This window comes from Brevibacterium sanguinis, from assembly GCF_003315415.1.
GTDB lineage: Bacteria > Actinomycetota > Actinomycetes > Actinomycetales > Brevibacteriaceae > Brevibacterium > Brevibacterium celere_A.
The window spans coordinates 344,067-400,958 of record NZ_QNSB01000001.1; the positions used below are offsets into that span (position 1 = coordinate 344,067).

The 56,892-nt window shown below is 69.3% G+C and carries 51 protein-coding genes, 2 tRNA genes and 1 pseudogene (1 of these 54 cut by a window edge); 37 read left to right on the forward strand and 17 right to left on the reverse strand.

Features of this window, described 5'->3' with window-relative positions:
- Window positions 1-54 precede the first annotated feature (54 nt).
- Complete coding sequence (locus tag DFO65_RS01565; RefSeq protein WP_113902647.1) at window positions 55-570, reverse strand: adenine phosphoribosyltransferase; 516 nt, start codon at window positions 568-570, stop codon at window positions 55-57.
- A 177-nt stretch (window positions 571-747) separates the two neighbouring features.
- On the opposite strand from DFO65_RS01565, the gene DFO65_RS01570 reads away from it, so the two are divergent.
- Entirely contained in the window at window positions 748-1,338 is a 591-nt protein-coding gene (locus DFO65_RS01570; RefSeq protein WP_113902648.1) for a protein-L-isoaspartate O-methyltransferase family protein, read from the forward strand.
- Between the two features lie 6 nt (window positions 1,339-1,344).
- Here DFO65_RS01570 and DFO65_RS01575 read toward each other — a convergent pair whose 3' ends face one another.
- The 3 genes and pseudogenes from DFO65_RS01575 to DFO65_RS17225 all read right to left on the reverse strand — a co-directional run.
- The gene (locus DFO65_RS01575) at window positions 1,345-3,177 is read right to left on the reverse strand and encodes an ABC transporter ATP-binding protein (RefSeq protein WP_113902649.1); all 1,833 of its coding nucleotides are present in this window, start codon (window positions 3,175-3,177) and stop codon (window positions 1,345-1,347) included.
- On the reverse strand, window positions 3,174-4,112 hold the full coding sequence (locus tag DFO65_RS17220) for an ABC transporter ATP-binding protein (RefSeq protein WP_342766907.1): 939 nt from the start codon (window positions 4,110-4,112) through the stop codon (window positions 3,174-3,176). Before DFO65_RS17220 ends, DFO65_RS01575 begins: the two co-directional genes overlap by 4 nt.
- A pseudogene (locus tag DFO65_RS17225) lies at window positions 4,107-5,360 on the reverse strand (ABC transporter transmembrane domain-containing protein); the annotation flags it as partial. The gene DFO65_RS17220 and the pseudogene DFO65_RS17225, both read right to left, overlap by 6 nt.
- Between DFO65_RS17225 and DFO65_RS01585 the strand changes: the two are divergent.
- The 5 genes from DFO65_RS01585 to serA all read left to right on the forward strand — a co-directional run bounded on the left by DFO65_RS01585 (window position 5,278) and on the right by serA (window position 12,203).
- Window positions 5,278-7,203, forward strand: a complete 1,926-nt coding sequence (locus DFO65_RS01585; RefSeq protein WP_181778567.1) for an acetolactate synthase large subunit — start codon at window positions 5,278-5,280, stop codon at window positions 7,201-7,203. The pseudogene DFO65_RS17225 and the gene DFO65_RS01585 sit on opposite strands and share 83 nt — an antisense overlap.
- A complete protein-coding gene (ilvN, locus tag DFO65_RS01590; protein WP_113902651.1) occupies window positions 7,200-7,712 on the forward strand; it encodes an acetolactate synthase small subunit in 513 nt (170 codons plus the stop codon). Before DFO65_RS01585 ends, ilvN begins: the two co-directional genes overlap by 4 nt.
- Before the next feature lie 110 nt (window positions 7,713-7,822).
- Complete coding sequence (gene ilvC / locus DFO65_RS01595) at window positions 7,823-8,851, forward strand: ketol-acid reductoisomerase (RefSeq protein ID WP_113902652.1); 1,029 nt, start codon at window positions 7,823-7,825, stop codon at window positions 8,849-8,851.
- Window positions 8,852-9,169: 318 nt separating this feature from the next.
- Complete coding sequence (locus DFO65_RS01600) at window positions 9,170-10,462, forward strand: GNAT family N-acetyltransferase (protein WP_113902653.1); 1,293 nt, start codon at window positions 9,170-9,172, stop codon at window positions 10,460-10,462.
- 148 nt (window positions 10,463-10,610) lie between these two features.
- Entirely contained in the window at window positions 10,611-12,203 is a 1,593-nt protein-coding gene (gene serA / locus DFO65_RS01605) for a phosphoglycerate dehydrogenase (protein WP_113902654.1), read from the forward strand.
- Between the two features lie 21 nt (window positions 12,204-12,224).
- On the opposite strand, the gene DFO65_RS01610 is transcribed toward serA, so the two are convergent.
- Entirely contained in the window at window positions 12,225-12,911 is a 687-nt protein-coding gene (locus DFO65_RS01610) for a phosphatase PAP2 family protein (protein WP_113902655.1), read from the reverse strand.
- 2 nt (window positions 12,912-12,913) lie between these two features.
- Entirely contained in the window at window positions 12,914-13,765 is an 852-nt protein-coding gene (locus tag DFO65_RS01615; protein ID WP_113902656.1) for an HpcH/HpaI aldolase/citrate lyase family protein, read from the reverse strand.
- Between the two features lie 196 nt (window positions 13,766-13,961).
- On the opposite strand from DFO65_RS01615, the gene DFO65_RS01620 reads away from it, so the two are divergent.
- The 9 genes from DFO65_RS01620 (at window position 13,962) to DFO65_RS01660 (ending at window position 24,984) form a co-directional block, all read left to right on the forward strand.
- Window positions 13,962-14,999 carry a 3-isopropylmalate dehydrogenase gene (locus DFO65_RS01620; protein WP_113902657.1) on the forward strand — a complete coding sequence of 346 codons (1,038 nt, stop codon included), beginning with the start codon at window positions 13,962-13,964 and terminating at the stop codon, window positions 14,997-14,999.
- Between the two features lie 94 nt (window positions 15,000-15,093).
- Window positions 15,094-16,185, forward strand: a complete 1,092-nt coding sequence (locus tag DFO65_RS01625; RefSeq protein WP_113902658.1) for a branched-chain amino acid aminotransferase — start codon at window positions 15,094-15,096, stop codon at window positions 16,183-16,185.
- Window positions 16,186-16,264: 79 nt separating this feature from the next.
- Complete coding sequence (locus DFO65_RS01630) at window positions 16,265-17,659, forward strand: MFS transporter (protein WP_113902659.1); 1,395 nt, start codon at window positions 16,265-16,267, stop codon at window positions 17,657-17,659.
- Between the two features lie 67 nt (window positions 17,660-17,726).
- On the forward strand, window positions 17,727-19,286 hold the full coding sequence (locus tag DFO65_RS01635; protein WP_113902660.1) for an HNH endonuclease: 1,560 nt from the start codon (window positions 17,727-17,729) through the stop codon (window positions 19,284-19,286).
- Between the two features lie 123 nt (window positions 19,287-19,409).
- Window positions 19,410-20,045, forward strand: coding sequence for an N-acetyltransferase (locus DFO65_RS01640; protein ID WP_113902661.1), 636 nt, complete (start codon window positions 19,410-19,412; stop codon window positions 20,043-20,045).
- A gap of 23 nt (window positions 20,046-20,068) precedes the next feature.
- The gene (locus tag DFO65_RS01645) at window positions 20,069-22,276 is read left to right on the forward strand and encodes a prolyl oligopeptidase family serine peptidase (RefSeq protein ID WP_113902662.1); all 2,208 of its coding nucleotides are present in this window, start codon (window positions 20,069-20,071) and stop codon (window positions 22,274-22,276) included.
- Window positions 22,277-22,385: 109 nt separating this feature from the next.
- Complete coding sequence (lplB, locus tag DFO65_RS01650) at window positions 22,386-23,468, forward strand: lipoate-protein ligase small subunit (protein ID WP_113902663.1); 1,083 nt, start codon at window positions 22,386-22,388, stop codon at window positions 23,466-23,468.
- Window positions 23,469-23,586: 118 nt separating this feature from the next.
- The gene (gene thyX / locus DFO65_RS01655; protein WP_113902664.1) at window positions 23,587-24,372 is read left to right on the forward strand and encodes an FAD-dependent thymidylate synthase; all 786 of its coding nucleotides are present in this window, start codon (window positions 23,587-23,589) and stop codon (window positions 24,370-24,372) included.
- Between the two features lie 36 nt (window positions 24,373-24,408).
- The gene (locus DFO65_RS01660; RefSeq protein WP_113902665.1) at window positions 24,409-24,984 is read left to right on the forward strand and encodes a maltokinase N-terminal cap-like domain-containing protein; all 576 of its coding nucleotides are present in this window, start codon (window positions 24,409-24,411) and stop codon (window positions 24,982-24,984) included.
- A 53-nt stretch (window positions 24,985-25,037) separates the two neighbouring features.
- On the opposite strand, the gene DFO65_RS01665 is transcribed toward DFO65_RS01660, so the two are convergent.
- The 4 genes from DFO65_RS01665 to DFO65_RS01680 all read right to left on the reverse strand — a co-directional run bounded on the left by DFO65_RS01665 (window position 25,038) and on the right by DFO65_RS01680 (window position 30,243).
- A complete protein-coding gene (locus DFO65_RS01665; RefSeq protein ID WP_113902666.1) occupies window positions 25,038-26,072 on the reverse strand; it encodes an alcohol dehydrogenase catalytic domain-containing protein in 1,035 nt (344 codons plus the stop codon).
- A gap of 61 nt (window positions 26,073-26,133) precedes the next feature.
- Window positions 26,134-27,036: a 3-methyladenine DNA glycosylase gene (locus DFO65_RS01670; RefSeq protein ID WP_113902667.1), complete on the reverse strand. Its 903-nt coding sequence runs from the start codon at window positions 27,034-27,036 to the stop codon at window positions 26,134-26,136.
- Complete coding sequence (gene hrpB, locus DFO65_RS01675) at window positions 27,033-29,864, reverse strand: ATP-dependent helicase HrpB (protein WP_113902668.1); 2,832 nt, start codon at window positions 29,862-29,864, stop codon at window positions 27,033-27,035. The genes DFO65_RS01670 and hrpB overlap by 4 nt, the downstream gene beginning before the upstream one ends.
- A gap of 25 nt (window positions 29,865-29,889) precedes the next feature.
- Window positions 29,890-30,243: an iron chaperone gene (locus DFO65_RS01680; RefSeq protein ID WP_113902669.1), complete on the reverse strand. Its 354-nt coding sequence runs from the start codon at window positions 30,241-30,243 to the stop codon at window positions 29,890-29,892.
- Window positions 30,244-30,348: 105 nt separating this feature from the next.
- Between DFO65_RS01680 and DFO65_RS01685 the strand changes: the two genes are divergently transcribed.
- From DFO65_RS01685 to DFO65_RS01705, 5 genes are all read left to right on the forward strand, one after another.
- Window positions 30,349-31,155, forward strand: coding sequence for a fumarylacetoacetate hydrolase family protein (locus DFO65_RS01685; RefSeq protein ID WP_113902670.1), 807 nt, complete (start codon window positions 30,349-30,351; stop codon window positions 31,153-31,155).
- Window positions 31,156-31,197: 42 nt separating this feature from the next.
- Window positions 31,198-32,664 carry a glutamate--tRNA ligase gene (gene gltX / locus DFO65_RS01690; protein WP_113902671.1) on the forward strand — a complete coding sequence of 489 codons (1,467 nt, stop codon included), beginning with the start codon at window positions 31,198-31,200 and terminating at the stop codon, window positions 32,662-32,664.
- A complete protein-coding gene (locus DFO65_RS01695; protein WP_245940416.1) occupies window positions 32,661-33,932 on the forward strand; it encodes an alpha/beta fold hydrolase in 1,272 nt (423 codons plus the stop codon). The genes gltX and DFO65_RS01695 overlap by 4 nt, the downstream gene beginning before the upstream one ends.
- 234 nt (window positions 33,933-34,166) lie before the next feature.
- A tRNA-Gln gene (locus DFO65_RS01700) sits at window positions 34,167-34,238 on the forward strand.
- A gap of 38 nt (window positions 34,239-34,276) precedes the next feature.
- Window positions 34,277-34,349: transfer RNA gene (locus tag DFO65_RS01705), tRNA-Glu, on the forward strand.
- A 250-nt stretch (window positions 34,350-34,599) separates the two neighbouring features.
- On the opposite strand, the gene DFO65_RS01710 is transcribed toward DFO65_RS01705, so the two are convergent.
- Entirely contained in the window at window positions 34,600-35,328 is a 729-nt protein-coding gene (locus DFO65_RS01710) for a DUF4282 domain-containing protein (RefSeq protein WP_113902672.1), read from the reverse strand.
- A 197-nt stretch (window positions 35,329-35,525) separates the two neighbouring features.
- Window positions 35,526-36,242 carry an IclR family transcriptional regulator gene (locus DFO65_RS01715; RefSeq protein ID WP_113902673.1) on the reverse strand — a complete coding sequence of 239 codons (717 nt, stop codon included), beginning with the start codon at window positions 36,240-36,242 and terminating at the stop codon, window positions 35,526-35,528.
- Window positions 36,243-36,416: 174 nt separating this feature from the next.
- Here DFO65_RS01715 and leuC point away from each other — a divergent pair, with 174 nt between their 5' ends.
- From leuC to DFO65_RS01750, 7 genes are all read left to right on the forward strand, one after another.
- Window positions 36,417-37,892 (forward strand): 3-isopropylmalate dehydratase large subunit, encoded by a 1,476-nt coding sequence (leuC, locus tag DFO65_RS01720; protein ID WP_113902674.1) that lies wholly within the window; start codon window positions 36,417-36,419, stop codon window positions 37,890-37,892.
- A 26-nt stretch (window positions 37,893-37,918) separates the two neighbouring features.
- The gene (gene leuD, locus DFO65_RS01725; RefSeq protein ID WP_113902675.1) at window positions 37,919-38,518 is read left to right on the forward strand and encodes a 3-isopropylmalate dehydratase small subunit; all 600 of its coding nucleotides are present in this window, start codon (window positions 37,919-37,921) and stop codon (window positions 38,516-38,518) included.
- Between the two features lie 160 nt (window positions 38,519-38,678).
- Window positions 38,679-39,995, forward strand: coding sequence for a UDP-N-acetylglucosamine 1-carboxyvinyltransferase (gene murA / locus DFO65_RS01730; RefSeq protein WP_113902676.1), 1,317 nt, complete (start codon window positions 38,679-38,681; stop codon window positions 39,993-39,995).
- Window positions 39,992-40,732, forward strand: coding sequence for a lysophospholipid acyltransferase family protein (locus DFO65_RS01735; protein ID WP_113902677.1), 741 nt, complete (start codon window positions 39,992-39,994; stop codon window positions 40,730-40,732). Before murA ends, DFO65_RS01735 begins: the two co-directional genes overlap by 4 nt.
- 2 nt (window positions 40,733-40,734) lie before the next feature.
- On the forward strand, window positions 40,735-41,742 hold the full coding sequence (locus tag DFO65_RS01740) for an NAD(P)H-dependent glycerol-3-phosphate dehydrogenase (protein WP_113902678.1): 1,008 nt from the start codon (window positions 40,735-40,737) through the stop codon (window positions 41,740-41,742).
- 11 nt (window positions 41,743-41,753) lie between these two features.
- Window positions 41,754-42,287 (forward strand): YbhB/YbcL family Raf kinase inhibitor-like protein, encoded by a 534-nt coding sequence (locus tag DFO65_RS01745; RefSeq protein ID WP_113902679.1) that lies wholly within the window; start codon window positions 41,754-41,756, stop codon window positions 42,285-42,287.
- 58 nt (window positions 42,288-42,345) lie between these two features.
- The gene (locus tag DFO65_RS01750) at window positions 42,346-43,461 is read left to right on the forward strand and encodes a D-alanine--D-alanine ligase family protein (RefSeq protein ID WP_113902680.1); all 1,116 of its coding nucleotides are present in this window, start codon (window positions 42,346-42,348) and stop codon (window positions 43,459-43,461) included.
- A gap of 15 nt (window positions 43,462-43,476) precedes the next feature.
- On the opposite strand, the gene DFO65_RS01755 is transcribed toward DFO65_RS01750, so the two are convergent.
- On the reverse strand, window positions 43,477-44,001 hold the full coding sequence (locus tag DFO65_RS01755) for a DUF3515 domain-containing protein (RefSeq protein ID WP_342766906.1): 525 nt from the start codon (window positions 43,999-44,001) through the stop codon (window positions 43,477-43,479).
- 33 nt (window positions 44,002-44,034) lie between these two features.
- Between DFO65_RS01755 and DFO65_RS01760 the strand changes: the two genes are divergently transcribed.
- The 4 genes from DFO65_RS01760 to rsmD are packed head-to-tail and all read left to right on the forward strand — an operon-like array spanning window position 44,035 to window position 49,501.
- Window positions 44,035-45,132, forward strand: a complete 1,098-nt coding sequence (locus DFO65_RS01760) for a thiamine-phosphate kinase (protein ID WP_113902682.1) — start codon at window positions 44,035-44,037, stop codon at window positions 45,130-45,132.
- Between the two features lies 1 nt (window position 45,133).
- Window positions 45,134-46,747 carry a DAK2 domain-containing protein gene (locus DFO65_RS01765; RefSeq protein WP_113902683.1) on the forward strand — a complete coding sequence of 538 codons (1,614 nt, stop codon included), beginning with the start codon at window positions 45,134-45,136 and terminating at the stop codon, window positions 46,745-46,747.
- Complete coding sequence (locus DFO65_RS01770) at window positions 46,744-48,909, forward strand: ATP-dependent DNA helicase RecG (RefSeq protein ID WP_113902684.1); 2,166 nt, start codon at window positions 46,744-46,746, stop codon at window positions 48,907-48,909. The genes DFO65_RS01765 and DFO65_RS01770 overlap by 4 nt, the downstream gene beginning before the upstream one ends.
- 10 nt (window positions 48,910-48,919) lie before the next feature.
- On the forward strand, window positions 48,920-49,501 hold the full coding sequence (rsmD, locus tag DFO65_RS01775) for a 16S rRNA (guanine(966)-N(2))-methyltransferase RsmD (protein WP_113902685.1): 582 nt from the start codon (window positions 48,920-48,922) through the stop codon (window positions 49,499-49,501).
- A gap of 35 nt (window positions 49,502-49,536) precedes the next feature.
- Here rsmD and ehuA read toward each other — a convergent pair whose 3' ends face one another.
- Genes ehuA through ehuB form a run of 4 tightly spaced genes read right to left on the reverse strand, consistent with a single transcriptional unit; the run spans window position 49,537 to window position 52,593 of the window.
- A complete protein-coding gene (gene ehuA / locus DFO65_RS01780; protein WP_113902686.1) occupies window positions 49,537-50,316 on the reverse strand; it encodes an ectoine/hydroxyectoine ABC transporter ATP-binding protein EhuA in 780 nt (259 codons plus the stop codon).
- Entirely contained in the window at window positions 50,303-50,962 is a 660-nt protein-coding gene (gene ehuD, locus DFO65_RS01785; RefSeq protein ID WP_113902687.1) for an ectoine/hydroxyectoine ABC transporter permease subunit EhuD, read from the reverse strand. The genes ehuA and ehuD overlap by 14 nt, the downstream gene beginning before the upstream one ends.
- Window positions 50,959-51,687 (reverse strand): ectoine/hydroxyectoine ABC transporter permease subunit EhuC, encoded by a 729-nt coding sequence (ehuC, locus tag DFO65_RS01790; protein WP_113902688.1) that lies wholly within the window; start codon window positions 51,685-51,687, stop codon window positions 50,959-50,961. The genes ehuD and ehuC overlap by 4 nt, the downstream gene beginning before the upstream one ends.
- 24 nt (window positions 51,688-51,711) lie before the next feature.
- Window positions 51,712-52,593, reverse strand: coding sequence for an ectoine/hydroxyectoine ABC transporter substrate-binding protein EhuB (gene ehuB, locus DFO65_RS01795; RefSeq protein WP_113902689.1), 882 nt, complete (start codon window positions 52,591-52,593; stop codon window positions 51,712-51,714).
- Between the two features lie 152 nt (window positions 52,594-52,745).
- Between ehuB and coaD the strand changes: the two genes are divergently transcribed.
- The 6 genes from coaD to mutM all read left to right on the forward strand — a co-directional run.
- On the forward strand, window positions 52,746-53,240 hold the full coding sequence (gene coaD, locus DFO65_RS01800) for a pantetheine-phosphate adenylyltransferase (RefSeq protein ID WP_113902690.1): 495 nt from the start codon (window positions 52,746-52,748) through the stop codon (window positions 53,238-53,240).
- A gap of 3 nt (window positions 53,241-53,243) precedes the next feature.
- Entirely contained in the window at window positions 53,244-54,431 is a 1,188-nt protein-coding gene (locus DFO65_RS01805) for an MFS transporter (protein ID WP_113902691.1), read from the forward strand.
- Window positions 54,432-54,560: 129 nt separating this feature from the next.
- Entirely contained in the window at window positions 54,561-55,079 is a 519-nt protein-coding gene (locus DFO65_RS01810; protein WP_113902692.1) for a YceD family protein, read from the forward strand.
- Window positions 55,080-55,081: 2 nt separating this feature from the next.
- Window positions 55,082-55,285 (forward strand): 50S ribosomal protein L32, encoded by a 204-nt coding sequence (gene rpmF, locus DFO65_RS01815; RefSeq protein WP_113902693.1) that lies wholly within the window; start codon window positions 55,082-55,084, stop codon window positions 55,283-55,285.
- A 30-nt stretch (window positions 55,286-55,315) separates the two neighbouring features.
- Window positions 55,316-55,993, forward strand: coding sequence for a ribonuclease III (rnc, locus tag DFO65_RS01820; RefSeq protein ID WP_220151214.1), 678 nt, complete (start codon window positions 55,316-55,318; stop codon window positions 55,991-55,993).
- A gap of 62 nt (window positions 55,994-56,055) precedes the next feature.
- Window positions 56,056-56,892 carry the 5' portion of a bifunctional DNA-formamidopyrimidine glycosylase/DNA-(apurinic or apyrimidinic site) lyase gene (gene mutM / locus DFO65_RS01825; protein ID WP_113902695.1) on the forward strand. It continues 78 nt past the right edge of the window, so the window shows 837 of its 915 coding nt (coding positions 1-837); the start codon lies at window positions 56,056-56,058; the stop codon falls past the right edge of the window.

Sequence of the window (56,892 nt, forward strand, 5' to 3'; positions counted from 1 at the left end):
GCCGGTCTCGAGCCTATACCGTCGGGCCGAGGGTCTCTCGCCCGGTCGCCGAGCTCAATCGGTGATGACGGCGTGGACGTCTCCCGACAGGGCCCGGCCGCCGAGCTCCTCGAGCTCGAGGACGACGGCGACCCCGATGACGTCCGCGCCGAGCTCGCCCACGAGCGCCCGGGCGGCCTGGAGCGTCCCGCCCGTGGCGAGGATGTCGTCGACGAGGAGCACCCGGTCGCCTCGGCGCAGGACGTCGGGCCCCTCGATCGTCGCGGTTCCGTATTCCAGGGAGTACGACACCGAGGCGGCCGGTCGAGGCAGCTTGCCCGCCTTCCGGACGGGAAGGATGCCCGCACCGGTGAGGGCGGAGACGTATCCGGCGAGGAGGAAGCCGCGCGCCTCCAGCCCGGCGACGACGTCGAAGCGGCCGCGGAAGGGCGCGATGAGAGCCTCGGTCACGGTGCGCATGGCCTGCCCGTCGGCGAGCAGGGGCGAGATGTCCCGGAACTGGACTCCCGGCTGCGGGTGGTCGGGGATGCGGGCGATGAGAGCCGCGGCGCGGGCGAGTTCAGGAGTCACGCGTCCACGATACTCTCCGACCGATTGACCGTATCGCTGAATGATCGAATGGCCGAATGGCTGCGGTCTCGGGTTCGCTCGGTCTCGTCAGGTCGCCTGCCCGAGCGGCCGGGCGGCTGAAATATTCGCCGTCGGCAGGTATCGTCCGAGTACAGGCACTCGACGCGGGAGGCAGACATGGAATCGGCACGCAGGCGCACCTCGTTGGCCGACGCGTTCTCCCGCGTCCCCCGCGAGCGGTTCCTGCCCGAGGACCAGCGCGAGCTCGCCGACGTCAACGTTCCGCTGCCGATCGGCCAGGGCCAGACGAATTCTCAGCCGAGCACCGTGGTCGACATGCTCGAGCTGCTCGACGCGCAGCCGGGGAATCGGGTGCTCGATCTCGGATCCGGATCCGGGTGGACGACGGCGCTGCTCGCCGTCCTGGTCGGTGCCGAGGGCCAGGTGATCGGGGTGGAGCGGCAGCACGATCTCGTGGCGATCTCCCGGGAGGTGCTCGCCGGCTTCGACTTCGCCAATCTCCGGATCGTCGAGGCGACCCCCGGGACCTTCGGACTGCCTGCCGAGGCGCCATTCGATCGGATCCTCGTCTCCGCCGAGACGGACTCCCTGCCCACGACCCTGATCGAGCAGCTCGACCGGCGAGGCGTCATGGTCATCCCGGTGGCGGGCACGATGCTGCGGGTGGAGAGGATCGGGCCGGGCGCCGAGGACGTGTCGGTCACGCGGCACGGCCGCTACAGCTTCGTGCCGCTGATCGAGGACTGAGACTGCTCAGACGAGCGAGTCGCGCCAGGCCCGGTGGAGTCGGGAGAAGCGGCCCGTGCCGGCGATGAGCTCCCCGGGGGCGCCGTCCTCGATGATCCGCCCGGATTCCATGACGAGAACCCGGTCGGCGATCTCGACGGTCGAGAGCCGGTGGGCGATGATGATCGCGGTGCGGCCCTCGAGGACGGTGGCCAGGGCGGTCTGGACGAGACGCTCCGACGGGATGTCGAGGTGCGCGGTCGCCTCGTCGAGGACGACGACGTCGGGATCGGCGAGGAACACGCGGGCGAACGACACGAGCTGACGCTGTCCCGAGCTCAGCCGACCGCCGCGCTTCCTCACGTCCGTCTCATAGCCCTCCGGCAGTCGGCGCACGTAGGGATCGAGTCCCACCGCGCGGGCCGCGGCGACGACCTGCTCGTCGTCGGCCTCCGGGTCGCCGATCCGGATGTTGTCGGCGATCGTGCCTGAGAAGAGGAACGACTCCTGGGTGACCATGACGACGCTCGAGCGCAGCTCGGCATCGGCGATGTAACGCAGGTCCACCCCGTCGAGGCGGATGCAGCCGGCACTCGGGTCGTAGAACCGGGTGACGAGCTTGACCAGCGTCGACTTCCCGGCGCCGGTGGCCCCGACGAGGGCGACGATCTCACCCGCCCCGATCGTCAGATCGAGACGGGGGAGCACCTCGGCGCCGTCCTCGTAGCCGAACCGCACCCCCGAGAACTCGATGCTGCGCCCCATCGCCGCAGACGGGTTCCTCGCCACGTCGTCCTGCGCGGAGGTGGCCGGCGGCAGCGGCGTCGGGCGCTGCGGTTCGACGACCTCGGGAGCGGTGTCGAGGACGGCGGCGATCTTCTCCAGCGCCGCCGAGGCGGACTGGTAGAGGTTGAAGGACTGGACCAGCTCGTCGAGGGGACCGTAGAACCGGCGCAGATAGAGGATGAACGCCGCGAGCACCCCCACCTGGGTCCACCCCTCGATGACGAGCCACGCGCCGATGACGATGATCGCCGTCTGGGTGAGGTTGCCGACCAGTCGGGTCGAGCCGGCGAACCACGCCACGCCCTGGAGCGCATCGGTGTTGGCCCGCCGATACGTCGCATCGTGCTCGCGCAGGGTGCTGCGCCGATCGGGCTGACGCCGGTAGGCCTGCACCGCCCGGATCCCGCCCATCGTCTCGACGAAGTGGACGATGACCTTCGCGATCGACGTCCGGGTCCGGCGGTAGGCGCTGCGCTGGGAGGTGTGGGCGGCCCGCGTGATGAAGAACAGCGGGACGAACCCGGCGAAGACGACGAGCGCCAGGGGCACGTCGAGCACGATGAGCGTGACGGCGATGAACAGCATCTGCAGCACGGCCAGCGCCGACTCGAAGAGGGCGTAGGAGAGGAACTGCTGCACGGACTCCATGTCGGAGGTCTGGCGCGAGACCAGCCGCCCCGAGCTCGACTTCTCGTGGAAGGCGAGGTCGAGGCGCTGGACGTGGGCGAAGACACGGGCGCGGAGGGTGAAGAGGATCCGCTGTGCGGTGATGCCGACCAAGCGGGTCGACACGAAGGCGAGGACCGCCGAGGCGACGGTGGAGGCGACGAACAGCGCGACCGCGCGGATGAGCGGACCGGGATCGCCGTCGACGGCGCGCGGGATGCCGGTGTCGAGCGCCTCGGCGATGAAGATCGGGCCGACGACGAGGAGAAGGGCGGTGAGGACGACGATGACGAGAAGGAACTGAGCCATCGCGAGATGGGGTCGGACGAGGGAGCGCAGCAGGGCGCGGGCCCTCCTCGCGGCATCGGGCGGCAGCTGCTCGGTGTCGTCGGCGGTCGGGACGCTCATTGCCCGCCTCCCGACTGCGCCGAGGCGCTCGCCCCGCCACCGTGAACCGCCGAGGCGCTCGCCCCCATCAGCTCCCGGTAGAGGGCCGAGGATTCGAGCAGCTCCTCGTGGGTTCCCAGCGCCGCGATCCGGCCCTCGTCGAGGACCGCGACCCGGTCGGCCAGCGCCGCCGTCGAGGGCCGGTGCGCGATGACCAGCGTCGTCGAGTCGGGCAGGATCGTCCGCAGCGCTCGCTGCACCCGATCCTCGGTGTCGACGTCGACCGCGGACAGCGGGTCGTCGAGGACGAGGATCCTGGGCCTGCCGATGATCGCCCGGGCCAGAGCCAGGCGCTGGCGCTGACCGCCGGACAGCGACAGTCCCTGTTCGCCGACCTCGGTGTCGAGTCCGTCGGGCAGGGCCCCGACGAAGTCCGCGGCGGCGACGATCTCCAGGGCGCTCCAGATCTCGTCGTCGCCGACGCCGGGTGATCCCATCCCGACGTTCTCGGCCACCGAGGCGGAGAACAGGATCGGGTCCTCGAAGGCCACGGACACGAGGAGGCGCAGCTCGTTGACCGCCATGTCGCGGATGTCGACGCCGTCGATGCGCACCGCCCCGGACGTGACGTCCTGGAGCCGCGGGACGAGTGAGGCCACCGTCGTCTTGCCCGAACCGGTGGCGCCGACGAGAGCCACGGTCTGTCCGGGCTCGATGCGCAGATCCAGACCACTGAGAGTGAGCCGGTCGGTGTCGGCGAAATGGAAGCCGACGTCGTCGAAGACGAGCTCACCGCGATACCGTCCGACGTCGGGGTCGTCGGCGATGCCGCCGTCGGCATCGGTGATCTCATGCCGGATGTCGATGACCTCCCAGTACCGGGCGGCGGCGGTCAGCGACATCAGGGCATCGGCGAGGAGGAAGCCGAGCATCTCGATCGGCATCCGCAGCACCATGGAGATCGTCACCGCCGCGACGACGGTGCCGACCGTCGTCCAGCCCTCGACGACACCCCACGTGCCGACGCCGACGATCGCCGCCTGCGCCAGGGTCGGCAGGAGCAGCAGGACGCTCCAGAACCACGAGTCGAGCTTCGCCTTGCGCACCTCGAGGGTCCGCAGCCTCGACGAGAGCACTGAGAACCGGTCCGCGGCCCAGGGGGAGCGACCGAACGAGCGGAGGATGCGGATGCCTTGGATGGACTCCTCGACGGCGGTGGTGATCTCGCCGACGGTGTCCTGCGAGCGGCGGGAGGCATCGCGGTACCTCTTCTCGAAGATCGAGACCGAGACGATCGTGGGCACCGCCATGGCGAGCATGATGAGCCCGAAGACCGGCTGCAGGGCGATGAGCATGAGGGTGCCGACGACGATGACGATCGGCGTGACCATGAGGAAGGGGATGCCGAACGCGAAGAACCGGCGCAGCTGGGAGAGGTCGTTGACGGCGCGGGAGAGCAGCTGGCCCGACTCCCAGGAATCGTGGACGGCCACCGAGGTGTACTAGAGCCGGTCGAAGAGGCGGGAGCGCCAGCGGACCTCCCACTCGGCGACGACGGGGGCGACGATCATGCGCCGCGCCCACAGGACCACCGCCTCGCCGATGCCGATCCCGAGCACGCCGACGACCGGCCACCACAGGGCGGAGAGATCGCCGTGCGCGATGGGACCGTCGATGATGTGGCCGGTGAGCAGGGGGACGAGGAGCTGGATGCCGTTGGCGACGAGGGTGAGGACGAGGACGAGGATGTACACCCCGATGCGCGCACGCACATCGGGCCAGAAACGGAGGAGGGGATGCACAGATGACCACACTAGTCCCGTGGTGTGAGGGAGTCCACAGATGCCGCGCCCCGGGAGTTCCCCGAGCCGCGGCACCGTGAGCCGTCTCACTCCGCAATCATCCTTCGTACCAGGATCTGAGACGTTCCATCGCATCGTTTGACACCCCGAGCGGCTGGACTGTTCTATTGAGGCATGACTCACCTTCTCGTCGTCGTCATTAGCCAGCGCGCGGATCACCCGTAGCCTGTCAGTACGACACGTTCCGCGCGCCCCTACCGACATCGGAGGGGCTTTTTTCATGCGGACGCGAGTGGGAACACTAGGAAGGACAGAAACGATGGCAGCCACGCCCTCGGCCCAGAAGGCGGCAACCGGCAGTGCCTCCGGCACGACGCCGGTGACCGCCACCCCGTCAAGCATCCGACGCAGCAACTCGACCCCGGAGGTCCTCACCGGCGCGCAGGCGATCGTCCGCAGCCTCGAGCGACTCGGGGTCGACACCGTCTTCGGCCTTCCCGGAGGCACGATCCTTCCGACCTACGACCCGCTCTTCGAGACCGACAAGATCCGCCACATCCTCGTCCGCCACGAGCAGGGCGCCGGCCATGCGGCCGAGGGCTACGCGGCCGCCTCGGGGAAGCTCGGCGTGTGCATCGCGACCTCGGGTCCGGGGGCGACGAACCTCATCACGGCCCTGGCCGACGCCCACATGGACTCGGTCCCGGTCCTGGCGATCACCGGCCAGCAGAGCTCCAAGCTGCTCGGCACGGACGCGTTCCAGGAGGCCGACATCGTGGGGATGACGATGCCGGTGACCAAGCACAGCTTCCTCATCACGAAGCCGGAGGACATCCCCACGGCCCTGCTCAACGCCCACCACATCGCGACGACGGGCCGGCCCGGCCCGGTCCTCGTCGACATCACGAAGGACGCGCAGACCGGCACGGCTCCCTTCGTCTGGCCCGAGGAGCCGCAGCTGCTCGGATACCGTCCCATCCTCAAACCGCATGCGAAGCAGATCCGCGAGGCCGCCCGTCTCATCTCCGAGTCCCAGCGGCCCGTGTTCTACATCGGCGGCGGAGTCATCCGCTCGGAGGCGGAGAAGGAGCTGCTCAGGCTCGCCGAGGCGACCCGGATCCCCGTGGCCACGACGCTGATGGCCCGCGGCGCCTTCCCCGACTCCCATGACCTCCACGTGGGCATGCCCGGGATGCACGGCACGGTGCCGGCCGTCACCGCCTTCCAGAAGTCCGACCTGCTCATCGCCATCGGCGCCCGCTTCGACGATCGCGTCACCGGCCAGCTCGAGTCCTTCGCGCCGAATGCCAAGGTCATCCACGCCGACATCGACCCGGCGGAGATCGGGAAGAACCGCGACGTCGACGTCGCGATCGTCGGCGACGCCCGCGAGGTGCTCGCCGAGATGCTCAGCGAGTTCAAGGAGAGGTTCCCCAAGGCCCTCGAGCGTGAGCGCGAGCCGTGGTGGAGGCTGATCAACCGGCTGAAGACGACCTACCCGCTCGGCTACACCTCCCATGAGGCGCTCTGCGACCCGCAGTACGTCATCTCCCGGATCTCGGCGCTCACCGGACCCGAGGCCGTCTACGCCGCGGGCGTCGGCCAGCATCAGATGTGGGCCGCCCAGTTCGTCGAGTTCGAGCGCCCCCGCTCCTGGCTCAACTCCGGGGGACTGGGCACGATGGGGTACTCGGTGCCGGCGGCCATGGGCGCCAAGGTCGCCGAACCGGAGCGTGTCGTGTGGGCGATCGACGGCGACGGCTGCTTCCAGATGACGAACCAGGAGCTGGCCACCTGCGCGCTCAACAACATCCCGATCAAGGTCGCGATCATCAACAACTCGTCGCTGGGCATGGTGCGGCAGTGGCAGACGCTGTTCTACGACGGCCGCTACTCCAACACCGACCTCAACACCGGCCACGAGACGATCCGGATCCCCGATTTCGTCAAGCTCGCCGAGGCGTACGGCTGCCTGGCCCTGCGCGTCGACGCGAACGAGGACGTCGATGCCGCGATCCAGACGGCACTGGAGACGAACGACCGGCCGGTCGTCATCGACTTCAGCGTCCCGCCGGACGCCATGGTCTGGCCCATGGTCGCGGCCGGGGTGTCGAACGACGAGATCCAGTACGCGCGCGGAATCCGCCCCGTATTCGACGACGAGGGCGACGAGCAGGCCGAAGCCCAGATCGCCGAGGCAAGCGATGCCCGGGGCATCGCGCAGATCGAAGGAGGCCTGGAATGAACAGCCGGCACACACTCTCAGTCCTGGTCGAGAACAAGCCGGGTGTGCTCACCCGGTTCACCGGCCTCATCGCCCGCCGCGGCTTCAACATCCACAGCCTCGCGGTGGGCGTGACCGAGCACGAGGAGCTGTCCCGGATCACCGTCGTCGTCGACGTCGGCGATGTGCCGCTCGAGCAGGTGACCAAGCAGCTCAACAAGCTCGTCAACGTCATCAAGATCGTCGAGCTCGAGCCCTCCTCCTCGGTGCGTCGGGCCCACGTCATCTACAAGGTCAAGGCGAACGCCGCGACCCGTCCCCAGGTCGCGGCCGCCGTCGAGATGTTCCGGGCGAGCATCGTCGACGTCTCGACCGACTCCGTGTGCGTCGAGGCGACCGGGGAGCTCGGCAAGGTCGAGGCCCTGCGTGAGGTCCTCGAGCCCTTCGGGATCAAGGAGATCGTGCAGTCGGGGACCGTCGCGATCGGCCGCGGGCCGAAGTCGATCACCGATCGCGCCCTGCGCGGCTGAGGCGCGCCGGGTTCCGGATGATGGAACGCCGGTCGTCTCAGCAAATGAACTGCAGTACCGAAGTGTGAAACAATGGGGTCGTACCCCGAATTCTCAAAGGAGCAAGAACAATGGCAGAACGCTACTACGATGACAATGCCGACCTGTCGGTCATCCAGGGCAAGAAGGTCGCTGTCATCGGTTACGGCAGCCAGGGCCATGCGCACGCGCTGAGCCTGCGCGATTCCGGCGTCGAGGTCCGCGTCGGCCTCAAGGAGGGCTCGGCCAGCCGTGACAAGGCCTCCGCCGAGGGCCTCGAGGTCGGCACCCCCGCCGAGGTGGCCGCCTGGGCCGATCTCATCACCATCGCCGCACCCGACCAGGTGCAGGCCGAGATCTTCAACTCCGAGGTCAAGGATCAGCTGGCTCCGGGCAAGACCCTCCTCTTCATCCACGGCTTCAACATCCGCTTCGGCTACATCGAGGCTCCCGAGGGCGTCGACGTCGTCATGGTCGCCCCCAAGGGCCCCGGCCACGTCGTCCGCCGCGAGTACGTCGACGGCCGCGGAGTTCCCGTCCTCGTCGCCGTCGAGGTCGACGCGACCGGCCACGCCTGGGACACCGTGCTCGCCTACGCCAAGGCGATCGGCGGACTGCGCGCCGGCGGCATCAAGACCACCTTCACCGAGGAGACCGAGACCGACCTCTTCGGTGAGCAGACCGTCCTCTGCGGCGGCGTCTCCAAGCTCGTCCAGTACGGCTTCGAGACCCTGACCGAGGCCGGCTACCAGCCGGAGATCGCCTACTTCGAGGTCCTGCACGAGCTCAAGCTCATCGTCGACCTCATGGTCGAGGGCGGAATCGCCAAGCAGCGCTGGTCGATCTCGGACACCGCCGAGTACGGCGACTACGTCTCCGGTCCCCGGGTCATCACCCCCGAGGTGAAGAAGAACATGGAGGGCGTCCTCGCCGACATCCAGAACGGCGTCTTCGCCGAGCGCTTCATGAACGACCAGAAGAACGGCGGCACCGAGTTCAAGGAGCTGCGCGCCAAGGAGGAGCAGCACCCGATCGAGTCGACCGGCCGTGAGCTGCGCAAGATGTTCGCCTGGCTCAAGGACACCGACGACGACTACACCGAGGGCACCGCCGCTCGCTGAGCCGCTCATCGGGCGGAACGTGAGCCGATCACGACGTTCGCTGCCCAGCCGGTGAGCCCGTCAGCATTCAGCTGACGGCGTCGCTCACTGCTCGTCGACATGGCCGGCGGGGACCGAGAGGTCTCCGCCGGCCATTCGTCGTCCCCACCTCTCGAGAGTGCAGCGTTGAGCCGACAGTGCAGTGATCCGCCGAGGGTTCACCTCGCGAGGTCAACCCTCGCCGGATCACTGCACGCTCGATGGGAACGGCGGTCGGGAACGCGGCGAACTCGTCCCGGGCACCTGCCGTCGCCTGTGATGTGCACTACTGTGGAAGCCGTGACGAACTACAGATTCGAGACGTTCAGGCCCGCATTCGACGAGGCGACTGGTGACCCCGACGCGCGCACGGCCGCGTACTTCGCGGCGACGAGCGTCGGGTTCCACGACTCCCGATCGACCGCGGAGGGGCTCAGGTCACGGGTCCGCAGAGCCGTCGACGACGATCGGGTCCTCACGGCGGTCTACGCCGAGCGGGAGTTCGACCACGCCATCGACGAGCAGGTGCCGGTCGCGACGTTCGCGTGGTTCGAGAAGCTCGTCAACGTCGGCGGCGGCCGCCTGGTCCCCGGTCATCTCATCACCTGGGTGACGGTGCGACCCACCCATCGCCGCCGCGGCCTCCTGCGCTCCCTGATGACGAGCGACCTCGCCGAGGCGAAGGCAGAGGGATATCCCTTCGCCGCGCTGACGGCGACAGAGGGAGGGATCTACTCCCGCTTCGGCTTCGGGGTCTCGTCGTGGTCGCACTCGATCGAGGTCGACACCTCGCCCGGCTTCCAGATGCTGCGCGAACCCGACCGGCGCGTCGAGATGTGCGACCCGGGCGTGCTCCGGGAGCTCGCCCCGGCCATCTACGACCGCTTCATGCGCACCTCTCCGGGTGCGATGGAACGCCAGCAGACCTACATCGAGCGGGCCACGGGGGCGCTGGACCCCGCGACGGGGGAGGCCGACCGCGGAGTCCGGGCCGCCCTGCACTTCGATGCCCACGGCGAGCCCGACGGGTACGTGTCCTACAAGTTCGCGGGCTGGTCGACGACGCCGCCGACGATCGAGCTCATCGACTTCGTCGCCGTCACCGATGGCGCCTACGCCTCACTGTGGTCGTTCCTCGCCGCCATCGACCTCTCCAGCCGGGTCACCTTCAAGGAGTCCTCGGAGGACTCGCCGCTGCCGTGGCTGCTCACCGACTCCCGCCGGGTCAAGACGGTGGGCACGGAGGACAACATCTGGCTGCGGATCCTCGACGTCCGGGCGGCCCTCGAGGCGCGCCCCTGGTACGTCCCGGGCACGCTCGTCATCGACATCGACGACCCGCTCGAGCTGACCGGCGGTCGCTTCCGGATCACCTCCGACGGTGAGAACGCCCGCGTCGAGACCGCCTCGGCGTCGACCCCGGCCGACCTGGGGATGGGGATCGCCGAGCTCGGCTCGCTCTACTTCGGCGGGGCCGACCCGGTCATCCTCGCCCGCGCCGGACGCATCGACGAGAACGTCCCCGGCGCCGCGGTGCAGGCGAGCGCGATGTTCAGCCTCGAGCGGCTCCCGTACTCGCCCAACGGCTTCTGAGCCGCACCTGCGACTCGGCGGCCACCCCTGCGGCTCGGCCCGTCAGGCCCCGATGTCTCGACCCGCATTCCCATGATCCGAGACCTCGTGAAGCCCGACACGAAGTCTCATAAGATGGGACACGTCCCAGACGCAACAGGAGGAATCTGTGCCCAAGCCCATCGTGCTCATCGCCGAAAACCTGTCACCGGCCACCCTTGAGGCTCTCGGGGGAGACTTCGAGATCCGCCACACCGATGGTGCTGACCGCTCCCGGCTCCTCGAGTCCATCGCCGACGCCGACGCCATCCTCGTCCGGTCCGCGACCCAGGTCGACGCCGAGGCGATCGCCGCGGCGAAGAACCTCAAGGTCATCGCCCGCGCCGGAGTCGGCCTCGACAACGTCGACGTCCCGGCCGCCACCTCGGCGGGGGTCATGGTCGTCAACGCGCCGACGTCGAACATCATCTCGGCCGCCGAACTGACGATGGCGCACATCCTCGCCTCCGCCCGCTACCTCGGCGCGGGGAACACCTCGCTCAAGGCCGGGGAGTGGAACCGGTCGAAGTACACCGGCGTCGAGCTCTACGAGAAGACGCTGGGCATCGTCGGACTGGGACGCATCGGCGGGCTCGTCGCCGAGCGCGCGAAGGCGTTCGGGATGCGCCTGGTCGGCTACGACCCCTACATCAGCCAGGCCCGGGCCGCCCAGATGGGCGTCGAGATCCTCGATCTGCCCGGACTGCTCGCGGTGTCCGACTTCGTCACGGTCCACATGCCCAAGACCCCCGAGACGATCGGGATGATCAGCACCGAGGAGTTCCAGGTCGCGAAGCCCGGTGCGCGATTCGTCAACGTCGCCCGCGGCGGGATCATCGACGAGGAGGCCCTCGCCGAGGCGATCGCCTCGGGTCACGTCGGCGGTGCCGGCATCGACGTGTGGAGCGTCGAGCCGCCCGAGCACTCGGCGCTCATGGACCTCGACTCCGTCAACGTCACACCGCACCTGGGAGCCTCCACCGCCGAGGCGCAGGAGAAGGCGGGCGTCGCCGTCGCCAAGTCCGTGCGCAAGGCCCTGGCCGGCGAGCTGGTCCCCGATGCCGTCAACGTCGCGGGCGGAGCCATCCACGAGGACGTCCGCCCCGGCATCCCGCTGGCCGAGCGGCTGGGCCGGGTCGTCAACGCCCTCGCGCCGTCCTCGCTGACCCACTTCGAGGTCGAGGTCAACGGTGAGATCGCGGACAAGGACGTCTCCGTCCTCAAGCTCTCCGCCCTCAAAGGACTGTTCAAGGACGTCGTCTCCGACCAGGTGTCCTACGTCAACGCCCCGCTGCTGGCCGAGGAGCGGGGGATCGGCGTCGAACTGACGACCGATCCCTACTGCGAGTCGTTCCGCAACGTCACCCGGCTGACCGCGACCACCGCCGACGGGCAGCGGATCTCGGTGGCGGGAACGGTGACCGGGCCCAAGCTCGTCCAGAAGCTCACCGAGGTGGGGGACTTCGAACTCGAGATCGAGCTCACCGACCACCTCCTCATCTTCCGCTACGAGGACCGCCCGGGCGTCATCGGCCAGCTGGGCCTGGCGCTGGGCGCCAACGACGTCAACATCGCGGGCATGCAGGTCTCGCGGTCGTCGAGCGGCAGCGAGGCGCTGTCGGTCATGGCGGTCGACTCGGCGGTGTCCGACGAAGTGCTCAGGGCCGTGGCCGGGGCGATCAACGCCTCGTCATTCAGCGCGGTGTCGCTGAGCGAGGACTGATTCCGCGCACGGACATCGACATCAGCCGGAGGCGGGGTTCGCTCGGAACCTCGCCTCCAGCCACGTCCACAGCTCGTCGGCGAGGATCGCCGCGGAGATCCCGATGAGCGCCCCGGCGATCGTGTCGGAGAGCCAGTGCACCTGCAGCGCGGTGCGCGACCACATCATCCCGAGGATCCACAGGACTGCCGGGACGATCGACCAGTGGATGCGCGGCCGGGGCGGCGCCGAGGCCGGCACGCGCCATCTCGCGGCGATGAAGACGAGAGCGACGGCCAGCGCCGTGGCTCCTGTCGAGTGGCCCGAGGGGTACGAGTATCCCGTCGAGTCGTAGAGCTGCTCGAGGGGTCGGACCCTGAGGAACAGGAGCTTGAACGCCTCGGAGGCGGCCACCGCGAGGAGCATCGTCGTCACGAGGGCGCCGGCGGCACGGAATCGTCGCCGCAGGACGAAGAAGGCGGCGAGCAGCCCGGTGCAGATGACGGCTCCGCTGCCTCCCCCCACCTCGGCGAGGAGGACCGCCAGGAGATGGGCGGGCGTGTCCGGTTCGAGGCCGACGAAGTCCAACCAGGCCTGGTCGACCGGCGTCGGCCCGGCCCGGCTGCTCCGCAGCCACAGCCCGAACGCGATGACCATGAGGAGGGCCGGAATCGTCGACCAGACGATCCACCGCGCCCGGCGCGAGGCGGGAGGCTCGGCCCCCGGCATGCTCAGGCGTTCCAGAGACCGTAGGTGTCGGCGAGCGAGGCGATCTTCTTGGCGCGGGTGAGACGCGGCAGGTAGGAGCCGTCGGTGATCTCGGAGCCGCCCTCGGCGGCTTCGAGCATCTGCCGGGCCCAGGCGCGTTCGTCCTCGCTCGGCGACATCGCGTCGTTGAGGGTGTTGACCTGGTCGAGGTTGAGGACCAGCTTCCCGGTCATGCCCATCATGTGGGTGACATCGGCGTCCCGGCGCACCTGCTCGTCGCTCGCGTCCGCGGCCGAGGGGCCGTCGATGGCTCCGGGCAGCCCGCCCATCCGCGACGCGATCGTCAGCCGGGAGCGGGCGTAGGCCAGTGCCATCGGGTCGTCGGAGAAGCCGGTGTCCTTGCGGAAGTCGTTGGTGCCGAAGGCGAGGCGGAAAGTGCCGGGCGCCTCGGCGATCTTCGTCGCGTTCTCCACGCCGCGGGCGGATTCGAGGAGGGCGATGACCGGGAGGCCGGCCTTCGCTCGCATCGCCGTGTAGGAGACCTGCTCGGGCCGTTCGGTCTCGGGCAGCATGACGCCGCGCAGTCCCGGCAGCATGGCGATCGACTTGAGGTCGTCGTCCCAGAACTCGGACTCCATCTTGTTGATGCGCACCCACGCCGACATTCCCGAGTCGAGTGCGCGCACGACGTTGTCGCGGGCGGCGAGCTTGTTCTCTTCGGCGACCGACGCCTCGAGGTCGAAGATGACGGAGTCCGATTCCGAGGCCTGGGCCGGCGCGAACAGCTCCTCCTTGGCAGCGTTGACCAGCAGCCACGAGCGGGAGAGCTTGGCGGGCAGGGAGGCGGCTCGCTGATTGCGGATCGTGTCTGGCAATGGTCTGCTTTCCTCGGACGGACTCGAACGGCGATGCGCGGCAGATGCTCGCGCCGCACCCATCATTGTAGTGAGCCGCCACCCGGGCCGCGAACCGTCGGATGTGCCCGCGGACCTCGCTCCGCACCTCGCCACCACCCGTCCGTATGTCGGGACGACGAAGTTGCATGCTGAGATGGGGTCTACCCTGTGATCCATGAAGTTCTCAATTGCGGTCATGCCCGGTGATGGAATCGGCACGGAAGTCGTCCCCGAAGGTCTCAAGGTCCTCAAGCGCGCCATCGAGGTCTCCGGCGAACCCGTCGAGCTCGCGCTCACCGACTACGAGGTCGGGGCCAAGCGCTGGCACGAGACCGGGGAGACGCTGACCGACGAGGAGCTCGAGTCCCTGCGCGACCACGATGCGATCTTCTTCGGCGCCTGCGGCGACCCGAGTGTGCCCTCGGGAGTCCTCGAGCGCGGAGTCATCCTCAAGATGCGCTTCGGCCTCGGCCACGCCGTCAACCTCCGCCCCTCGAAGCTGTACTCCGGGGTGAGCAGCCCCCTGGCGAACCCGGGCGAGATCGACTTCGTCGTGGTCCGCGAGGGCACCGAGGGCTCCTACACCGGGATGGGCGGGACGGTGCGCACCGACACTCCCCAGGAGGTCGCCACCGAGGTCTCCGTCAACACCTGGTACGGAGTCGAGCGCGCCGTCCGCAGCGCCTTCGAGCGGGCCCAGGCCCGGAGGAAGAAGCTCACCTACGTCCACAAGCACAACGTCATGGTCCACGCCGGACATCTGTGGCGCCGGGTGGTCGAGAAGGTCGGGTCCGAGTTCCCCGAGGTGACCGTCAACTACGAGCACACCGATGCCTGCACGATCTACATGGTCACCGACCCCGTCCGCTACGACGTCATCGTCACCGACAACCTCTTCGGCGACATCCTCACCGACCTCGCCGCGGCCGTGACCGGCGGCATCGGCCTGGCGGCGTCGGGCAACCTCAACGTCGAGGGCACGGCGCCGAGCCTGTTCGAGCCGATCCACGGTTCGGCTCCCGACATCGCGGGCAAGCAGATCGCCGACCCCACGGCATCCATCCTCTCGGGCGCGCTCATGGCCGCCCACCTCGGTCTGGATGTCGTCGCGAAGTCCATCGAGACCGCCGTCGAGGCGGACCTCGCCGAGCGCGGAGACGCCAAGCGCTCGACCGCCGAGGTGGGCGACGCGATCGCCGCCCGCCTGGGCTGAGCGGCCAGGGTTGGGCCAGGACCCCGGTGCGATGGGCACCGGGGCCATCGACTACCCTGACAGTGTCACTCATCACACATGGGAAAGAGTTCTGATGTCACAGTTTGCCGTTCTCAGGAACATCCAGCCGCAGCCCGAGCTGGTGCGCGAGAACATCAAGAAGGCCCCCGGCTTCGGACAGTACTTCACCGACCACATGGCACACGTGCGGTACACGATCGAGGAGGGATGGCAGGCGCACCAGGTCAAGCCCTACGCGCCCCTGCAGCTCGATCCCGCGGCAGCGGTCTTCCACTACGCGCAGGAGATCTTCGAGGGGCTCAAGGCCTACCGGCACGCAGACGGCTCGATCTGGACCTTCCGCCCCGAGCGCAACGCCGCGCGGATCAACCGCTCCGCCGCGCGACTGGCCCTGCCGCAGCTGCCCGAGGAGGACTTCATCGGCTCGCTCAAGGCGCTGGTCGAGGTCGATCAGCAGTGGGTGCCCACCCCTGAGTCCGTGGCCGACGAATCGAGCCTCTACCTGCGCCCGTTCATGATCGCCTCGGAGCGGTTCCTCGGCGTGCGGGCCAGCCACGAGGTCGACTACTACGTCATCTCGTGCCCCGTCGGCCCCTACTTCTCCGGAGGCATCAAGCCGGTCTCGATCTGGCTCTCGGAGACGCTCAAGCGCGCCGGCCAGGGCGGCACCGGATTCGCCAAGTGCGGCGGCAACTACGCGGCGTCGCTGGTCGCGCAGAACGAAGCGGCCGCCAAGGGCTGCCAGCAGGTCCTCTTCACCGATGCGAAGGAGGGCAGGTACGTCGACGAGCTCGGCGGCATGAACCTCATGCTCGTGACCAAGGACGGGCAGCTCATCACCCCGCAGCTCTCCGACTCGATCCTCGACGGCGTGACCCGCCGGTCGCTGCTCGACCTCGCCCCCTCGCTCGGCCTCGATCCGGTCGAGCGCGACATCTCCATCGAGGAATGGCGTGAGGGTGCGGCCAGCGGAGACATCGTCGAGGCCTTCGCGTGCGGCACCGCCGCCGTCATCACGCCGATCGGCCGGATCGTCGCCGACGGCTTCACGATCGACCACGGCGAGGAGCCGGGGGAGAAGACGATGGAGCTGCGCACGACGCTGCTCGACATCCAGTACGGCCGTGCGGAGGACACGAACGACTGGCTGGTCCGTCTCGCCTGATCCGGACGGATGCGTCGGCGCATGGACGCCGCGGTCCACGATTTGCGCAGATCTGCGTTAAATGATGTAGTCTGGGTTCGTGACTACGACGACCGCGCCGTCCACGCCGACCGCCTCCGAAGTGCTTGCCGAACTGCCATGGCGATGGAACACGCAGGGTGCCATCTTCCTCATCGGCGGACTCGGCTTCATGTTCGACGCCTGGGACGTCGCCCTCAACGGGTTCCTCATCCCCCTCCTCAGCGACCACTGGAACCTGTCGCTCGGGCAGGCGGCCTGGATCGCCACTGCCAACCTCATCGGAATGGCGCTGGGCGCCTTCATCTGGGGCGGCATCGCCGATGTCATCGGACGGAAGAAGGCGTTCACCCTCACCCTGCTCGTGTTCTCGATCTTCACGGTCGCCGGAGCCCTCTCGCCCGATTTCGCCTGGTTCATCGTCTTCCGCTTCCTCGCCGGATTCGGCCTCGGCGGCTGCATCCCTGTCGACTACGCCCTCGTCGGGGAATTCACGCCGAGGCGGCACCGCGGTCGCGTCCTCACCGCGATGGACGGCTGGTGGCCGATCGGGGCGTCGCTGTGCGCCTTCGTCTCCGCCTGGCTGCTCGGCCTCGGCGATTGGCGGCTGATCATGCTCGTCATGATCGTGCCGGCACTGCTCACCGTGGCCGTGCGCTTCGGGATCCCCGAATCACCGCTCTACCTCGCCTCCGTGGGCAGGTACGAGGAGGCCGACGCGGTCATCGCCAAGCTCGTCGCCCGCACCGGCGCCGAGGTGGACACCTGGACCCATGATGCGCCGGCTCAGCGGACCGCGGGACGGTCGAGCGCCTCGGTGAATGCCCGTCTGCGGGCCGCGAGCGGACAGCTCGTCGATCTGTGGAGGCACTCGGCGAGGACCACCCTCGTGGCGTGGGCACTGTTCGTGTCCGTGCTCCTCGTCTACTATGCGGCCCTGACCTGGCTGCCGGGGATCCTCAGGAAGCAGGGCATGGGCGAGCAGGCCGCATTCCTCGTCACGGGGTCGATGACGGCTGTCGGCATCCTCGGCGTCGTCATCTCCGCCCTCGTCGTCGAGCGCTTCGGCCGCAAGTGGGTCCTCGGAGTCTCGGCGCTCCTCTCGGCTGTGCTGCTCGTCAGGGTGGCTGTGTCCATCGAAGCCTCCGGGGCGGATCTGAGCTGGACCGCGAGGGCGAGCATCATCGGCTTCGGCCTGGTCGTCCAGATCGCGATCCCCACCCTCTACACCTACGTCTCCGAGCTCTACCCCACGAGGCTGCGGGGATCGGGATTCGGCTGGGCCTCGGCGGCGTCGAGGGTCGCCACCGGCATCGCCCCGATCGTCTTCGGAGCGTTCATGTGGCCGGTGCTCGGCCTCACGCTGACGTTCGTCCTCACGGGGCTGGTCGTCATCGTCGCGGTCGCCCTCATGGCGCGGCTCACTCGCGAAACCGCAGGTGAGAAGCTGTCCTGACACCTGGGTAGTCGCTCATCGCGCTCGGGCGGATGTCGTGTCAGGACCGATGTCTAGTGTGGTGTCCATGGAACAGAGGACGGCCTCTCCCGCAGTCTCCGCGATCACGCGGTGGCGGGAGGAGCTGTCCACTCTGCCTCCGGCCCTCAGCGAGGAGGAGGCCATCGACCGGATCACCGCTCTGGAGGAGCTGTCCGCGGCGTGTGCCGCGGCCCAGGCCCGGGAGACGCTGACGCTCGACATGAGGCGGCGCAATCGGGAGGCCGAAGAAGGCGTGCCGAGCGCGAAGCAGGGAGCGGGAGTCGGTGCCGAGATCGGACTGGCGCGGAAGGTGTCGCGGGCGCGGGGGAGCGCACTGCTCAGCTTCTCCCGATCCCTGCTCATGGACCTCCCTCGCACCTATGCGGCACTGGAATCGGGAGCGATCTCCGAGGAGAAGGCCCGTGCCGTCGTCAGGGAGGTCGAATGGCTGCCGCGGGAGAAACGGCGGCAGGTCGACGAGCGCATGGCCGATCGCCTCGGGGAGGTCGGGGTGCGACGGCTCGGCAGCGAGGTCAGGGCGCTCGCGCAGCAGGCCGACCAGGCCGCCGCCGTCGCGCATCTCGACCGGTGCACGGCGGAGCGCGCCGTCTCGGTGCGCCCCGCCCCGGGGAACATGGCATATCTGACGGCCCTGCTGCCGCTGCAGCAGGCGGTCGCGGTGTACGCGAACCTCGCGAAGTCCGCACAGTCCCAGGTCGGAACGGGTGCCGCCGGTGGACGCACCCGCAATCAGGTGATGGCCGACCTCCTCGTCGAACGGATCAGCGGACAGGAGTCGGCGGCGGCGATCCCGATGGAGATCCACCTCGTGATGGACAGCGACACCCTCCTGTCCGAGGGGGACGTGCCGGCATGGCTGCCGGGATTCGGCCCGATTCCGGCCGAATCCGCGCGGGCCGCCGTGGTCGAGAACCCCGCCACGGTCTTCCTCCGGCGCCTCTACACCCGTCCTAGGGACGGGCAGCTGGTCGGAATGGATTCCCAGCGCCGGGAGTTCACCGGCCTGCTGCGGCGGATGATCGTCATCCGTGATGGCGTGTGCCGCACCCCGTGGTGCGACGCTCCCGTCAGACATGTCGACCATGCGCTGTCCGTCGCCTCGGGCGGCGCCACCAGCTGGGAGAACGCTTCGGCACTCTGTGCCGCGTGCAACTACGCCAAGGAGCGGCCGGGATGGCGGCACGAGCCGGGTCCCGAGGGTCTGACGGTGCGGACGCCGACCGGTCATCGATACACGGTGCGGAACTCGCCGCTGCTCATCGCGATGCCGCGCGACGGGACAGAGCACGGCAGGGCGTCTCCCGGCGGGGCCGGGACGGGCGCCTCGCCGGCCGGAACTGGGATGAGCACAACGGAGCCGAGCGGGGCTGAGTCAAGCGTGACGGCACCGGGCGGGGCTGAGTCAAGCGCGGCGGCGCCGAGCGGGGTTGAGTCAAGTGTGACGGCACCCCGTGAGGCGAAGCCGAACCGCCGCTTGAAGGGGAAGGGTCCGCCGGGTCGACCTCTGAGGCACGGCGACAGTCGTGCGAGCGTCATCGAGAACCGCCTGCGCTCCGAGCTGCGGGAGCATGGTGCCACCGCCTGATGCCCTCGATGCCTGCCGACGTCCGGCGGCCTCGCCAGGAGCAGCCGATCGACAGGGGCAGGAAGCTTGTCGTCACATGACGCCGACGGCTCCCACGACTGCCCGTGTCGTTAGGATTGCCCTATGAGTGACCGTTCCGCCGGCGCTGAGCTGGGAGTCCCCGCCGCTCCGCTCCGAGTGGAGCTGGTCTGGGGGATCCCGGGCGCGTTCGGCCAGCAGTGGATTCCCGCGACCGCGGACGCCGCACCGCACCTCCAACCGACGCCGCAGGAGGTCGAAGCCGTCTATGCGGCGGCGTCGGCGGAGCCACCCCTCAGCGAGGACCAGAGGTTCGCCACCTGGTTCGCGAGCATCTACGATGCGGCCGTGAAGGCCGGCCGGGTCCTCACCGCCTTCTCCCGCCACGACGACCGGCTGGCCTCCTTCGCCTACGGTCACTTCTGGACCTGGGCCGAGCAGACCAATCCGTGGGCGGCCGAACTGCGGCTGCGGCTCGGCGAGGCGGCGCAGACGATCGAATGGACCTACACCCTCAGCCTGCTCGCCCGCGACCCGAGCCTGCGCGAGAGCGGAGTCGGGCGAAGGACCCTCGAGGCCTGGCTGAGCGGAATCGCCGGTTTCGGGTGCTGGCTGCAGACCGATGACATCGACAGCCCCGCCAGGCGCCTCTACGACAGCGTCGGCTTCGTCGCCATCGGCCACGGACCCGAGGCGCCCAACGGAGAGCCGGGCCTCGTGATGTACCGTCCGCCGAGCTGAGCGGCCGTCACTAGACTGGCGGCATGCGCAAGGAATCGCCAGTGGACACCTCAGACGACACATCCCCGACCTCCGCCGCTTCGGAGACCACGACGACCGGTCAGCGAGCCCCGGAGCCCCACGACGAGCATCTCTGGCTCGAGGACATCGACGGTGATGAGCCGCTCGACTGGGTCGCGGGGCAGAACGCGAAGACGATCGCCCGATTCCAGGACGAGGACTTCGACGCGACGGCCCGGGACATCCGCTCCGCGCTCGACTCCGACGACCGGATCCCGATGGTCGTCAAGCGCGGGGACCACTACTACAACTTCTGGCGCGACCGCGCCCATCCCAAAGGACTGTGGAGGCGCACGACCTGGGACAGCTACCTCACCGACTCACCCGACTGGGAGGTGCTGCTCGACCTCGACGCCCTCGCCGAGGCGGAGTCGACGCCCTGGGTGTGGGCGGGTGCCGCGGTGCGCCGCTCCGACCATTCCCGAGCCCTCATCTCGCTGTCGCCCGACGGCGGGGACGCTCACCGGGTCCGCGAGTTCGACCTCGCGACGCAGGACTTCGTCGACGGCGGCTTCGATCTGCCGGCGGCCAAGACCCGATTCGCCTGGCTCGACGACGACACGATCATCGTCGCCACCGACACCGGCGCCGACTCGCTGACCACCTCGTCGTATCCGCGGCAGGCCCGCGTGCTGCGACGCGGGCAGGACCTCGCCGAGTCGCCCGTGGTCGCCGAGGTGCCCCGCGACCATGTCGCCGTCTTCGTCGGCAGCGACGTCGCCTCGGCCCACGGCCGGGACCGCGCCGTCGTCGTCGACGCCCACGACTTCTTCAACTCCCGACTGAGCTTCGTCGACCTCGACGAACTCCGGGGCACCGACGGCGCGATCACGGCGGACGCCTCGGCGTGGGAGGCCGCCTGGACCCGGATCGACGTTCCCACCGACGTCGAGGTCGGGATCGAGAGGGACTTCGTCCTCTTCCGCCCGCAGACCGACTGGACCGACGCCGGCGTCCCGGCGGGAGGCCTGGCGGTCGCGGACATCGCCGAGGTGAGGGCCGGAGATCTGCGACCGCGGGTGATCTTCACCCCCGACGAGCGCACGTCGCTGCAGTCCTTCACCTGGACCCGGGACTTCCTCGTCCTCGGACTGCTCGCAGACGTGCAGTCCGAACTCCGGATCCTCGATCCGGGCGATGGGTTCTCCGCGACCCCGATGCCCGGAGTGCCGGCCAACCACATGGTGGGAGTCGGCGCCGTGGACGCCGACGACGACGCGACCGCCAACGACTGCTGGCTCATCACGACCGGGTTCCTCACCCCATCGACGCTGTCATACGTGAGCCTGGAAGGCGACGCCGAGGCCTCGAGGCACACCTCGGTCATCAAGACGGCACCCGCGCTGTTCCCGGCCGACGGGTTCACTGTCGAGCAGCACTTCGCCACGAGCGCCGACGGGACGCGGATCCCCTACTTCCAGATCTCCGCCGCCGACCTCGTGCTCGACGGCGACAACCCGACCCTCCTCGACGGCTACGGCGGCTTCGAGGTCAGCCGCACGCCCGCCTATTCGCCGATCGTCGGCATCGGATGGCTGAGCAGGAGGACGACGGCCGGACGCCACGGCGTCTACGTCCTCGCCAACATCCGCGGCGGCGGGGAGTACGGTCCCGCCTGGCACACCTCGGCGATGCGGGAGAACCGGATGCGCGCCTACGAGGACTTCGCGGCTGTCGCCCGCGACCTCACCGCGCGCGGGGTCGCCCGACCCGAGAGGCTCGCCTGCGCGGGAGGCTCCAACGGCGGGCTGCTCGTGGGGAACATGCTCACCCAGTACCCCGAGCTCTTCGCAGCGGTCTCCTGCGGCGTGCCCCTGCTCGACATGCGCCGCTACACGAAGCTCAGCGCCGGCTACTCGTGGAAGGCCGAGTACGGCGACCCCGATGACCCGGCCGACTGGGAGTTCATCCGCGGGTTCTCGCCCTACCACCTCCTCGAGGACGACAGACGGTATCCGCCGGTGCTGTTCTGGACCGCGACCTCCGACGACCGGGTGGGGCCGGTGCAGGCGAGGAAGATGGCGGCCCGGATGCAGGCGATGGGCATCCCGGACGTGTGGTTCTTCGAGGACACGGAAGGCGGGCACTCGGCGGCCTCGGACAATCGGCAGGCCGCATTCACCCGGGCGCTGAGCTACCGGTTCCTGTGGAACGCACTGACGGGCGAGTGAACCGGTGAGCCGGTGCGGACCGGCGAATGAGCCGGACCGGGGACCAGACCGGGCCGGGGGTGAGCAGGATCATGGCGGCGTGACTGCGCCGAGGCGTAGCGTAGGCACCATGACGAACGAATCTCCCCAGCGCTTCCACGCCGAGTACAAGGTCATCGGCGGCAAGCTCGTCGTCGCCGATGTCGAGACCGACGGGAGGACCATCACCGGCGTGAAGATCTCCGGTGACTTCTTCCTCGAACCCGAAGAGGCGTACTTCGACCTCGCCCCGGCGCTCGTCGGCGCCCCGGTCTCCGCGGACAATGCGGCGCTGCGCGCCCGCGTCGACGAGGCACTGGCCGGCCACGGACCGGCGCTGGCGATGCACGGGTTCTCCTCCGCCGACATCGCCACGGTCGTGCGGCGCGCCCTCGGCTCGGCGGCGAACTTCACCGACTTCGAGTGGCAGCTCATCCGTCCGATGGTGCTGCCGACGGAGATGAACGTCGCCCTCGACGAGGTGCTGCTCACCGAGGTCGCCGAAGGCCGGCGCCGGCCGACCCTGAGGTTCTGGGAGTGGGAGGACACCGCCACCGTCATCGGTGCGTTCCAGTCCTTCGTCAACGAGCTGCGGCCCGAGGGCATCGAGAAGCACGGCGTCAAGGTCGTGCGCCGAATCTCCGGTGGCGGTGCGATGTTCATGGAGGGCGGCAACTGCATCACCTACTCGATGTTCGTGCCCCCGGCGCTCGTCGCCGGCCTCGACTATGAGGAGTCCTACGTCTTCCTCGACCAGTGGGTGCTCGCGGCGCTGAGCAGCCTCGGCGTCGAGGCGTTCTACAAGCCCATCAACGACATCTCCTCGACGGGAGGCAAGATCGGGGGAGCGGCGCAGAAGCGCCTGGGGGACGGCACCCTGCTCCACCATGCGACGATGAGCTACGACATCGACGCCGACAAGATGGTCGAGGTACTGCGGATCGGCGAGGCGAAGATCTCCGACAAGGGCGTGGCCAGCGCCAAGAAACGCGTCGACCCACTGCGCAGCCAGACCGGTGAGGCGCGGGAGGCCATCATCGACGTCATGGCCCAGACGTTCACGTCCCGCTACGGCGCGCACGAGGACACCTACACCGAGGCGGAACTGGAGCAGGCGCGCACGCTCGTGGCCGAGAAGTTCGGCACCGAGAAGTGGACCCACCGGGTGCCGTGAGTGAACATCTGACCTGGTCAGCAGGGCAGTCGCGGGGAACATCTCGGAGCGGCGGCGACACTCTGTAGGATTGGGACTCGAACGTCGCCGGACCCATTCCACTGCCGTCAGGAGAGCCATGCGCCAGGTCGAACCATCCGTAGAACTGCTCGCCAAGCCCAGCATCGACTGGGATGCGATGAGGGCCTACCTCGACGAGGTGGGCGGAACGTCGTGGGCAGACCGGGTGGAGAGCGCGGAGTCCCCGGACGCCGAGGACCTGCTCGAGTTCTCCGGACGCATGTGCTATCGCTCGTGGGAGCCGGGCCTCAATCCGAACGTCTCCCGCGTGCGCACGGATTCGGCGCAGTACCTCGGCAACGTCATCTCCTCCCAGCACGGCTCCGTGCTCGAGCACGCGAACTTCACCTTCGTCCTCCACAACGTCTCCCGCGTCCTCACCCATGAGCTCATCCGGCACCGAGCCGGCTCCGCTTTCTCCCAGGAGTCCCTGCGCTATGTGCGCCTCGCCGACATCCCGTTCTGGTTCCCGGAATGGGCGCGTGAGGACCCGGAGCTGATGGAGCGCAGCCTCAAGGTCCTCGACACCCTCGAGGAGCACCAGCAGTGGATGGCCGAGCACTTCGGCCTCGACGAGGAGGGCACGAACTTCGCCCACAAGAAGCACATGACCTCGTTCATGCGCCGTTTCGCCCCCGAGGGACTGGCGACGGGCATCGTCTACACCGCGAACCTGCGGTCCCTGCGCCACGTCATCGAGATGCGCACGGCCAAGGGCGCCGAGGAGGAGATCCGACTCGTCTTCAACAGGATCGGCGAGGTCATGCGCGAGGAGGCTCCCGCGATCTTCGCCGACTACGAGGTCGTCGACGGCGAATGGATCCCGGGCACGAGGAAGGCCTGACCACCGAACAGGGCACGACCACGAGGAGGGCACGACATGGCTGACATCTTCGACGCAGAACTCGATCCCGGCAAGCTCGACGTCATCGCCGGCTGGCTGCCGAGGCAGGACTGGGCGAGCGGCGTCGACCTCGAGACGGCTCCCCTCGAGCCGGTCACGGCCTACCGCTTCGACGATCCCGCCGGCGAGGTGGGCGTCGAGGTCCACCTCGTGCGCACCGGGGACCGCGTCTTCCAGGTGCCCCTGACCTACCGCGGCGAACCCTTCGACTCCGCCGAGGATGCCTTCATGTCCGAGATGAACCACTCGGTCCTCGGGCGCCGGTGGGTCTACGACGGCCTCGCCGACCCGGTCTTCATCGACCAGCTCGTCCGCACGATCTCCGAATCGGGGAGGTCGGCCAAGCAGTACCTCGTCGACGAATCCGGGACGAAGATCGACGAGATCACCGAGGTGGCCGTCGCCGTCGGCACCGGCCCCGTCGTGGGCGCGACCTCGTTCGCCGTCGAACGCGAACTCGACGTCGACTCGCCCGCCCAACCCGACCCCGGGCTGCTGCTCGGGACCTGGCCGGGCCAGGACGATCCGGTCCTGCTGGCGAGACTGGTCTGAGCCGATTCTGGTCTGAGCATCGCCGGGCGCAGTCCCGTCGACGGGATCGAGCCTCAGAGTTCGATGATCGTCATGCCCGTCTGTCGGTTCTCGCCGAGGGCTCGCAGCGCCTCGGGGGCGTCCTCGAGTCCGATGACGTTCGTCACGAGATCCTGCGGTCGCAGGCTGCCCTGAACCACCAGCTCCAGCATCTCGGGATACTCCGCCGCCGCCATCCCATGTGAGCCGAGGAGACTGAGCTCGAGGGCGATCACCCGGGGCATGTCGAACACCGGCGGGGCAGCCAGCAGGCCGATCTGCACATGCCGGCCGAGAGGGGCCAATGAGGCGATCGCCGCCCGGATCGTGTCCTCGCGCCCGAGGGCGTCGACGGTCACGGCCACGCCTCCGGATGACCGCTCGACCACCTCGGCGGCAAGGTCCTGCCACTCGAGACCCTCGGCGTTGATCGTGTGGGCGGCGCCGTGGTCCCGGGCACGCTTGAGGGCGGCGTCGTTGACGTCGACGGCGATGATCTCGGCCCCGATGGCACGTGCGATCATGATCGTCGACAGTCCGACGCCGCCGCAGCCGAACACGGCGACGCTCTCACCGGGAGTGAGCTCCGCGCGGACTCTGAGCCCGTGGAAGGCGGTGGCGAAGCGGCAGCCGAGTCCCACGAGGTTCGCCGCGGGCAGGTCCTCGGGCACGGCGACGAGGTTGGCGTCGGCACTGTGGATGACCACCTGCTCCGCCCACGATCCGAAGTGGGTGAACCCGGGCTGCGTCTGCTCGGGGCACACCTGCGCATTGCCGCTGCGGCACCAGCGGCACGATCCGCAGCCGCAGACGAACGGGACGGTGACTCGTTGACCGACGGAGAACGTCGTCACCCCGGGGCCCACCGAGTCGATCCAGCCGACGAGTTCGTGGCCGGGCACATGGGGCAGGCTCACCGTCGAGTCATGACCGAGCCAGGCGTGGTGGTCGCTGCGGCAGACGCCGGTGGCTTCGACGCGGATGACCACCCCGTCCTCCGGAGCGGTCGGCGGATCGATGTCCTTGAGTCGGGGTAGTGTCGAGAACTCCTCGATGACGACGGCACGCATAGGGACATCCTAGGCGTGCGCCGAAGTCGGAGACCACCGGGAGCCGGGGGAGTGACGGCCGCTACGCGGGGTCGACTCCGACGGTCGCCAACGCCTCGAGCAGGCGCCCGCGCAGCGCCTGGGCACGGGCCGAGAAGGCCTTCTGCCGCTCCATGTACTCGGCCTTGCCGGCCGCCGTCTCGATCGCGACGACGCCGTAGCCCCAGGACCTCAGGTCATAGGGGGATGCCTCCATGTCGAGGATCCTGATGTCCAGCGCCAGGTCGAAGCAGTCGATGACGAGGTCGGAGGGGGCGATGGGTCCGATCTTCATCGCCCACTTGTAGAGGTCCATGCCCGCATGGAGGCAGCCCGGCTGCTCATTGGCGACCATGCCGGCGCGGGTGGGCTGCAAGGTGTTGAGCGGGCGCGCGGGTTCGGTGAAGAACCGGAACGCATCATGGTGCGAGCACTGGATCCGGTGCCCCTCGACGACGGCATCGGTCTCGGCCGGACTCAGCCGCAGCGGCACCTGGCTGTGCCGGCGCTGCTCCTCGGTGAGCCGATAGACCATCGCCCATTCGTGGATGCCGAAGCAGCCGAAGTTCGCCTCCCTGCTCAGGGTCGACCGCAGGAGTGAGGCGATGAACCGCGCCCCGTCACCGCGGTCGGCGCGCCAGGACTCGACATCCACCTCGGCGACGGTCCGGGACTCATCGATCGAGTACCAGCGGCGGTCGAAGCACTCGACGTCGTCGGCCGACTCCAGTTCGAGCCGAACCCCGGGCCCGGGATTCCACTTCGCCAGCTGACCGACCTTGAACGGGTAGTAGGTGAACAGGAAGTCCTCGACCGGGTGCTTCTCCCCGCGCAGCCTCCGCGCCAGGTGGGCGTCGGTGCGCTCGGCGACGCCCGCGGCGTGCGCGTCGCGCAGGGCACGCCACGCGGGGGCCGAGAGCCTGGTGCAGCTGAGGGTGGAGGTCACCGGTCCATTCTCCCAGATCGCTTCGTGCCCCGTTGTGCGGGCGCATTCAGCGGATCCTCGGGCCAGGGGTGCTTGGGGTAGCGGCCGCGGTTCTCGGCGCGCACGTGCGGGTAGGCGTTCTCCCAGAACGAGGCGAGGTCGCTGGTCACCGCCAACGGCCGGCGGGCGGGGGAGAGCAGATGGAGGACGACGGGGACCCGGCCCTCGCACACGCTCGGCGCGGTCGTCCACCCGAAGCACTCCTGGAGCTTGACGGCGAGCACGGGCCCTGGAACCGCCGAGGCGACTCGGTCGTCACTGTCGCCGCCGTCGCGCCGTTCGCCGCCGTCGCGTCGTTCGCCGATCTCGTCGGGATCCGGGTAGTCGAGGCGGATCCGTGACCCGCTCGGGACGGGGATCGTCTCCGGCACCAGCTCGTCGAGCCGTGGGGCCGCGGGCCATGGCAGCAGGGCCCGCAGCGCGGAGACGAGGTCGACCGATCCCGGGTCCGCGCCGCTCGCGATCCGATCGAGGACCGCCGGGGCCCAGTCGGTCAGTGTCCGCGACAGGTGCGACCAGCGGACATCCGGCCAGGGATCGCCGTACACCGCACGGAGGAAGCCGATCCGCCGCCGCAGCCCTTCGAAGTCCGGGCTCGGGCGCAGCAGTGCGCGCGCCCCGAGCTCGCGCACCGACTCCGCGATCGCCCTGCGCGCGAGTTCGGTGCTCGCACGGACCGGGGTGGCGGAGAGTTCGATGGCGCCGAGGCGGTGACGGCGCACCGCACGCACACGTCCTTGCTCGACGGTGGCGTCCTCGGTCGTCGTCAGCAGCCCGGCGGCGGCGAGTTCGGCGGTGTCCTGATCGATCGGTGCCGCGGCGCGGATCACCGCGCGCTCACCGGCGAGGCCGACCTCCGAGACCGCCAGCCAGTCACTCGACGCGAGCGAGGAGTTGCGGGGCAGACTCGCGGCCGTGCCCGAAGCGAGCAGGTATTCCGCGTCCGAGGCGCTGCGCCGTCTCGCGATCAGCTGCGGGAAGGAGAGGGCGACGATGAGACCGAGATCGTCCCCGGACAGAGAGGGCGCGCCTCCACCGCCCCCGGAATCTGCCGAGGCGGCGCCTCTCGGCACAGCGGGAGTCGCCGTCGATGCGACAGCCTCGGTGGCCAACCGTGCGAACCGCGCCACCTCCTGACGGAAGCGGGGGTCGCCCGTCCGGCGGCCTGATTCGCCTCCGGAACGGCTGCTTCCCGAACCGCTGCCCGCGCCGCGCAGCTCTCTGAGCTTCGCGACCAGGTCGGCGCCGGGGGCGCGCAGGTCCGACTCGATCGTGGCGACCGCCTCGGCGGCCTGGGCTGCCGAGAGCATCGCGGCCCCGTCGAGCAGCCCGCGTGCCGACCAGGGGGAGGCGGGAATCCGCGCGATCCGTCGACCGAGATCGGTGACACGGTACCTGGCGGTCGCGGTGTCGGACGATGCGCCGTCGCCGCGGGCGATGTCCGCCCGGTCTCCGATCGGTTCGAGGGCACCCAGCGCCACGAGGTTGTCCTCGGCCAGCTTCCGCGGGCCGGTCGGCAGCGGATCCGGGAGCAGACTGGCATCGCCGCCCCAGACCGCGAGGTCGAGGACCGCCGAGGTGAGATCCGAGGTGAGCACCTCGGGCGGGGAGTGCTCGGGCAGCGACGCCCAGTCCGCCTCGGACAGGCAGCGATAGACCACCCCAGGTCCCAGGCGGGCGGCACGACCGGCTCTCTGCGTGCCGGAGGCCTTTGATTCACGGGTCGTGACCAGGCCGGACATTCCGCGCCTGGTGTCGAGGCGCGGGCCGCGGGCCAGACCGGAGTCGACGACGATCCGGACTCCCGGCACCGTCAGCGCGGACTCGGCGACGGATGTCGAGACGATCACCCGCCGGACTCCGTCACCCGGGTGCGGGCGCAGGAGCGCGTCCTGCTCCCGCGCCGGGGTCCGCCCCGTCAGGGTATGGACCTCGATGCGGGCAGCGCGGCAGTGGGACCTTCCGCCGTCCGCCGTGCCGGGTCGCGGATCCTCCAGTGGCAGTCGGGCGGAGATCCGTGCGGCGGTCTCCTCGACCTCCCGCAGTCCCGGTGCGAAGACGAGCACATCGCCGTCCCGGTGCTCGGCGAGAGCCGTGAGGGTCGTCCGGGCCACGTGGTCGAGGAAGTCCCTCGTCACCCCGCGCGCGTCGAGCGGTCTCTGCGGCGACGGCTCCCACCGGACCTCGAGCGGATGGATCGCCGCCTCGACCCTAAGATGCGCAGCACCGAGGCGTGCGGCCCAGTCGCGGGCGTCGAACGTCGCCGACATCACCACGAGACCGAGGTCGTCGCGCAGGTCGATGAGCTCCCGGCACATCGCGAACGCGAGGTCGGTGTCGAGGTGGCGCTCGTGCACCTCGTCGAGGACGACCGCCGCGACGCCGTCGAGCTCGGGATCGCCGAGCAGCCGGCGCACGAGCACACCGGTGGTGACGAATTCGATGAGCGTGCGCGCCGAGGTCATCGACTCGCCCCGGACGGTGAAGCCGATGTCCTCGCCGAGGCGGGTCCCCGTCAGCTGCGCGAGTCGCCTCGCCGCGGCGCGGGCGGCCATCCGGCGCGGCTGGGTGACGATGATGCGGCCCGACCGTCCGGGGGAGCCGGCACGAGCCCCACCTGCTGTGATGAGCTCGGCGATGAGCGGCGGCACCAGGGTCGTCTTGCCGGTGCCGGGCGGAGCCTCGACGACGAGGCGGGGGACCGGTCCGAGGCCGGTCCGTGCGGCCTCGTCGATGAGCGCGGCCGCCGGCAGCCCTGCGGCGATGCTCCTCAGATCGAAGTGGTGCATGTTCCCCAGTGTCCCAGGCCAGGGCTCAGACCCCTGCCTCCTGTCGAGACGCGCGGGCCAGCCGGACGACGAGGTCGTCGGGAATCGGCTTGCGCGGGGAGAAGGTGATGCCGGTCTTGGTGGCCTTGAGGCCGGCGGCCGCGATCTCCTCGGCGAGGGCGGCGATGGCACCCGGGTGGAAGTACAGTCCGCACTGCCTGCTGAACGCCGCGTAGCCGGCGACGATCGTGCCCTCGATCCTGAAGCCGGGCATGTCGTAGGCGATGATCTCGTCCGCATCGGTCAGGGTGCGGGCGAGGACGATGCGCAGCCGGTGCAGCTCCGGCCGGAACGCCTCGGGAGCCGCGGCGATGTAGGCGTCGTGATCGGCTGCGGTCATGGTGGTCCCTCACTTCTCGTGGCCGGTCGGATCGTCGATCCCTCTCCCATGGTAGACGCGGAGGTCCGGCGGGACCGGCGAGTCGGCGGTGACTAGACTGGCCCCATGCGAATTGCCAGATTTGTGCACCAGGACGAACCCAAGTACGGAGTGGTCGAAGGCGAAGTCCCCGACATCGTTGATGGTCGGTGGGACACCTCGGGGCTCAGCCTCGCCGTCCTCGACTCGGACCCCTTCTTCTCTCCCGCCCAGTCGACGGGGGAGCGGCTGAAGTTCGACGACGTCCGCCTGCTCAGCCCGATCCTGCCGCGGTCCAAGGTCATCGGAGTGGGCCGCAACTTCGCCGATCACGCCGCCGAGCTCGGCAACGAGGTTCCCGTCAGCCCGCTGACGTTCTTCAAGCCCAACACCTCGGTGATCGGCCCCGGTGACCCGATCCGGCTGCCCGCGATCAGCGAGCGCGTCTCCTACGAGGCGGAGCTGGCCGTCATCATCGGGCGCGTGTCGAAGGGCGTCAAGGCCGAGAACGCGTATGACCATGTGCTCGGCTACACGGCGGGCAACGACGTGACCATGCGCGACATCCAGAAATCGGACAAGCAGTGGTCGCGGGCGAAGGGCTTCGACACCTCGTGCCCCCTCGGTCCGTGGATCGAGACGGAGCTCGAGGTCGACCACCTCGCCATCCGCTCGTGGGTCGACGGCGAGCTCAAACAGGACGGGAACACCGAGGACTTCATCTTCGACATCCCGACCCTCATCGAGCACCTGTCCGAGACCATCACCCTGCTGCCCGGTGACGTCATCCTCACCGGCACTCCCGCCGGTGTCGGCCGGATCGTCGCCGGCAACCGCGTCGACATCGCCATCGACGGCCTCGGTGTGCTCTCCAACCCCGTCATGGACGCCTGAGCCGGCGTCCGCACCACCCACCACTGATCCAGAAGGACAACTGTGAGCGTCAAAGTTCGTTTCTGCCCATCGCCCACCGGCACCCCGCACGTCGGCATGGTCCGCACCGCCCTGTTCAACTGGGCGTACGCGAAGCACACCGGCGGGACCTTCGTCTTCCGCATCGAGGACACCGACGCCGCCCGCGACTCCGAGGAGAGCTTCTCCCAGGTCGTCGAGGCGATGAAGTGGCTCGGCCTCGACTGGGACGAGGGCATCGAGGTGGGCGGGCCCGACGGACCCTACCGCCAGTCCCAGCGCGGCGACATCTACGCCGAGGTGATCGAGAAGCTCAAAGCCGGTGGGCACATCTACGAGTCGTACTCGAGCAACGAGGAGGTCGAGGCCCGGCACAGGGCCGCCGGCCGCGACCCCAAGCTCGGCTACGACGGGTACGACCGGGACCTCACGCCCGAGCAGATCGCCGCGTTCCGGGCCGAGGGACGCGAACCCGTGTGGCGGGTGCGGATGCCCGACGAGGACATCACGTTCACCGACCTCGTGCGCGGGGAGATCACCTTCCGCGCCGGCACGATCCCCGACTTCGTCGTCGTCCGTGCCAACGGTCAGCCGCTCTACACGCTGGTCAACCCCGTCGACGACGCGCTCATGGGCATCACCCATGTGCTGCGCGGCGAGGACCTGCTCTCCTCGACCCCGCGCCAGATCGTCCTCTACGAAGCGCTCAAGTCGATCGGCATCGCCGCGGCGACCCCCGAGTTCGGCCACCTGCCCTACGTCATGGGCGAGGGCAACAAGAAGCTGTCGAAGCGCGACCCCGAATCGAACCTGTTCCTCCACCGCGACAACGGGTTCATCCCCGAAGGATTCATCAATTACCTCGCCCTCCTCGGCTGGTCGATCGGACCCGACCGCGATGTGTTCTCCGTCGACGAGTTCGTCTCCGCCTTCGACATCCACGACGTGCTGCCCAACCCGGCCCGCTTCGACGTCAAGAAGGCCACGGCCATCAACGCCGACCACATCCGACTCCTCGATCCGACCGACTTCCGGGACCGTCTCGTGCCCCACCTCCAGGCCGCCGAGGTGCTTCCCGCAGAGCCGAGCGCCGAGCAGCTGACGATCCTCGACCAGGCCGCACCGCTCGTCCAGACCCGGATGAATCTGCTCGGGGAAGCCCCCGACCTCCTCGGATTCCTCTTCACCCCGGATGCCGAGCTCGTCATCGCCGAGGACGGGCTGAAGACGCTCAAGGACTCCGCCCCCGAGGTCCTCGATGCGTCTCTCGGCGTCCTCGAGGGACTCGAGGACTGGACGACCGAGAAGCTCCAGGAGGTCCTGCAGGCGAAGCTCGTCGACGAGATGGGGATCAAGCCGCGTCTGGCGTATGGCCCGCTGCGGGTGGCCGTCTCCGGCCGCCGGGTCTCGCCGCCGCTGTTCGAGTCGATGGAGATCCTCGGCAGGGAGTCGTCCCTGCACCGGCTGCGGGCGTTGAGGGATCGCCTGTGATCGCAGTCGATCGGTGGCAGCGCGGCGGCCTCCACTTCCGCGACGTCAGCCTCGACGTCCCGTTCGACCACTTCGGCGCCGGCGGGGAGGGGACGCTGACCGTGTTCGCCCGGATCATGGCCACCGAGGCGGAGAGCACGAAGCCCCTTCTCGTCTTCCTCCAGGGCGGACCGGGCTTCGAAGCCCCGCGCCCCACCACCCCGGTGAGTGCGAGCACCTGGCAGGCACGGGCGCTTGAGGACTTCCAAGTCGTGCTGCTCGACCAGCGGGGCACCGGCAGGTCGAGCCCGATCGGCTCCGTCGACGGCGCGATCACGGGACTTCTCGACCCCACGGCCGACCCGTCCGCGGTCGCCGATCAGCTCAGCCGCTACAGGGCCGACTCCATCGTCGAGGACGCGGAACTCCTGCGCGCCGAACTCGGCATCGAGAAGTGGTCGCTGCTGGGGCAGTCCTTCGGCGGATTCACGGCACTGCGCTATGTCTCCGCCCACTCGGAGTCGCTCGACGAGGTGTACTTCACCGGCGGGCTGCCCGCCCTCGGCGTCGATCCCGCCACCGTGTACGCGACCACCTGGGAGGGCATGAAGCGGAAGTCGGAGCAGCACTACCGCGCGTTCCCCGGCGACCGGGAGAGGATGGCCCGGCTGATCGACCTCGCCGAGTCCGAAGGCGGAATCGCCCTTCCCGGCGGCGCACGAGCGACGACCGAACGGCTGCGGCTGCTCGGGCACCACCTCGGCGCCTCCGACGGATCCGAGAAGCTCCACCACCTGCTCGACCTCGACCCCGCCTCGGCGGCCTTCCGGCACGACCTCGCGGCCGGCCTGCCCTTCTCCGGCCGCAATCCGCTCTACGCGGTCATCCACGAGTCCTGCTGGGCCGATGGCACGACCACCGAGTGGGCGGCCAGACGGGCGATGCCCGCCGACGTCCGCGCGGACCCGACCCTCCTGGCCGGCGAGCACGCGGGCCCGGAGTCGTTCGTCGAAGATCCGGAGCTCGCTCCCTTCGCGGACGTCGCCGAGGCGATCGCCCGGCGGCAGTGGCCGGCGCTCTACGATGTGGCCGCCCTCGAGGCCTCGCCGGTGCGCGGGGCGGCGGCCGTGTACTTCGAGGACGCCTACGTGCCGGTCGAGCATTCGCTGGCGACGGCGGAGCACCTCGGCGGGGTGAGGGCCTGGGTGACGAACGAGTACGAGCACAACGGGCTGCGCGCCGACGGGTACAGGGTGCTCGACCGGCTCATCGGGCTGGCCCGCGGCTGAGACCCGTGGGCGGGAGATCGCCCGCGGCCGAGGCCCAGATAGGGAGGCCGCCCGCGGTGGGCCGGGGTGACGGGCGCAGAGCCGGACCGAGAAGCCGTGGTGAGGCCCCCAACCGGGCAGTGTCGGAGGTCACATTGAAAACCGGCTTCTCGATTTGTCTCCCGGCGAAGGCGTTGTGTAGAGTTATATCTCGTTGCTGACGAGCGAATCCGCGAGGAAGAGCTTGTAACGCATTGGGGTATGGTGTAATTGGCAGCACGAGTGATTCTGGTTCACTTAGTCTAGGTTCAAGTCCTGGTACCCCAGCGGACAGCTTCGGAAGTTCGCTTCCGGGATTGTCTTCGGCCCCCGTCGTCTAGTGGCCTAGGACGCCGCCCTCTCAAGGCGGTAACGGCAGTTCGAATCTGCTCGGGGGTACGGTTGAGCCCCGCATCGTTGAATCGGTGCGGGGCTCACTCTAATTCACGACCCGATTGCTCTGGCAGTTCCCCTTCTTCGGGCATTTCCGCAGTGCGAGAACGGCACGGTCCTCTGCGAGAAGCTCGGTCCACTGCGATCGGCACCTGTCTCTTCACACAATGGCACGGTCCTCTCTGCAGGGCACTGTTCGCAAACAGTGCCCTGCAGAGAAGACCGTGCTGTGTTTCGAGGGAGGCGGCTCAGCGACTCACCGGCCGACCGAGTCGGCGATCCTCCTCGTGTGCTGCGCGGTCCTGACCGAGGAGACGACGAGCTCGAGGACGAGGCGGACGAAGATCACCCACAGCAGCGGAACGATCCAGCCGAGGAGGATGGCGAGGATCAGCGGCCAGGGATTGAATCCGGGCGCGTCGGTGTAGAAGTCGCCGGAATAGAAGGTCGTCGCGGCACTCGCGGCGAGTCCGACCATGATCGAACTGAGGATCGTGCCGATCCACGACAGGACGGCGATGACGATCGTGATGATGTAGATGATCCCCGCCCAGCGCACGGCGATGAAGTCATCGAAGCGGAAGTCGAACAGGGACTTGAAGAAGCCGGGGCGCTTGCCCTGACCGGGGTTCGCACCCTGTCCGCCGTATGGGTTCTGGCCCTGCTGGGCGACATATGGTCCGGGAGTGTCCGCGGCGTACGGGTGCGACGGGTACTGACCGGACTGGTACTGGGCCGCGTTCGCCGCCGAGTACGGATCCGATTGGTGCTGCCCCTGGGGCTGACCCGGCTGGTACTGGCCCGGCTGGGGGTGGACAGACTGGTGCTGCCCCTGGGCCTGGCTGGACTGACCGCTCGCCGAACCGTAGAGATCATCGCCGAGGTGGCTCGACGAGTTCGATTCGGACTGGCTGGGCCGAGGGTCGCCGGCCTGCGAACCGCGGGATCGGTCTGCTGTGCCGTTCGGATCCTGGGGAGTGGACATGGAATCCTCCTTCGATCGAGGTGAGTCCGGACACCTGCAACCTATCAGGAGGCCCTGTCGTGTCAACGGAGTCTGCGCACCTCTGCCGTACCCCGACCCGGCCGGCCTGGGCCCGGGCGACCCGGGCCTGGGCGTTCCGGCGTCCCTCGAAGCTCGGCCCCGATCCGACCACCCACGGACCAGGCGTCCAGGCCCGACTACCCCCGGACCAGCGCCTCGGTCAGCGTCCGGGCGGCCTCGACGACGGACTTCGCGTGGAGCCGGCCGGGCTGGCGGGTGAGACGGTCGACGGGGCCGGAGATCGACACGGCGGCGACGACCCGATTGCTCGGACCGCGGACGGGAGCCGAGACGGAGGCGACTCCGCGCTCGCGCTCGGCGATCGACTGCGCCCAGCCCCGGCGCCTGACGCCGGAGAGCATCGTCGCGGAGAACCGGGCTCCGCGCAGTCCGGTGTGGAGTCGGTCGGGCTCCTCCCAGGCCAGGAGCACCTGGGCGGCGGATCCGGCGCGCATGCTCAGGGTCGCCCCGATCGGCACGGAGTCGCGCAGTCCCACGGGGCGCTCGGCCGCCGCGACGCACAGGCGCAGGTCGCCCTGGCGGCGGAAGAGCTGCGCGGACTCACCGGTCTGATCGCGCAGCTGGGCCAGCACGGGGCCGGCCGCGGCGAGCAGCCGGTCCTCACCGGCGGCCGAGGACAGCTCGGCCAGCCGCGGGCCGAGCACGAAGCGCCCCTGGAGGTCGCGGCCGACGATGCGGTGGAATTCGAGGGCAACGGCGAGGCGATGCGCGGTGGGGCGAGCCAGTCCGGTCAATGAGACGAGCTCTGCGAGAGAGGCGGGTCCGGCCTCGAGGGCGGAGAGAACCATTGCGGCCTTGTCGATGACCCCGACGCCGCTACCATTGCTTGTCATAGACACCATTGTGCGCGTCTCAGTGGGCGAGATGCAAGTTCGCATTGCGATACGGGCGAGTAGATTCCTCTTACGGCCACCACGGGTGTGCCGGAAAATGTTGCTGAGGGCCGAACAACGGCGCTCGAGGAAGGACAGCAGGTGCGGGAAACGTCTGCACCGGCGGGAGGAATCATGTCACGCACTTTGGCCGAGAAGGTCTGGGCCGATCACGTCGTCTCTCAGGGCGAGGACGGTGCGCCGGATCTCATCTACATCGATCTCCACCTCGTCCACGAGGTGACGAGCCCGCAGGCCTTCGACGGACTCCGTCACGCCGGGCGCCCCGTGCGCCGCCCCGACCTGACGATCGCCACCGAGGACCACAACACCCCGACCTGGGACATCGACAAGCCGATCGCCGAACCGACCTCGCGCACGCAGATCGACACCCTGCGGAAGAACGCGGAGGAGTTCGGCATCCGCCTGCACAGCCTCGGCGACGCCGAGCAGGGGATCGTCCACGTCGTCGGCCCGCAGCTGGGCCTGACCCAGCCCGGCACGACCGTGGTCTGCGGCGACTCCCACACCTCGACCCACGGCGCCTTCGGGGCGCTGGCCTTCGGCATCGGCACCTCCGAGGTAGAGCACGTGCTCGCCACCCAGACGCTCAGCCTCAAGCCCTTCAAGACGATGTCGATCACCGTCGACGGCGAACTGCCCGAGGGCTCGAGCGCGAAGGACATCATCCTCGCCATCATCGCGAAGATCGGCACCGGCGGCGGACAGGGCTATGTCCTCGAATACCGCGGCTCGGCCATCCGCGCGCTGTCGATGGAGGCGCGGATGACGATCTGCAACATGTCGATCGAGGCCGGTGCGCGCGCCGGCATGGTCGCCCCCGACGAGACCACCTTCGAGTACGTCAAGGGCCGCCCCCACGCCCCCCAGGGCGAGGACTGGGACGCCGCCGTCGAGTACTGGAAGACCCTCTACACCGACGAGGACGCGGTCTTCGACGCCGAGGTGGTGCTCAAGGCCGAGGACATCGAGCCGTTCGTGACCTGGGGGACCAACCCCGGCCAAGGCCTGCCGCTGTCGGCCTCCGTGCCCGACCCCGACGACTTCGCCGACGAGAACGACAAGGTCGCCGCCCGCAACGCCCTGGCCTACATGGGACTGACCCCGGGCACCCCGCTGCGCGAGATCGCCGTCGACACCGTGTTCCTCGGCTCGTGCACGAACTCGCGGATCGAGGACCTCCGGGCCGCCGCCGAGGTGGTCCGGGGCCGGAAGAAGGCCGAGGGTGTGCGCTTCATGGTCGTCCCCGGCTCCGCCAAGGTCCGCCTGCAGGCCGAGGCCGAGGGCCTCGACCGGATCTTCAAGGACTTCGGCGGGGAATGGCGCTTCGCCGGCTGCTCGATGTGCCTGGGCATGAATCCGGACCAGCTGGCCGAGGGGGAGCGCTGCGCCTCGACCTCCAACCGCAACTTCGAGGGCCGCCAGGGCAAGGGCGGGCGGACCCACCTCGTGTCCCCACTGGTGGCCGCGGCCACCGCCGTCAGGGGGACGCTGTCCTCCCCGGCCGACGTCGCCGACGTGCCGCGCGACGCCGAGCCCGTGAAGTGGGACCCCAGCCAGGGGCTGACCCTGACCACGTCGAACGCCTGAGCCACGCCCGAGGAGACCTGACAACCATGGAAGCTTTCACCACTCACACCGGCATCGGCGTGCCCCTGCGCCGCTCGAACGTCGACACCGACCAGATCATCCCCGCGAAGTTCCTCAAGCGGGTCACCCGCACCGGGTTCGAGGACGCGCTGTTCTACCGCTGGCGCACCGCCGAGGACTTCGTCCTCAACGATCCGGACTTCGCGGCCGGCTCCGTGCTCGTGGCCGGTCCGGACTTCGGCACGGGCTCGTCGCGTGAGCATGCCGTCTGGGCGCTCAAGGACTACGGCTTCAGGGTCGTGCTGTCGTCGCGCTTCGGCGACATCTTCCGCGGCAACGCCGGCAAGGAGGGACTGCTCGCCGCCCAGCTCAAGCAGGACGACATCGAGCTCATCTGGAAGATCCTCGAGAACCATCCCGGGACGTCGATCACGGTCGATCTGGGTGAGAAAACCGTCACGTGCGACACGGTCACCGTGTCGTTCCAGATCGACGACTACACGCGCTGGCGCCTGCTCGAGGGCTACGACGACATCAGCCTGACCCTGGCGAAAGAGGAGCTCATCGCCGATTTCGAGGCGAAGCGGCCGGGCTTCAAGCCCCGCACCCTGCCCGCCCGGACCTGATCCGGGGACCCCGGTGAGGAGGGCTCGGCGCTGAGGAGGGCGCAGCGGCACCTGCGCTAGTCTTGGACGAGTTCGCAATCGTCGGCGGCGACCAGGTCGTCGCAGACGTCCGCGCTCGTCAGCGGTGAGTGCGCTGTCCAAGAGTGACGCAGGGAGAGATATGCTCGAAGTTCGCGGCGGGAACCCGCTCGGTGGAACCGTCCAGGTCCGCGGTGCCAAGAACCTGGTGCCCAAGGCCATGGTCGCCTCCCTCCTGGGAGACACCCCCTCGGTGCTGCGCGGGGTGCCGAAGATCAGGGACGTGGAGATCGTCACCGGCCTGCTCGAACTTCACGGAGTGCGCGTCACGCCCGGACCCGACGGCGATCAGCCCGACGGTGAGCTCCACCTCGACCCCTACGACGTCGCCCAGGGATCGATCGTCGACATCGACGCCCACGCCGGTTCCTCGCGGATCCCGATCCTCTTCTGCGGTCCGCTGCTCCACCGGCTCGGCCAGGCCTTCATCCCCGACCTCGGCGGATGCCACATCGGCGACCGTCCGATCAACTTCCACCTCGACGTGCTGCGGAAGTTCGGCGCCGAGGTGGACAAGACCCCGGGCGGCATCATGCTCAAGGCCGAGAGCCGGCTGCAGGGCACGAAGGTCAAGCTGCCCTTCCCGTCCGTGGGCGCCACCGAGCAGGTCCTCCTCACCGCCGTCCGCGCCGACGGGGTGACCGAGCTGCGCAACGCGGCCATCGAACCCGAGATCATGGACCTCATCGCCCTGCTCCAGAAGATGGGCGCGATCATCACCGTCGACACCGACCGCGTCGTGCGCATCGAAGGCGTCGAGAGCCTCGGCGGATTCGTCCACCGGGCGCTGCCCGACCGCAACGAGACCGCCTCCTGGGCGTGCGCGGCGCTGGCCACCGGCGGCGACATCGTCGTCGAGGGCGCCTCGCAGCCCGAGCTCATCACCTTCCTCAACGTCTTCCGCAAGATCGGCGGCGAGTTCGACGTCTCGGAGACCGGCATCCGCTTCCGCCATCCCGGCGGGCGGCTCTCGTCCTTCGCCCTGGAGACCGACGTCCACCCGGGCTTCATGACCGACTGGCAGCAGCCCCTCGTCGTCGCGATGACCCAGGCCGAAGGGCTGTCGATCATCCACGAGACCGTCTACGAGAACCGCTTCGGGTTCACCGACGCGCTCGTCGAGATGGGGGCGAAGATCCAGCTCTACCGCGAATGCCTCGGCGGCACCCCCTGCCGATTCGGGCGGCGCAACTACAAGCACTCGGCCGTGGTCTCCGGCCCCACCGAGTTGCACGGCGCCCGCATCGACGTCCCCGACCTCCGCGGCGGCTTCAGCCACCTCATCGCCGCACTGGCCGCTCGCGGGACCTCCGAGGTGCACGGGATCGAGCTCATCAACCGCGGATACGAGAACTTCCTCGACAAGCTCCTGGCCCTGGGGGCCGAGGTCGCGGCATGAGCGGCGACGCACTCGTCTCCTTCGACCCGGCCGCGGTGCGCTCCCAGCGCCGCGTCGCCTTCGCCGTCGCGACGACCGCCTACGGCGCCTTCCGGCTGACGTCGAAGATCAGGGTGGAGAACCCGGAGAACCTGCCGCAGCGCACCGGCGCGATCGTCGCGGCGTACCACTCCAACCACCTCGACCCGATCCTCGTCGGGCTCGCCGTGTGGCGCAACGGGCGGCTGCCGCACTTCCTCGCGAAGTCGAGCCTGTTCAGCGGTGCGCTCGGCGCGGTGCTCAAAGGACTCGGGCAGATCCCGGTGCTGCGCGCCTCGGCGCAGGCGGGGGACTCGCTCGAGTACGCCAAGGAGGCCCTGCGGCGCGGGGAGGTCGTCGTCATCTACCCCGAGGGAACGCTGACGAAGGACGAGGAGTTCTGGCCCCAGCACTTCAAGACCGGCACCGCCCGGCTCGCCCTCGAGACCGCCGCCCCGATCATCCCCGTCGCCCACTGGGGCCTCGAGGAGGTCAAACCGCGGGGACGGATGGTGCCGCGGCCCAGGCCGTTGCGCCACACCTCGGTGGTCCGGTTCGGCGAGCCGATCGAGTACCACGACCTGTGGCAGTCCCGTGAGGACAACCGGTCGAAGACGATCCTCACCCGCCGACTGACGAACACGATCGCGGCCATGGTCGCCGACCTCTCCGGCCGCCCGCTCCCACAGAGATTCATGACCGAGGAGGTAGGCGAGTGAGCATGCCGAGGACCGCAGTGCTGGGTGCGGGATCATGGGGCACGACGTACGCCGCCGTCATCGCCGATGCCGGGTTCCCGGTCACCCTCTGGGCCCGGCGCGACGACGTCGCCGAGGAGATCAACACGTCCCGCACCAACTCCCGCTACCTGGGGCGGCGTCGACTGCCGGAGCTGCTCACCGCCACCAGCGACGACATCGCCGCCGTCACCGACGCCGAGGTGATCATCCTCGCCGTTCCCGCCCAGACCCTGCGCGCGAACCTCGGCCGGTGGAAGCCGCACCTGCGTCCCGGCGTCCGCCTCGTCAGCCTGATGAAGGGCATCGAGGTCGAGACCGGCAGGCGCATGTCCGAGCTCATCGCCGAGGTCGCGGAGGTCGACTCCTCGCGGATCGCCGTCGTCTCCGGACCCAACCTCGCCCGCGAGATCGCCGACCGCCAGCCCACGGCCACCGTCGTCGCCTCGGAGAGCATCGAGACCGCCGAGGTGGTCGCCGAGCTGTCCGCGAACTCCTACTTCCGTCCCTACACGAACACCGACGTCGTCGGCGTCGAGATGGGCGGGGCCGTGAAGAACGTCATCGCCCTGGCCGTGGGGATCGCCGACGGGCAGAGCCTCGGCGACAACTCGAAGGCCTCGATCATCACCCGCGGACTCGCCGAGACCTCACGGCTGGCCGTGGCGATGGGCGCCGAGGCGCACACGCTCTCAGGGCTCGCCGGGCTCGGCGACCTCGTCGCCACCTGCGCCTCGCCGCTGTCGCGCAATCGCACCTTCGGCCGTCACCTCGGCGAGGGGATGAGCCTCGAGGACGTCATCGCGCACACCTCGCAGACGGCGGAAGGCGTGAAGTCGGCCCCCGCCGTCCTCGCACTGGGGAGGAAGCACGGCGTCGACCTGCCGATCACCGAATCCGTCTGCGCCGTCCTCGCCGGTCGGCTCAGGGTTGACGAACTCGCGGCTTTGCTGTTGTCTCGGAAGCGTAAGCACGAAGGACCCACCGCCTGAAGGAGACACCCATGAGCGCCAACTCACCGTTCTTCAACCTCCCGGAACTTCCCACCTTCACCCTCACGAGCACCGACGTCTCCGACGGTGAGGTCCTGCCGGCGGCGCAGCTCTCGGGCATCATGGGAGTCCCCGGCGGTGAGGACAGGTCGCCGCAGCTGTCCTGGTCCGGCTTCCCCGCGGAGACCCAGGCCTTCGCGGTGACCTGCTACGATCCGGATGCTCCCACGGGATCGGGATTCTGGCACTGGGTCGTCACCGACCTCGACGCCTCCACCACGTCGCTGCCCACGGACGCGGGCAACCCCGCGGCCGACCTGCTCCCCGCGGGCACCGTGACCCTGCGCAACGACGCCGGAGAACCGCGCTTCATCGGCGCCGCTCCGCCTGCCGGACACGGACCGCACCGCTACTTCTTCATCGTCACCGCCCTGTCCGAGAAGCTCGGCCTCGACGAGTCCGCCTCTCCCGCCTACGCCGGATTCACCATGTTCTTCAAGGGCATCGGGCGGGCGTGGCTGGAGTGCACCTACGAGGCCTCCTGAGCTAGAGTTTTCGAGTCCGCGCACTCGAGCCCGGACCCGCAGTCGACCAAGGACAGATATGCCAGACACCGATCCCCGGCCACTCGTCGCAGTTCTCTTCGGGGGACGATCCAGCGAACACTCCGTCAGCTGCGTCACCGCCGCCGGCGTGATCGGTGCGATCGACGAGAGCGCCTACCGGGTGCTGCCCATCGGGATCACGAGGACCGGAGTCTGGCGCATCGTCGACGACTGGGCGGACATGCGCTTCGACCCGGCGAACATGCCCGAGGTGACCGAGAACGGCACCGAGGTGATCCCGCACGTCTCGGCCACCGGAGCCCCGCTGCTCCAGCGCGACGGATCCGGGACCGTGACCGAGCTCGATCCCGTCGACGTGTTCTTCCCGCTGCTGCACGGGCAGTTCGGTGAGGACGGGACGATCCAGGGCCTGTTCGAGCTCAGCGGCACCGCGTTCGTCGGCTCCGGCGTGTTCGCCTCGGCGGCGAGCATGGACAAGCACTACACGAAATCGCTCCTGGCCCAGGCCGGCGTCCCCACCTGCCCGTGGGAGCTCGTCACCGCGGCGATGTGGGACGCGAACCGCGGCGACGCCGAGGAGCGGGTCGCGGGCCTGGGGTTCCCCGTCTTCGTCAAGCCCGCCCGGGCCGGCTCGTCGATGGGGGTCAGCCGGGTCGAGTCGGCCGCCGGCCTCGAGGCGGCGCTGCGGTCCGCGTTCGAGCACGACACGAAGGTCATCGTCGAACCCCAGGTGATCGGCCGGGAGATCGAATGCGCCGTGCTCGGGTCGCTCCACGACGCCGAGGTGCGCACCTCGCTGCCGGGGGAGATCGAGGTTTCCGGCGATCACGACTTCTACGACTTCGAGGCGAAGTACCTCGACCTCGCCGACGCCGAGCTGACATGCCCCGCCCGCATCGACGAGGCGACGACCGCACGCATCCGCGAGCTCTCCGCCCAGGTGTTCCAGCTCTTCGACTGCACGGGGCTGTCCCGGGTCGACACCTTCGTCACCGGGGAAGGCGAGGTGCTCATCAACGAGATCAACACCCTGCCCGGGTTCACCCCCACCTCGGCGTACCCCTTCATGTGGGCCCACTCGGGCCTCGACTACCCGCAGCTGATCAGCGAGCTCATCGCCATCGCCCAGCGCGACCACGCCCGCGGGCGCTGAGGCCGCGGGCAGGGCTCAGCCCTCGAGGTCCTCGGCACCGACGCATCTCGCCTCGGCGGGCATCCGCTCGAGCGCGGGGGACACGGAGGCGAGCACATCGGCACCCGGTCCGGCCTTGCGGTTGACGAGCACCTCGACGGCGGGGGTGCGGCCGTAGCTGGTGAACTGCCAGGTGTCGCCGTCCTCGGAGGGGCGCGAGATCCAGTCGACGTCGCCCACGCTCACGCAGGGATCGGTCGTCGGCCCGGGAGGCGTGACGCCGCAGCGCAGGACCGCGACGCTCGGATCCCCCCACGCCTTCGTCGCCTGCGAGGAGGTCTTGCGCTCCTTCTCCCCGGAGACCTCGTCGGGCAGACTGAGCATGATGTCCGCGCACAGCGGGTTCTGCGCATCCGGGGCCGGCTCGACGATGACCGTCGGCGCGCAGCCGGCGAGACCGGCGACCCCCGCGAGGATTCCCGCCATCAGCGCCCGGCGGCTCCCGGGACGCGCCGATCGGCTCCGGTTCGGGGAGGGCGCAGGGACACGGCGTGAAGTCATGGTTCTACCGTATCTCCCGGATAACCTTGGACCATGACCCGACTGTCCGAACTTGGCGAATCACACGTCCTCTCCCGCATCCTCGGCCACAACCGCGACGGGGCGCACGTGATCGTCGGACCGGGGGACGATGCGGCGGTCACCGCGCTGAGCGGGAACCTCGTGTCGACGGCCGACATGCTCGTCGAGAACGAGGACTTCACCCGCGACTGGCTCGACTGGCACCGGCTGGGCATCAAGGCGGCCGCCCAGAACCTCGCCGACGTCTGCGCGATGGGAGCCGTGCCCCACGGACTGCTCGTCTCCCTGGCCGTGCCGGATGACACGGACATCGCGGATCTCGAGGCCCTGTTCACCGGCATCCTCGCCGAGGCCTCCCGTGCCGGGTCCGAACTCGGCTGCGAGGTGCCGATCGTCGGGGGCGACCTGTCCTCGTCCGGGCTCATCGTCGTCGCGATCACCGCCCTGGGGACGGTCGGGCCCGGCGCGGCGCTCACCCGGTCCGGCGCCCGGCCGGGGGACGCGATCCATCTCGCGGGAACCGTCGGCCGCGCGGCCGCCGGGCTCGATCTGCTCTTCGCCCGGGACGAGCTCAGGGAACGCGCACTGAGCGAGATCACCGCGCCGGACCCCGCCTCGACCGTGCGCTCGCGGCTCACCGACACCGGTGAGCCGGAACTGGCCCGACTCATCGCCGCACAGCTGGCCGCGCAGCCCGACTATGCCGCGGTCCCGCGGATGGCAGGGCGCGCCTCGGCGATGATCGATGTCTCCGACGGACTGAGCACCGATCTGCGTCGCATCGCCGACGCCTCCGGGGTTCATGCGGCGCTCGAGAGCGCAGCCCTGGACGAACTCGTCGACGACCTCATGCCGGCAGTCCGGTTCCTCTTCGGCGACGGCACGGATGCCGAGGATCGCGCGGCACCCGGATCCGCGGCGGCACGGAGGGAATTCGCCCTCGAGTGGGTGCTCAACGGGGGAGAGGACCACGGGTTCGTGGCGACCGCCGCGCCGGACCTGCCGCCTCCGGTAGGCTGGCGGAGAATCGGAGAGGTGACGGCCGGCAGCGGACTCAGCCTCGACGGCGACGACCTGCCGACGAGCGGTTTCAGCCATTTCGGGAAGTGACATGAACGGATCGAATCTTGCGATCGGGCTCAACGGCCGCCTGGCCGCCCGCTGGGCCCGACGCGCCGTCGACCGTCTGCGCAAGGAGCGCGCGGAGATCGACGAGCTCAACGTCTTCCCCGTCCCCGACGGCGACACCGGGACGAACATGTACCACACGCTGCGCAGCGCCTACCTCGCCGTCGAGGAGCTCACCGGACCGGTCACCCTGCCCGAGGTCGTCTCCGCGGTCGCGACCGGTGCGAGCCGCGGGGCCCGTGGCAACTCCGGCCTCATCCTCTCCGTGGCCCTGCGGGGGGTCGCCGACGCCCTCGAGGGCGTGACCGTCGCCGATTCCGAGTCGATGGCCGAGGCCCTCGAACTCGCCTCGATCCGCGCCCGCCGGGCCGTGGCCCGACCGGTCGACGGCACGATGCTCACCGTCCTCGACGCCATGGCCGAGGAAGCGCGCGAGATGGCCGACTCCGGGGCCGACCTCGTCGCCCTCGTCTCCGCGGTCCGGCAGCGCTCGCGCAGCGCCCTGCGCGAGACCACCTCCCAGCTCGGGGTGCTCAGCGAAGCCGACGTCGTCGATGCGGGCTCGACCGGCATCGTCGAGCTCTTCGACCTCCTCTACGCGACGGTCACCGGCCGCACCCCGCAGGACTCGATGCTCTCCGAGGTCGCGAAGAGCCCGCGCATCATCCACCCGGCCCGAGCCGACGAACTCGAGATCGTCGCGATCCTCGCCGACGACTGCCCACCCACCCTCGGGGCGACGCTCGACGCGGCAGGCGGCACGTCGATCGTCGTCGACGGGCCGAAGGTCCATGTCCACGTCGAGGACGAGACACGGGCGGCCGCGGTCCTCGACCTCCTCGGCGAGACCGGGATCGCCCGCCTGGACATGGAGGACCTGCGCCTGCACGAGGAGGACGGGGAGACCCGCCTCGTCGCCGTGGTCGCCGGCACCGGGCTCCTCATGCACTGCGCCCTCAACGGAGCCACCGCCCTGGCCCCGGGCCCGGGGGAGCCCGCCGAGGCGGTGGCCGAGATCGTCGCCGCCGAGGACCGGGACGTCATCGTCGTCCCGAGCTCGACGACGAGGCTGAAGACGCTGAGCGGGGTGCGCGGGGCCCGCGTCGTGCGCTCCCGCAACGTCGCCACCCTGCTCTCGGCGCTCGCCGTCTACGATCCCTTCGCCCCGAGCGACGAGATCTTCGCCGACATGACCGAGGCCGCGAGCTCGACGAGGGTCGGCACGATCGTCTCCGCCGAGCAGCTGGCGACGAACCCGCCGACCGGGGCGCTGCCCCTCATCGACGCGCAGATGCTCGAGACCGGGGCGCATCCGTCCGACGAGCATCCCTCCCACCAGCCCGCGCAGTTCTACCGCGTCCTCATCGACGGCAGACCGAAGTCGCAGAGCACCGAACTGACCTCGCTGGTCGAGAAGCTCGCCGAGCGGCTCCTCGGCGCCGGCGGCGAACTCCTCACCGTCGTCACCGGCACGACGTGCCCGGCCGACGTGCTCACTCATCTGCGCCGGTGGCTGGGCAAATCGCATCCCCACGTGCGACTGCAGGAGATCGACGCCCGGGACGCCTCGACGCTGCTCATCATGGGAGTCGAATGAGCGCGCGACTCGAGGACTACTTCACCAGGCGCGACCTCGGCTTCCTCCGCAAGCGCGGGATCGACACCGTGGGCGACCTCTTCCGCTTCTTCCCCAGGCGGTTCCTCGTCCCTGGGGAGAAGACCCCGTTCGGCGGACTGCCGATCGGCGAGACCGCGATCGTCCAGGCCGAGGTGCTCTCCGTCGACACCCGGCTGCTCGAACGCAGGACGGGCCAGAAGAGCAAGCGCCCGCCGAGCCTGACCACGGTGCTCATCAACGACGGAACGCAGTCGATGAAGATCGCGTTCTTCAACCAGCAGTGGCTGCAGCAGCAGCTGGCGCCGGGACTCGTCGTCGTCTTCGCCGGCACCGTCGAGGAGTTCCGCGGGCAGCTGACCCTGAAGTCTCCGGTGTGGCTCAACCGCGACGAGCACGACGAGACCTGGACCCCGGAGGACCTCGACTCGCCGTTCCCCGTCTACCCCCGGGTCAAGGGCATCGCCCAGTCCCGGCTGTGGAAGGCGATCAAGGTGCTCCTCGACGTCGCCGATCCGGTCGAGTTCGAGGACCCGCTGCCGACCGGGATGCGCGAGCAGCTCGACCTCCCGGACCTGCGGACGGCGTTGAACGACATGCACCGGCCCCGGACGCAGGCGGCCATGGAACGGGCCCGGGAACGCTGGAAGTGGGAGGAGGCGCTCGCCCTCCAGACCGAGCTCGTCTCCCGCCGCGCCGACTACGAGCAGCTCTCGGCCACGCCCCTGCTCGACCTCGGTGCCAGGAGCAGGCGCTTCGACGCCGACCTGCCGTTCGCGCTCACCGCCTCCCAGATCCGGGTCGGTGAGGAGATCGCCCACGACCTCGCGCGCAGCACCGCGATGCACCGGCTGCTCCACGGCGATGTGGGATCGGGCAAGACGGTCGTGGCGCTGCGAGCCATGCTCATCGCCGTCGATTCGGGAGCCCAGGCGGCGATGCTCGCCCCCACCGAGGTGCTCGCCACCCAGCATTTCCGCTCGATCGAGAGGCTCCTCGGCGACCAGATGGCGCTGAGCCCGCTGCTCGCCGACGACGACCAGGTCCGGGTGGCCCTGATGACGGGGTCGATGCCGGCCAGGGAGCGTCGGCAGCTGGCCCTCGACCTGGCGGCGGGACAGATCGACATCGTCGTCGGCACCCACGCGCTGATGTCGGAGACGACGATGTTCGCCCAGCTCGGGCTCATCGTCGTCGACGAGCAGCACCGGTTCGGCGTCGAGCAGCGCGAGGCCCTGCGGTCGAAGGCGGGACTGACGGTGCCCCACACCCTCGTCATGTCCGCGACGCCCATCCCGCGCACCGTCGCGATGACCGTGTTCGCCGACCTCGACGTGTCCACCCTCGAGGAGATGCCGGCCGGGCCCAAGGACATCACCACCCATGCCGTGTCCCTGGCCGATCATCCGGCGTGGCTCTCGCGGATCCACCAGCTCCTCGCCGACACCGTCCGCCGAGGCGAGGGAGGGTTCGTCGTGGCGCCGCGGATCGAGAACACCGAGGTCGAGGACCCGGAGACGGGGCGGATCGAGGAGTTCATCGGCGTCGAGGAGATCCAGGAGCGGATGCGCCGCGCTCCCGAGCTGACGGGACTGTCGATCGGGCTCATGCACGGGAGGATGCCGATGGTCGACAAGGACCGGGTGATGGACGACTTCCTCTCCGGGGAGATCGACGTGCTCGTCGCCACGACCGTCATCGAGGTGGGCATCGACGTGCCGCGAGCGACGATGATGATCATCCACGAGGCCGACCGGTTCGGCGTCGCCCAGCTCCACCAGCTGCGGGGCAGGGTCGGTCGCGACGGGCGAGCCGCGACCTGCTTCCTGCTCACCAACCGGCCCGAGGTCGAACCGGGCTTCGACCGCATCCGGGCCGTGGCCGGCACTCTCGACGGCTTCGCCCTGGCCGAATACGATCTCGACAGCAGGGGAGAGGGCGACGTCCTCGGCGCCTCCCAATGGGGAGGATCGTCTCTGCGCCACCTGTCGGTGCTCCGCGACGCCGCGGTCATCGAACGGGCGCGGGCCTTCGCGGAGAAGATCGTCGCCGTCGACCCCGACCTGTCGGCCCTGCCGGGACTGCGCACCCTGATCAGACGGGTGCTTCCGGCGGAGTCGGCGCACTTCATCGAGGCGAGCTGAGGAGGCGGCCATGAGGATCATCGCAGGAGCGCACAAGGGCTGCCGGCTCGTCACCCCCGGCGGGGCGAACACCCGCCCCACCTCCGACCGGGTGAAGGAGTCGCTGTTCTCGATGCTCGACGGGTACGGCGTCGTCGCCGCCGCCAACGTCCTCGACCTCTTCGCGGGCTCGGGCGGGCTCGGGCTCGAGGCGATGTCGCGCGGTGCCGCCGAGGCCGACTTCGTCGACTCGGCCGCGGCGTCCGCCCGCGCGATCGGCGCGAACGCGCAGAAGATGGGCGTCGGTCACTCCGTGCGGATCCACACGGTCGACGTCATCACGTTCCTCGCCGGACTCCGGGGGAGGGGAGCAGAGGACGAGCGGGTGTTCGACCTCGTCTTCATGGACCCGCCCTACCCGCTCGGCGAGGATGCGGTGACGCAGACACTGGGGCTCGTCAGCGGGCTGCTCGACGAGGAGTCCATCGTCGTCCTCGAACGCTCGACGCGGTCCCCGGAGCCGACGATGCCCTCCGGTCTCGAGATCTTCCGCACGAAGGCCTTCGGGGAGACCACCATCCACTTCGTCCAGCTCGTCGCACCCGGGGACTGAGCAGAACCGGTCGGACAGCGGCGAGGAGCTGACGCCTACTGCACGCTGGAGAGGAACGTCCGGGTCCTCTCGTGGCGGGGTGAGGAGAAGATCTGGCTCGGCGGTCCCTCCTCGAGCACCTGACCGCCGTCGAACATCATCACCCGGTCGGAGACCTCGCGGGCGAACTGCATCTCGTGGGTGACGAGCAGCATCGTGATGTCCGTGGTCTCGGCGATCCTCCGCAGCACCGCGAGAACATCGCCGACGAGCTCCGGGTCCAGCGCCGAGGTGACCTCGTCGAGGAGGAGGATCTCCGGGCTCATCGCCAGCGCGCGGGCGATCGCCACCCGCTGCTGCTGACCGCCGGAGAGCCGGGAGGGGTGCTCGTCGGCCTTCTCTCCCAGACCGACCTTGTCGAGCAGCTCCCGGGCGTCCCTCACGGCTTCGTCCTTCGACTTCTTCAGCACGTGGATGGGCGCCTCGATGATGTTCTCGAGCACCGTCATGTTGGGGAAGAGGTTGAACTGCTGGAAGACCATGCCGATGCGCGTGGTGATGGCCCGCGTGGTCTTCGACGGCAGCTCGACCCGCTTGCCGTTCCTCTCGGTGTGGGTCAGGGGCCTGCCGTCGATGAAGATGTAGCCGTCGGTGAGCTCCTCCAGGGTCATGATCAGGCGCAGGATCGTCGTCTTCCCCGAACCGCTCGGTCCGATGAGCGTGACGCGCTCGCCGGGACTGATCGTGAAGTTGAGGTTCTTGAGCACGGTGGTGGCTCCGAACCGCTTCTCGACGTCCGTGAACTCGATCGCCGGAGTGTTCTCAGTAGGTGGCAAGGCGCCGCTCCAATCTCTGGATGAGCAGTGATGTCGGGTAACTGGCGGCCAGGAAGATGAGACCGGCCAGGGTGAAGGCCTCCGTGTACGCGAACTTCGCGGCCCCGAACTGCTGGGCGGTGGTGACGAGCTCGACGACGGAGATCGCGAAGAGGAACGGGGTGTCCTTGAACATCGCCACCGCGTAGTTGCCCAGCGACGGGATGGTCGCCCGCAGGGCCTGCGGGAGGATCACCGCGGTGAACGTCCGCACGGGTGGCAGGGACAGGGCGATCGCCGCTTCCCGCTGCCCCGGCGGCACCGCGTCGATGCCGGCCCGGTAGCTCTCCGACATGTAGGTGGCGTAGTGGACGCCGATGACGATGATGCCGATGACCAGGGCAGGCACGTCGACGAGACCCGGAATGCCCGCGAACAGGTAGTAGATGAAGAGGAGCTGGACGACCAGGGGAGTGTTGCGGATGAACGCCTGGAGCAGGCGGACGATCCAGTTGACCGACCGGGGCAGTCCGCGGATCGCGACGGCGATGACGAGCCCGAGGATCGCGGCGATGATCGTGCCCACGACGGTGGCGATGAGGGTGTTGCCGAAGCCGCGCAGCAGCAGCGGCAGGGCCTCGGCGGCGAAGTCCCAGTTCCAGATCATGCCCGAACCTCCCCGCGCGCGAGCCGGCGGGCCCGCCGGCGCTCGGTCCGGGAGTTCGGGCGCTTGCGACCCAGGCGGGCGGTGGCCCGGCGCTCGAGGAGGTTCATCAGCTCCTGCAGCAGCCAGGCGATGACGAAGTAGATGACCAGCCCCGCGGTGTAGGAGAAGATCGTGTCGTTCGTCGACATGCGCAGCTGATTGATCTTGTCGGTGAGGTCCTGCAGGGTGATGAAGGAGACGACCGCCGTGCCCTTGAGGAGCTGGATGAGCAGCGTCGCCAGTGACGGGATCATCAGCGCCCAGGCCTGCGGGAAGATGACGCGGACCATCCGTCGGGCCGGCGAGAGGCTGAGCGCGATCGAGGCCTCCCACTGGCCGCGGTCGACGGTGACGATCGAGGAGCGGACCACCTCGGCGGAGTAGGCGCCGTAGTTGAGCGCCAGCGCCCCGATGCCGCACGACATCGGGTCGAGTTCGACGCCGAGCAGCGGGAGGACGTAGAAGAGCCAGAACAGCTGGACGAGCAGAGAGGTGCCGCGGAAGAATTCGACGACGATCCGCGCGGGGATCCGCAGCCAGCCGTGCGATGAGGTCATCAGCAGTCCGAGGACGAGCGCGATGACCATCGCCCCGAGCGCTCCGGCGATCGTGAGGATGAGCGTGACCTGGATTCCCTCCCACAGCTGCGGGAGGAAGTCCAGGAGTGATGTGAAGTTGCCGGTCATGGCGGACGGGCCCTCAGCGCCGGGCTATGACTGCGCTCCGGGCAGGTCTCCCGCGCACAGCTGCTCGGTGGTGATCGAACCGTCGGGTCGCTCCTCGGCGGTGAAGCCGTAGTCGCCGACGATGCTCAGGTACTCCTCCTCGCTGGACACGATCTTGTCGAGCTCGGCGTTCCAGGCGTCCTTGAGCTCGGTGTCCGCGGTGCGGAAGACCGTGGCGCCGGCGCCGACCTGCGGGACCCCGTCGATCTCCTGGACGAACGACTCGGTCACCTCGACGTCGGCCTCGGGGTTGTTCTTCGCCATCCAGTTGAGCGAGATGCCGGTCAGCGCGAAGGCGTCGGCGCGACCGGTGGTCACGGCGTCCATGCCGTCCTGCGGGGTGCCGACCTGCATGGCCTCGATGCCCAGGGACTTCGCGTAGTCGGATTCGATGGCGCCGGTCATCGTCGCGAGCGTCGCGCCCTTCGCCTTGACGTCGTCGAGGGTCTTCAGCCCCTCCGGGTTGCCCTTCTTCGTCATCAGGGCGGTCGTGTACATGAACTCCGGATTGCCGAAGGCAGCCTGCTCGCAGCGCTCGGGAAGGATCGACATCCCGGCGGAGATGACGTCGAAGCGCTCGGCGTTGAGCCCGGGGATCAGCGAACCGAACTCCGTGTTGACCCCGTCGACCTCCTCGACGCCGAGGCGCTTGAAGATCTCCTTCGCGAGCGCGACGGACGCCCCCGTGAGCTCTCCGCCCTCTTCGAAGCTGTAGGGTGCCTCACCGGCGAAGCCGACGGTGACCGTCCCGTCGTCGATGGCCTGCTGGAGCGTGCTCTTCTCGGAGTCGCTGCCGCCGCAGGCACCCAGGGTGAGGGTGAGTGCGAGGGCCGAGGTCGCTGCGGCAATCCTCTTCGTGGCGTTCATTGCTTTCCCTTTCGGTTGGGCAGAGGCACTGATGAGTGACGTACCTCACTCCATCTTCGAAGCACCACACGCCCTGCAAGCGGCATTGTCCGCCATCGTTATGCAATCGTGTCCGTCGATCGACCGTCTCCGCCGCGGGATACGATGGGGCCATGAAGGTCGTCTGCCCCGGATCCTATGACCCGATCACGATGGGTCACCTCGATATCATCGCCCGCAGCGCGCGGATGTTCGCCGAGGTGGTCGTCGCCGTCGTCCACAACCCGGCGAAGTCCGGCCGCTTCGATCCCGAGCGGCGCGCGGATCTCATCGGGGCGAGCCTGGCCGCCGACGAGCGCACCCGGGAGGCCGGCAACATCTCCATCGACCTCGTCCCCGGCGGCCTCCTCGTCGACTACTGCACTTCGATCGGCGCCCCCGCCGTCGTCAAGGGCCTGCGGTCGGGCACCGACTTCGCCTACGAGCTGCCCATGGCGCTGATGAACAAGCACCTGTCCGACCTCGAGACGATCTTCGTCCCCGGCAGCCCCGAGTTCGAGCACGTCTCCTCCTCCCTCATCAAGGAGGTCCATGACGGGGGCGGGGACATCCGCGGACTCGTCCCCGATCCCGTCATGACCGCCCTCGGCGCCGCAGGCGCCCGGTAGGCGATGAGCGCAGCGCCACCGTCCTCCCGCTTCTGGTTCGCCGGACTCGTCAGCCACACCGTCCTCGCACATGCCACCTACAACGGCGTGCGGGTCCTCATCTCCTATCGCACCCTCGAGCTGGGCGGCTCCGGCGTCGTCCTCGGTCTCATGACCGCCTGTTACTCACTCGTCCCGCTGCTCACCGCGCTCTTCGTCGGCCGCCTCGTCGACCGCGGCTACGCGACGGCGGTGCTGTGGACGGGCACAGTGCTCTCGATCGTCCCCGTCGCGCTCGCGGCGATCGCCCCCAACCTCGGCGTGCTCCTCATCGCGACGATGAGCCTGGGCTTCGGGCAGCTGCTGACGACGGTCGCCTCGCAGGCGCTCATCCCGCAGAGCTTCCCCGCCTCGCGGCTGACGGCGAAGTTCGGCCATCTCACCCTCGGGGTCTCGATCGGGCAGACGATCGGCCTGCCGATCGCCGGTCTCGTCGCCGACGCCACGGCCGGCGCCCCGCAGATCTCGACGGCGCTGTGGTTCATGACCGCCCTGTCCTCCCTGACCCTGCTCGCCACCGTCGTCGTCATGCTGCGCGGGCGGACCCCGCACGTCTCCCGCGCCGAGGCGGCCAGGAGCGTCCGCACGCCCTGGTCGCTGCTGTCGATGCGGGGGATGAAGCCGGCGATCTTCGCGTCGATGACGACCCTGGCCGCGGTCGACCTGATGACCGCCTACCTCCCGCTCATCGGCGAGCAGAACGGACTGTCGGTGACGACGGTGACGTGGCTGCTCACCCTGCGCACCCTCGCCTCCGTCCTCTCCCGCCTGGTCATCGGGGTCCTCACCCGCCGGTGGCACTTGCTCTCCCTGCTGTGGACCGCCTCGGCGGCGTCCGGGGCCTGCGTCATCCTCATCCCGGTGCTCACGGCTCCGTGGGCGCTGGCGATCCTCCTGCTCCTCGCGGGATTCTGCTTCGGCCTGACCCAGCCGCTGACGATGTCGTGGGTCTCGACGCTCGCCGACCCGGCCAACCGGGCGGCGGTGCTCTCGATCCGGCTCGCCGGCAATCGGCTCAGCCAGGTGGCGATCCCCTCGGCGGCCTCGCTGCTCACGGTCGTCGCCGGGGCGGGGATCGTCTTCACGATCTCCGGGGCGCTGCTCCTGCTCGCCGGGGGAGTGACCTGGCGGATGCGGCACGAGAGATGGTGAGCGGTCCGTGACGAGGAGCACACCGCGGGGAGCCCGGCGGCAGTTGGTAAAGGCCCGGCTTCATGACTAGAATGGTGAGTCGCGTGTGAACGTAGGAGCAGCTTCCTGTTTCACGGAAGGAGGGCGAGCATGAAGAAGCGATCGGAGTTCGTTTACGATCTCAGGTCCATGGGATTGCTCGGTCGACCCGGTGAATGGGAGAGGGTGAATGCCACTCTGCCGGCTCCTGCGGACCTGAAGATCGAAGTGATCGGGGTCGCCGAGGGTTCGCCTCTGACGCTCGAGCTGATGTTCGAGAGCGTGTCGGAGGGGATCTACGTGTCGGGCAGCGTCTCGACCGTGGCCCGGGGCGAGGACGTGCGGACTCTCGACGAGATCGAGCTGCCCATAGATGTCGACATCAACGAGATGTACGTCTATGAGCAGGCCGATGGCGATGAGGAGTCCTATGTCATCGACCGTGATCAGCTCGACCTCGAGCCCGCGATCAGAGATGCTGTGGTGATGGCTCTTCCGTTCAGTCCGGTTGCGGACGACAGCGAGGAGTTCAGCTTCACCCTGGGTGAAGACCTGGAGGTCGAAGCCGGCGAGAGCGAATCGCCGTTCGCAGCACTGAAGGACCTATTGGATGAGAAGAAAGAGAGCTAGACGTGGCTGTTCCCAAGCGTAAGATGTCGCGCAGCAACACCCGCCACCGTCGTTCGCAGTGGAAGGCGCAGGCGCCCAACCTCGTCAAGACTGTGGAGAACGGTCGCGTTGTGTACTCGCGCCCTCACCAGGCCAAAGTCGTCGAAGACTCAGCAGGCACCCCGCTGTACCTCGAGTACAAGGGACGCAAGGTCGCTGACGTCTGAGCTGTGGAGACTGATACCACAGCAGCCTTGATGGAGAGTCTCGGGATCGACATCGATCCCGAGACTCTTCGTCTTGCCCTGACCCACCGCTCCTTCGCCTTCGAGGCCGGCGGGATCCCCACGAACGAGCGCCTCGAGTTCCTCGGCGACTCCGTGCTCGGACTCGTCGCCACCGAATCGCTCTACTACGACAACCCCGACCTGGCCGAAGGGGCGCTGGCGAAGATGCGCTCGGCCGTGGTCAACACCCGCGCGCTGGCCGCGATCGCCCGGGCCCACGGCATCGGCCGGCACATCCTGCTCGGCAGGGGCGAGGAGCTCACGGGAGGCCGGAACAAGGACTCGATCCTCGCCGACACCGTCGAGGCCCTCATCGGCGCGACCTACGTCTCCTCGGGGCGCGAGGCGGCCTTCGCCTTCGTCCACCGGCTCATCGACGACATGCTCGTCGACGCCGTCAACCTCGGCGCCGGGATGGACTACAAGACGACTCTGCAGGAGGCCGCGGCCGACCTCGGGCTGGGCGCCGTGAGCTACGAGATCACCTCGTCGGGTCCCGACCATGCCATGGTCTTCACCGCGACCGCCCTGCTCGGCGGGAACGGCTGGGGCAGCGGCGACGGCACGTCGAAGAAGGCCGCCGAGGCGGCAGCCGCGGAGGTCGCGGTCAAGGCGATCCGCACGATCTACCCCGACTACAAGCGCTGAGCGCGTGACCGAGACTCTCCCTGGCACCACGCCGAGGACGGCGTGCCCGCGAGGATCCGGCGATGCCTGAGCTGCCCGAGGTCGAGAGCGTCCGTCGCGGCGTCCATGAGTGGACCGCCGGCGCGACGATCACCCGCGCCGAGGTGCTCGACCCGCGGATCCTCGGCACCACCTCCCAGCGGCGGGTGTCTCCCGACGCCGTCGCCGACTTCGTCGATGCCGTCACCGGTCGGAGCATCCGTGCGGCCGAGAGGCGCGGGAAGTTCATGTGGCTGACCCTCGGCGAGGACCGGCTCAGCCTCATCGTCCACCTCGGGATGAGCGGTCAGCTGCGCGTCCACGCCGCCGCCGATCCCCGGCACCGGCACACCCGGGCCGTGTTCGCCCTCGAGCGGGCGGGCGAGACCTACGAGATGCGGTTCGTCGATCAGCGGATCTTCGGTCACCTCGGCGTCGCACCCCTGACCTGGTCGCAGGGTCGGCTCGTGCCCGCCTCGGCCTCCCACATCGCCGCCGACCCCCTCGAGGAGGCCTTCGACGCCGAGGCGGCCGTCTCCCTGCTGTCGACGAAGCGGACCGCGCTCAAGGCCGCGCTGCTCGACCAGGGCCTCGTCAGCGGGATCGGCAACATCTACGCCGACGAGGCGCTGTTCCGCGCGCGGGTCCATCCCCTCGCGATCCCGGCACGGACGAGGAGATCACGGCTCGTCGCGGTGCTCGAGTCCGCGGCGAGCGTGATGAGCGATGCCTTGCTCGTCGGCGGAACGAGCTTCGACTCCCTCTATGTCAACGTCAACGGCGAGTCCGGCTACTTCGACCGTGCGCTGCTCGCCTACGGTCGCGAGGGTCAGGAGTGCGTGCGGTGTGGCACCCCGATCCGGCGTCTCGTCATCGGCGGT

Excerpts from the sequence above, each read along its gene's own strand:
- rnc (WP_220151214.1), top strand. The coding sequence starts at position 55,316 with ATGGAGAGTCTCGGGATCGACATCGATCCCGAGACTCTTCGTCTTGCC.
- DFO65_RS01640 (WP_113902661.1), top strand. The coding sequence starts at position 19,410 with ATGAGTGACCGTTCCGCCGGCGCTGAGCTGGGAGTCCCCGCCGCTCCG.
- DFO65_RS01620 (WP_113902657.1), top strand. The coding sequence starts at position 13,962 with ATGAAGTTCTCAATTGCGGTCATGCCCGGTGATGGAATCGGCACGGAA.
- DFO65_RS01610 (WP_113902655.1), bottom strand. The coding sequence starts at position 12,911 with ATGCCGGGGGCCGAGCCTCCCGCCTCGCGCCGGGCGCGGTGGATCGTC.
- DFO65_RS01665 (WP_113902666.1), bottom strand. The coding sequence starts at position 26,072 with ATGCGTGCCGTCGTCATCGAGGAGTTCTCGACACTACCCCGACTCAAG.
- DFO65_RS01735 (WP_113902677.1), top strand. The coding sequence starts at position 39,992 with ATGAGCGGCGACGCACTCGTCTCCTTCGACCCGGCCGCGGTGCGCTCC.
- DFO65_RS01570 (WP_113902648.1), top strand. The coding sequence starts at position 748 with ATGGAATCGGCACGCAGGCGCACCTCGTTGGCCGACGCGTTCTCCCGC.
- DFO65_RS17220 (WP_342766907.1), bottom strand. The coding sequence starts at position 4,112 with ATGGTGCTGCGGATGCCGATCGAGATGCTCGGCTTCCTCCTCGCCGAT.
- DFO65_RS01635 (WP_113902660.1), top strand. The coding sequence starts at position 17,727 with ATGGAACAGAGGACGGCCTCTCCCGCAGTCTCCGCGATCACGCGGTGG.
- DFO65_RS01585 (WP_181778567.1), top strand. The coding sequence starts at position 5,278 with ATGGCAGCCACGCCCTCGGCCCAGAAGGCGGCAACCGGCAGTGCCTCC.
- thyX (WP_113902664.1), top strand. The coding sequence starts at position 23,587 with ATGCGCCAGGTCGAACCATCCGTAGAACTGCTCGCCAAGCCCAGCATC.
- DFO65_RS01765 (WP_113902683.1), top strand. The coding sequence starts at position 45,134 with ATGAACGGATCGAATCTTGCGATCGGGCTCAACGGCCGCCTGGCCGCC.
- DFO65_RS01625 (WP_113902658.1), top strand. The coding sequence starts at position 15,094 with ATGTCACAGTTTGCCGTTCTCAGGAACATCCAGCCGCAGCCCGAGCTG.
- DFO65_RS01660 (WP_113902665.1), top strand. The coding sequence starts at position 24,409 with ATGGCTGACATCTTCGACGCAGAACTCGATCCCGGCAAGCTCGACGTC.
- DFO65_RS01760 (WP_113902682.1), top strand. The coding sequence starts at position 44,035 with ATGACCCGACTGTCCGAACTTGGCGAATCACACGTCCTCTCCCGCATC.
- DFO65_RS01680 (WP_113902669.1), bottom strand. The coding sequence starts at position 30,243 with ATGACCGCAGCCGATCACGACGCCTACATCGCCGCGGCTCCCGAGGCG.
- DFO65_RS01755 (WP_342766906.1), bottom strand. The coding sequence starts at position 44,001 with ATGACTTCACGCCGTGTCCCTGCGCCCTCCCCGAACCGGAGCCGATCG.
- DFO65_RS01770 (WP_113902684.1), top strand. The coding sequence starts at position 46,744 with ATGAGCGCGCGACTCGAGGACTACTTCACCAGGCGCGACCTCGGCTTC.
- DFO65_RS01715 (WP_113902673.1), bottom strand. The coding sequence starts at position 36,242 with ATGACAAGCAATGGTAGCGGCGTCGGGGTCATCGACAAGGCCGCAATG.
- hrpB (WP_113902668.1), bottom strand. The coding sequence starts at position 29,864 with ATGCACCACTTCGATCTGAGGAGCATCGCCGCAGGGCTGCCGGCGGCC.
- ilvC (WP_113902652.1), top strand. The coding sequence starts at position 7,823 with ATGGCAGAACGCTACTACGATGACAATGCCGACCTGTCGGTCATCCAG.
- DFO65_RS01575 (WP_113902649.1), bottom strand. The coding sequence starts at position 3,177 with ATGAGCGTCCCGACCGCCGACGACACCGAGCAGCTGCCGCCCGATGCC.
- leuC (WP_113902674.1), top strand. The coding sequence starts at position 36,417 with ATGTCACGCACTTTGGCCGAGAAGGTCTGGGCCGATCACGTCGTCTCT.
- murA (WP_113902676.1), top strand. The coding sequence starts at position 38,679 with ATGCTCGAAGTTCGCGGCGGGAACCCGCTCGGTGGAACCGTCCAGGTC.
- rsmD (WP_113902685.1), top strand. The coding sequence starts at position 48,920 with ATGAGGATCATCGCAGGAGCGCACAAGGGCTGCCGGCTCGTCACCCCC.
- DFO65_RS01685 (WP_113902670.1), top strand. The coding sequence starts at position 30,349 with ATGCGAATTGCCAGATTTGTGCACCAGGACGAACCCAAGTACGGAGTG.
- ehuD (WP_113902687.1), bottom strand. The coding sequence starts at position 50,962 with ATGATCTGGAACTGGGACTTCGCCGCCGAGGCCCTGCCGCTGCTGCTG.
- DFO65_RS01810 (WP_113902692.1), top strand. The coding sequence starts at position 54,561 with ATGAAGAAGCGATCGGAGTTCGTTTACGATCTCAGGTCCATGGGATTG.
- DFO65_RS01805 (WP_113902691.1), top strand. The coding sequence starts at position 53,244 with ATGAGCGCAGCGCCACCGTCCTCCCGCTTCTGGTTCGCCGGACTCGTC.
- lplB (WP_113902663.1), top strand. The coding sequence starts at position 22,386 with ATGACGAACGAATCTCCCCAGCGCTTCCACGCCGAGTACAAGGTCATC.
- coaD (WP_113902690.1), top strand. The coding sequence starts at position 52,746 with ATGAAGGTCGTCTGCCCCGGATCCTATGACCCGATCACGATGGGTCAC.
- DFO65_RS01745 (WP_113902679.1), top strand. The coding sequence starts at position 41,754 with ATGAGCGCCAACTCACCGTTCTTCAACCTCCCGGAACTTCCCACCTTC.
- ehuB (WP_113902689.1), bottom strand. The coding sequence starts at position 52,593 with ATGAACGCCACGAAGAGGATTGCCGCAGCGACCTCGGCCCTCGCACTC.
- DFO65_RS01740 (WP_113902678.1), top strand. The coding sequence starts at position 40,735 with ATGCCGAGGACCGCAGTGCTGGGTGCGGGATCATGGGGCACGACGTAC.
- DFO65_RS01750 (WP_113902680.1), top strand. The coding sequence starts at position 42,346 with ATGCCAGACACCGATCCCCGGCCACTCGTCGCAGTTCTCTTCGGGGGA.
- DFO65_RS01645 (WP_113902662.1), top strand. The coding sequence starts at position 20,069 with ATGCGCAAGGAATCGCCAGTGGACACCTCAGACGACACATCCCCGACC.
- ilvN (WP_113902651.1), top strand. The coding sequence starts at position 7,200 with ATGAACAGCCGGCACACACTCTCAGTCCTGGTCGAGAACAAGCCGGGT.
- DFO65_RS01710 (WP_113902672.1), bottom strand. The coding sequence starts at position 35,328 with ATGTCCACTCCCCAGGATCCGAACGGCACAGCAGACCGATCCCGCGGT.
- ehuC (WP_113902688.1), bottom strand. The coding sequence starts at position 51,687 with ATGACCGGCAACTTCACATCACTCCTGGACTTCCTCCCGCAGCTGTGG.
- leuD (WP_113902675.1), top strand. The coding sequence starts at position 37,919 with ATGGAAGCTTTCACCACTCACACCGGCATCGGCGTGCCCCTGCGCCGC.